Source organism: Faunimonas sp. B44, from assembly GCF_052655945.1.
Genome location: NZ_JBQYEX010000002.1, coordinates 551,259 through 607,146, shown reverse-complemented (window position 1 = coordinate 607,146; position 55,888 = coordinate 551,259). Strand labels below are relative to the sequence as shown.

The window sequence follows — 55,888 nt, the reverse complement described above, 5'->3', positions numbered from 1 at the left end:
GTGATCGATCGCGTGCGGTGAGGTGCCGCTTGTGAGGCGGCGCCCGATCCTGCATATAGGGCCCGGGCGGCTGGACCGCCCGGGATCCTCGTAGGGGTGTAGCTCAGCTGGTAGAGCACCGGTCTCCAAAACCGGTGGTCGGGGGTTCGAGTCCCTCCGCCCCTGCCAATTCGCGCGCCGCGCGGCCTATGGCCTTGCGCTTGGCGATGAAGTTGCATAGATAGGAGGTTCGAAGGCGCGCGATTGCATCAGTCGCGCGCCTTTGAGTTCGGCGGCATGGCAAAGACAAATCCGTTCCAATTCGTTCAGCAGGTCCGCTCGGAGGCGGCCAAGGTCACGTGGCCGACGCGCCGCGAGACGATGATCACGACCGCGATGGTGTTCGTGATGGTGCTGCTGGCGGCCTTGTTCTTCTTCGTCGCCGATCAGGTATTGGGCTGGGGCGTGGGATTGCTCCTCGGCGCCGTAGGCTGACGGGAGCGGATCGGAAGCGATGGCGAAGCGCTGGTATATCGTCCACGCATACTCGAATTTTGAGCGGAAGGTCGCAGACTCCATCCGCGAGAAGGCGGCGACCGCCGGGCTCGAGCACCTCATCGAGCAGATCATGGTGCCGACCGAGAAGGTCGTCGAGGTGCGCCGCGGCCGCAAGGTCGATTCGGAGCGAAAGTTCTTCCCGGGCTACGTGCTCGTGAAGATGGACATGACCGATCAGGCCTACCACCTGATCAAGAACATCCCGAAGGTGACCGGGTTCCTCGGCGCGGACAACAAGCCGATGCCGATCCCGGATGCCGAGGCGGAGCGCATCATCGCGCAGATCCAGGAGGGCGTGGAGCGGCCGAAGCCGTCCATCAGCTTCGAGATCGGCGAGCGCATCCGGGTCGCCGACGGGCCGTTCGCCTCCTTCGAGGGCAATGTCGAGGAAGTGGACGACGAACGGGCGCGGCTCAAGGTGGCCGTGTCGATCTTCGGCCGACCGACCCCGGTCGAGCTGGAATACGGTCAGGTCGAGAAGCTCTGACCGTCGCGTGGCAGGCCTGCGAACCCGAGCCATCGGATCGCGACAAGGGCCGCACCACGATACTCGAGAGCCGGCCCGCGGGCCGGGAAACGGAGTTCTGAATGGCAAAGAAGATTACCGGGTACCTGAAGCTTCAGGTTTCCGCGGGTTCCGCGAACCCGTCGCCGCCGATCGGGCCCGCGCTCGGTCAGCGCGGCCTCAACATCATGCAGTTCTGCAAGGAGTTCAACGCCGCTTCCGCCGACATGGAGAAGGGCTCGCCGGTTCCGGTCGTCATCACCATCTTTGCGGACCGCTCCTTCAGCTTCGAGATGAAGACGGCGCCGGTCAGCCACTTCCTGAAGAAGGCGGCCGGCATCCAGAAGGGCGGGCAGGCGCCGGGCCGCACCACGAGCGGCCGCGTGACGCGCGACCAGGTGCGGCAGATCGCCGAGCAGAAGATGAAGGATCTGAACGCGCAGAACGTCGAGGCGGCGATGCGCATGGTCGAGGGTTCCGCCCGTTCCATGGGCCTGGAAGTGGTGGAGTAGGGCCATGGCGAAGGTTGGCAAGCGCATCCGGACGCTCCGCGGGGGGATCGACCGGGACAAGCTCTACACGCTCGAGGATGCGGTGAAGCTCGTGAAGGAGCGCGCCGTGGCGAAGTTCGACGAGACGGTCGAGGTCGCCCTCAACCTCGGCGTCGACCCGCGTCACGCGGACCAGATGGTGCGCGGCGTGGTGAACCTGCCGAACGGCTCGGGCCGGACGGTGCGGGTCGCCGTCTTCGCGCGCGGCGAGAAGGCGGACCAGGCGAGTGCGGCGGGCGCCGACGTGGTCGGCGCGGAGGACCTGGTCGAGCAGGTGCAGAAGGGCGAGATCAACTTCGACCGCTGCATCGCGACGCCGGACATGATGCCGCTCGTCGGCCGGCTCGGGAAGATTCTCGGCCCCCGCGGCATGATGCCGAACCCGAAGGTCGGCACGGTGACGGCGGACGTCGCGCAGGCCGTCAAGGACGCCAAGGGCGGCGCCGTGGAGTTCCGCGTCGAGAAGGCCGGCATCATCCATGCCGGCGTCGGCAAGGCGTCGTTCTCCAACGAGGCGCTCCTGGAGAACATCCGCGCGCTCGCCGACGCGGTGAGCCGGGCCAAGCCGTCGGGCGCCAAGGGCACCTATCTGAAGCGCATCGCCGTGGCCTCGACGCAAGGCCCCGGCGTGAAGGTCGATCCGGCTTCGCTGGCGGCGGGCTGAGATTGAAGAGTTTTCGTCCGGTCCTTCGGGCCGGGCGGCTTTTCGCCCGGGGCAACCCGGGCGGAAATGGCCGGCGGGGCAACCCGTCCGGCCATGTCCTGTCCGAGACTGCAGGTGAGCATTCGCTCCTAAGCCCTTATCGGGCCTGCATGAGACGGGGGTGAAGGAATCGCGGAGGCGCGCTTCGGCGCACCTCGACCGGTTCGAACCTCTCTCGTCCTCCGTTCCCGCAAGGAATGGAGGCCCGTGCTCCTTGGGGCCGGGGACAGGCGCACACCGTCGCCCGATCCCCTCGGCAACGAGACCGGGCGACAATGGCGAAACGGTCCGGCGACCGAGGTCGACGGGCCAGATGAGGACAGAGGCAGTGGATAGAGCGCAGAAGAGCGAGATGGTGACGCATCTCCACGACGTGTTTTCGAACACGGGCGTGGTGGTGGTCGCCCACTATTCCGGCCTGACCGTCGCCCAGATGACGACCCTCCGGTCGCGCATGCGGGATGCGGGGGCCAGCCTCAAGGTCGCCAAGAACCGCCTCGCCAAGCTCGCCCTGAAAGGCACGGACGCAGAACACATCAGCGACCTGTTCCAGGGACCGACGGTCATCGCCTATTCGGCCGATCCCGTCGCGGCGCCGAAGGTGGCCACCGATTTCGCGAAGGCGAACGAGAAGTTCGTCGTTCTCGGCGGTGCCATGGGTCGGACCAACCTGGACGCAACCGGTGTCGAGGCGCTCGCCAAGATGCCGTCGCTCGATGAACTGCGCGCCCGCATCGTCGGCATGATCAACACGCCGGCCACGCGGATCGCGGGTGTTCTGCAGGCTCCGGGCGGACAGCTTGCGCGCGTCCTTTCGGCCTACGCCACGAAGGATGAGGCGGCCTGAGGCCGATCTTGAACCAAGACCCGAACGGGTTCGAACCGATAGGAAGTACGAAAATGGCTGATCTTGCGAAGATTGTTGACGACCTCTCCAGCCTGACCGTCCTCGAGGCGGCCGAGCTCTCCAAGATGCTCGAGGAGAAGTGGGGCGTGTCGGCCGCGGCTCCGGTCGCGGTGGCTGCGGCTCCTGGCGCGGGCGCCGCCCCGGCCGAGGCGGTCGAGGAGAAGACGGAGTTCGACGTCGTCCTGACGGCCGCCGGCGACAAGAAGATCAACGTCATCAAGGAGGTCCGCGCGATCACCGGTCTCGGCCTGAAGGAGGCCAAGGATCTGGTCGAGGGCGCTCCGAAGACGGTGAAGGAAGCTGTCGCGAAGGCCGAGGCCGAGGACCTCAAGAAGAAGCTCGAGGAAGCCGGCGCGAAGGTCGAGCTGAAGTAAGGGCTTTCACAAGACCGGACGCGGGCTTCTGCCCGCGTCCCAGCCACGCGGCGAACGCCGCGCGGCTGTCCCGACGGATGCACGAGCGCGTGCGGCCCTCCGGACAGCCGTCCGCACAAAGACTTGCGAGGATTTCTCATGGCGAACTCGATCACAGGCGTCAAGCAGGTGAGCTTCTCGGGCCGGCGGCGTATCCGCAAGTTCTTCGGCCACATCACGGAAGCGGCCGAGATGCCCAACCTCATCGAGGTTCAGAAGTCGTCCTACGACCAGTTCCTGATGGTCGAGGAGCCGAAGGGCGGCCGCGGCGACGAGGGCCTGCAGGCCGTGTTCAAGTCGGTCTTCCCGATCAGCGACTTCGCCGGCACGGCCATGCTCGAGTTCGTGCGCTACGAATTCGACGCGCCGAAGTACGACGTCGACGAGTGCCGGCAGCGCGACATCACCTACGCCGCGCCGCTCAAGGTCACGCTGCGCCTCATCGTGTTCGACGTCGACGCCGACACCGGCGCGAAGTCGGTCAAGGACATCAAGGAGCAGGACGTCTACATGGGCGACATTCCGCTCATGACCGAGAACGGCACGTTCATCGTGAACGGCACCGAGCGCGTCATCGTCTCGCAGATGCACCGTTCGCCGGGCGTATTCTTCGACCACGACAAGGGCAAGACGCACTCCTCCGGCAAGCTGCTCTTCGCCGCCCGCATCATCCCGTATCGCGGCTCCTGGCTCGACATCGAGTTCGACGCCAAGGACATCGTGCATGCCCGCATCGACCGGCGCCGGAAGATCCCGGTGACGTCGCTGCTGATGGCGCTCGGCATGGACGGCGAGGAGATCCTCGCGACCTTCTACGACCACGTCACGGCGACCCGTGACGGCGACGGCTGGCGCGTGCCGTTCGATCCGGACAAGCTGCGCGGCGCCAAGCCGACCGAGGACCTCATCGACGCCGCGACCGGAGAGGTCGTGGTGGAGGCCGGCAAGAAGGTGACGGCGCGCACCGCGCGCCAGATCAAGGAGAAGGGCGTCATTGCGCTGCGCGTGAGCGCGGAGGCGCTGATCGGGCGCTATCTCGCCGAGGACATCGTCAACTACCAGACCGGCGAGATCTATGCCGAGGCGGGCGACGAGATCTCCGACAAGACGCTTGCGCGCTTCGAGGAGATCGGGCTGACGGATGTTCCGCTGCTCGAGATCGACCACGTCAACGTGGGCGGCTACATCCGCAATACGCTTGCGGCCGACAAGAACGAGAACCGCGAGGACGCGCTGTTCGACATCTACCGGGTGATGCGCCCGGGCGAGCCGCCGACGGTCGACACGGCCGAGGCGATGTTCCAGTCGCTGTTCTTCGATTCCGAGCGCTACGACCTCTCGGCCGTCGGCCGCGTGAAGATGAACATGCGCCTCGACCTCGACGCGGAGGACACCGTCCGCATCCTGCGCAAGGAGGACATCCTGGCGGTCATCAGGACGCTGGTCGACCTTCGCGACGGCCGCGGCGAGATCGACGACATCGACAATCTCGGCAACCGGCGCGTCCGCTCGGTCGGCGAGCTGATGGAGAACCAGTACCGGGTCGGGCTGCTGCGCATGGAGCGCGCGATCAAGGAGCGCATGTCGTCGGTCGAGATCGACACGGTCATGCCGCAGGACCTCATCAACGCGAAGCCCGCGGCGGCCGCGGTGCGCGAGTTCTTCGGATCCTCGCAGCTCTCGCAGTTCATGGACCAGACCAACCCGCTCTCGGAGATCACCCACAAGCGGCGCCTGTCCGCGCTCGGCCCCGGCGGCCTCACCCGCGAGCGCGCCGGCTTCGAGGTGCGCGACGTCCACCCGACCCATTACGGCCGGATCTGCCCGATCGAAACGCCGGAAGGCCCGAACATCGGCCTGATCAACTCGCTCGCCACGTTCGCGCGCGTCAACAAGTACGGCTTCATCGAAAGCCCGTACCGGCGCATCGTCGACGGGCGGGTCAGCGACGAGGTCGTCTACCTGTCGGCCATGGAGGAGGCGAAGTACACGGTCGCCCAGGCCAATGCGCCGCTCGACGAGGAGGGCCGGTTCATCAACGAGCTGGTGACCTGCCGCCATAGCGGCGACGTCTCGATGGTCGCCCGCGAGAAGGTCGACCTCATGGACGTGTCGCCGAAGCAGCTCGTCTCGGTGGCCGCGGCGCTCATCCCGTTCCTGGAGAACGATGACGCCAACCGGGCGCTCATGGGCTCCAACATGCAACGCCAGGCCGTGCCGCTGGTGCGCGCAGAGGCGCCGTTCGTCGGCACGGGCATGGAGCCGATCGTGGCGCGTGATTCGGGCGCCGCCATCACCGCCCGGCGGACCGGCATCATCGACCAGGTCGACGCCACCCGCATCGTGGTGCGGGCGACCGAGGACCTCGACGTCACCCAGTCCGGCGTCGACATCTACCGGCTGCAGAAGTTCCAGCGCTCCAACCAGTCGACCTGCATCACGCAGCGTCCGCTGGTGCGCGTCGGCGACCGCGTCGCCAAGGGCGAGGTGATCGCGGACGGGCCCTCGACCGACCTCGGCGACCTCGCGCTCGGCCGCAACGTGCTCGTCGCGTTCATGCCGTGGAACGGCTACAACTTCGAGGATTCCATCCTGCTCTCCGAGCGGATCGTCTCCGACGACGTCTTCACCTCGATCCACATCGAGGAATTCGAGGTGATGGCGCGCGACACGAAGCTCGGGCCGGAGGAGATCACCCGCGACATCCCGAACGTCTCGGAGGAGGCCCTGAAGAACCTCGACGAGGCGGGCATCGTCTATGTCGGCGCCGAGGTGAACCCGAGCGACATCCTGGTCGGCAAGATCACGCCGAAGGGCGAGAGCCCGATGACGCCGGAGGAGAAGCTGCTCCGCGCCATCTTCGGTGAGAAGGCGTCCGACGTGCGCGACACGTCGCTGCGGATGCCGCCCGGCGCCTACGGCACGGTGGTCGAGGTCCGCGTCTTCAACCGGCACGGCGTCGAGAAGGACGAGCGCGCCATGGCGATCGAGCGGGAGGAGATCCAGCGGCTCGCCAAGGACCGCGACGACGAGCAGTCGATCCTCGACCGCAACATCTACGGCCGCCTCGCCGACATGCTGAAGGGACAGGTCGCCACTTCGGGGCCGAAGGGCTTCAAGAAGGGCGTCGAGGTCACCGACGAGGTGCTCGCCGAGCATCCGCGGTCGCAATGGTGGCAGTTCGCCGTCGCCGACGACCAGCTGATGACCGCGGTGGAGGCGCTCAAGGCGCAGTACGACGAGAGCCGCAAGCGCCTGGAGAGCCGCTTCATCGACAAGGTCGAGAAGCTGCAGCGCGGCGACGAGCTGCCGCCCGGCGTGATGAAGATGGTCAAGGTTTTCGTCGCGGTGAAGCGCAAGATCCAGCCCGGCGACAAGATGGCCGGCCGCCACGGCAACAAGGGCGTGGTGTCGAAGATCGTGCCGGTCGAGGACATGCCGTTCCTGGAGGACGGCACGCATGTCGATATCGTGCTGAACCCGCTCGGCGTGCCGAGCCGCATGAATGTCGGGCAGATCCTCGAGACGCATCTCGGCTGGGCCTGCGCGGGCCTCGGGCGGAAGATCGGCGAGCTGGTCGAGGAGTACCGTCGGAGCGGCGACGCCGCGAATCTCCGCGGCATGCTGACCGACATCTACGGCGACAACGCCAAGAACGAGCCGGTCCCGCAGTTCGACGAGGAATCCACGGTGCGCCTCGCCGAGCAGCTGACGCACGGCGTCCCGATCGCGACGCCGGTCTTCGACGGCGCCAAGGAGGAGGACATAGTCCGCCTGCTGGAGAAGGCCGGGTTGAGGACGTCGGGGCAGAGCCGTCTCTTCGACGGGCGCACGGGCGAGGAGTTCGACCGCAACGTCACGGTGGGCTACATCTACATGCTGAAGCTGCACCATCTGGTCGACGACAAGATCCACGCCCGCTCGATCGGGCCGTACTCGCTCGTCACCCAGCAGCCGCTGGGCGGCAAGGCGCAGTTCGGCGGGCAGCGCTTCGGCGAGATGGAGGTGTGGGCACTGGAAGCCTACGGCGCGGCATATACCTTGCAGGAGATGCTGACGGTGAAGTCGGACGACGTCGCCGGGCGCACGAAGGTCTACGAGGCGATCGTGCGCGGCGACGACACCTTCGAGGCGGGCATTCCGGAGAGCTTCAACGTGCTCGTGAAGGAGATGCGCTCGCTCGGCCTCAACGTCGACCTGCAGGACACGGCCAACAGGCCGCAGCTGCCGGACGACTACAGCCAGCGCGACGCCGCCGAATGACGGGACCACGCATGCCGGGACGCTTAGGCGTCCCGGCCGGAATTCGTGAAATCAGCGCCGCGACCAGCGCGCGGCCGTCAGCCCTCCCGGCGAGGGCATGCCGAAACGGCGAAGGAGTGACCGCATGAACCAAGAGGTCATGAACATCTTCAACCCGCAGGTCCAGGCTCAGACCTTCGATCAGATCCGCATCTCGATCGCCAGTCCCGAGAAGATCCTGTCCTGGTCCTACGGCGAGATCAAGAAGCCGGAGACGATCAACTACCGGACCTTCAAGCCGGAGCGCGACGGCCTGTTCTGCGCGCGGATCTTCGGGCCGATCAAGGACTACGAGTGCTTGTGCGGCAAGTACAAGCGGATGAAGTACAAGGGCATCATCTGCGAGAAGTGCGGCGTCGAGGTCACGCTCGCGCGCGTGCGCCGCGAGCGCATGGGCCACATCGAGCTCGCCGCCCCGGTCGCGCACATCTGGTTCCTGAAGTCGCTGCCGTCCCGGATCGGCCTCATGCTCGACATGACGCTGAAGGACATCGAGCGCGTGCTCTATTTCGAGCACTACATCGTCGTCGAGCCGGGCATCACGCCGCTCAAGGAGAAGCAGCTCCTGACCGAGGACGAGTTCCTCCAGGCGCAGGACCAGTACGGCGCCGACAGCTTCACCGCCATGATCGGCGCGGAGGCCGTGCGCGAGCTCCTGATGCAGCTCGACCTCGAGAAGGAAACCGCGCGCCTCCGCCAGGAGATCGCGGAATCGAAGTCCGAGCTGAAGCCGAAGAAGCTCGCCAAGCGCCTGAAGCTGATCGAGGCGTTCATCCAGTCGGGCAACCGGCCGGAATGGATGATCATGACGGTCGTGCCGGTGATCCCGCCGGACCTCCGCCCGCTCGTGCCGCTCGACGGCGGCCGCTTCGCGACGTCGGACCTCAACGACCTCTACCGCCGCGTCATCAACCGCAACAACCGCCTGAAGCGGCTGATCGAGCTGCGCGCGCCGGACATCATCATCCGCAACGAGAAGCGGATGCTGCAGGAGGCCGTCGACGCGCTGTTCGACAACGGCCGCCGCGGCCGCGTCATCACGGGCACCAACAAGCGCCCGCTGAAGTCGCTGTCCGACATGCTGAAGGGCAAGCAGGGCCGCTTCCGGCAGAACCTGCTCGGCAAGCGTGTCGATTATTCCGGCCGCTCGGTGATCGTGGTGGGCCCGGAGCTGAAGCTGCACCAGTGCGGGCTGCCGAAGAAGATGGCGCTCGAGCTGTTCAAGCCGTTCATCTACGCGCGCCTCGACGCCAAGGGCTTCTCGTCCACCGTCAAGCAGGCGAAGAAGCTCGTCGAGAAGGAGAAGCCGGAAGTCTGGGACATCCTGGACGAGGTCATCCGCGAGCATCCGGTGCTCCTGAACCGTGCGCCGACGCTGCATCGCCTCGGCATCCAGGCGTTCGAGCCGGTGCTGATCGAAGGCAAGGCGATCCAGCTGCATCCGCTGGTCTGCGCGGCCTTCAACGCCGACTTCGACGGCGACCAGATGGCCGTGCACGTGCCGCTCAGCCTCGAGGCGCAGCTCGAGGCCCGGGTGCTGATGATGTCGACGAACAACATCCTGCACCCGGCCAACGGGCAGCCGATCATCGTGCCGTCGCAGGACATCGTGCTCGGCCTCTACTACCTGTCGCTCATGCAGGAGAACGAGCCGGGCGAGGGCATGGCGTTCGGCTCGATCGGCGAGCTGCACCATGCGCTCGGGGCGGGTGTGGTGACGCTGCACTCCAAGATCCGGGGCCGCTACCGCTCGGTCGATGCCGACGGCAAACAGACCTCGAACATTTACGAGACGACGCCCGGACGCATGCTGATCGGCGAGCTGCTGCCGAAGCATCCGAACGTCCCCTTCGACATCTGCAACAAGCTGATGACGAAGAAGGAGATCAGCCGGATGATCGACACGGTCTACCGGCACACCGGGCAGAAGGAGACGGTCATCTTCTGCGACCGGATCATGCAGCTCGGCTTCACGCAGGCCTGCAAGGCCGGCATCTCGTTCGGCAAGGACGACATGGTCATCCCGGAGACGAAGGCCGGGCTGGTCGAGGAGACGCGCAAGCTCGCGACCGAGTACGAGCAGCAGTACAATGACGGCCTGATCACCCAGGGCGAGAAGTACAACAAGGTCGTCGACGCCTGGGCCAAGTGCACCGACCGCGTCGCCGACGAGATGATGAAGCGGATCCAGGCGGTCGAGTTCGATCCGGAGACCAAGCGGCAGAAGCAGATCAACTCGATCTACATGATGTCGCATTCCGGGGCGCGCGGCTCGCCGGCCCAGATGAAGCAGCTCGCCGGCATGCGCGGCCTGATGGCCAAGCCGTCGGGCGAGATCATCGAGAGCCCGATCATCTCGAACTTCAAGGAAGGCCTGTCGGTGCTGGAGTACTTCAACTCCACGCACGGAGCCCGGAAGGGCCTCGCCGACACCGCGCTGAAGACGGCCAATTCCGGCTACCTGACGCGGCGCCTCGTCGACGTGGCGCAGGACGCCATCATCAGCGTCGACGATTGCGGCACCGAGCGCGGGCTGACGATGCAGGCCATCGTCGATGCCGGCCAGGTGATCGCATCGCTCGGCGCCCGCGTCCTCGGCCGGACGACGGCGGAGGAGGTCACGGATCCGCGCAGCGGGGAGCTGATCATCGGGCGCAACGAGCTGATCGACGAGCGGCACGTAGAGGCGATCGAGACGGCCGGCATCCAGGCGATCAAGATCCGCTCGGTGCTGACCTGCGAGACGAAGTACGGCGTCTGCGGCCGCTGCTACGGCCGCGACCTGGCCCGCGGCACGCCCGTCAACATGGGCGAGGCCGTCGGCGTCATCGCCGCGCAGTCGATCGGCGAGCCGGGCACGCAGCTCACCATGCGCACGTTCCACATCGGCGGGACGGCGCAGGTGGTCGACCAGTCCTTCGTGGAGTCGAGCTTCGAGGGCAAGGTGGTGATCCGGAACCGCGCCGTGGTGCGGGATTCCGAGGGCCGCCTGGTCGTCATGGGCCGCAACATGCAGGTGGTTATCCTGGACGAGGCGGGCGAGGAGCGGGCGAGCCATCGCGTCAGCTACGGCGCGCGCATCTACGTCGACGAGGGCGACACCATCCGGCGCGGCCAGCGCATCGCGGAATGGGATCCGTACACCCGGCCGGTGCTGACGGAAGTCGGCGGCGTCGTCGAGTTCGAGGATCTCGTCGAGGGTGCGTCGGTGATCGAGTCGGCCGACGAATCGACCGGCATCACCAAGCGCCAGGTCGTCGACTGGCGGGCGAACCCGCGCGGGGCGGGGCTCCGCCCGGCGATCGTCATCCGCGCGGCGGACGGCGAGATCATCAAGCTGGAGCGCGGCGGCGACGCCCGGTACCAGCTGTCGGTGGACTCGATCCTCTCCGTCGAGCCGGGCGCGAAGGTCAATCCGGGCGACGTTCTCGCGCGTATCCCGCTCGAGAGCGCCAAGACGCGCGACATCACCGGCGGTCTGCCGCGGGTGGCGGAGCTGTTCGAGGCCCGTCGGCCGAAGGACCACGCGGTCATCGCCGAGATCGGCGGCACGGTGCGGTTCGGGCGCGACTACAAGAACAAGCGCCGGATCATGATCGAGCCGCTCGAGGAAGGGGCGGAGCCGGTCGAGTACCTGATCCCGAAGGGCCGGCCGTTCCATCTCCAGGAAGGCGACACCATCGAGAAGGGCGACTACATCCTGGACGGCCTGCCGGCCCCGCACGACATCCTGGCCATCAAGGGCGTCGAGGAACTGGCGGCCTACCTCGTCAACGAGGTGCAGGAAGTCTACCGGCTGCAGGGCGTGCTCATCAACGACAAGCACATCGAGGTGATCGTCCGGCAGATGCTGCAGAAGGTCGAGATCACGGATGCCGGCGAGAGCGACTTCATCGCCGGCGAGCAGGTCGACCGTATCGAGCTCGACGAGGTGAACGAGAGGCTGGCGGAGGAGGGCAAGAAGCCCGCGTCCGGCAACCCGGTCCTGCTCGGCATCACCAAGGCGAGCCTGCAGACGCGGTCGTTCATCTCCGCCGCCTCCTTCCAGGAGACGACGCGGGTGCTGACCGACGCCGCCGTGAACGGCAAGATCGACTCGCTCGAGGGGCTCAAGGAGAACGTCATCGTCGGCCGCCTCATCCCGGCCGGCACGGGCGGCACGATGAACCGCCTGCGTTCGGTGGCCGGACGCCGCGACGAGCTGATCCTCGAGGAGGAGAAGAAGCGCTCGGCCATGGCCGCGCAGTCCGCGCTCCCGGACCTCTCGACCGCCCCCGCCGAGTAGGGGACGCCGGTGAGGCCGGCCGGACGGCGGCACCTGCCGCCGGCCCATATGTCTGAGAGAGCCCGCCGGACCATCCGGCGGGCTCTTGCATGAGGCGACCGGCGTGCAGACAGCCATCGCGTTCATTCTCGCCGCGCTCGCGGAGATCGCGGGCTGTTTCGCGTTCTGGGCCTGGATCAGGCTCGACCAGTCCGCCCTGTGGCTCGTCCCGGGCGCGGCGTCGCTCTTCATCTTCGCCTATGCGCTGACCTTCGTGGAGGCGGACGCCGCCGGCCGGGCATACGCGGCGTATGGCGGCATCTATATCGGCGCGTCGCTGCTTTGGCTGTGGGTGGTCGAGGGCCTGCGTCCCGACCGCTGGGACCTCACCGGCGCGCTCGTCTGCCTGCTCGGCGCGGCGATCATCCTGCTCGCCCCGCGCCCGGCGTGACGCCCTCCGGCGCCGCCATGATCTCGGCCAAGGAGGGGCAGGAGCCGGGTTCGAGACGGCGAGACGAAAAAAAGGGGCCGGCTCGTAGCCGACCCCTCGTCGCCCCCACGCGCCGCAGGCTGAAGGAGCCTCCGGGCGAGCGCTGCGCGCGCCCTCAGACGCTGTAGTACATGTCGTACTCGACCGGGTGCGGCGTCATCTCGTAGCGCATGTTCTCCGCCATCTTGATCTCGATGTAGGAGTCGATCTGGTCGTCGTCGAAGACGCCGCCGGCCTTCAGGTATTCGCGATCCGCGTCGAGGCTCGCGAGTGCCTCGCGCAGCGATGCGCAGACCGTCGGGATCTCCTTCAGCTCGGCCGGGGGCAGGTCGTAGAGGTCCTTGTCCATCGCGTCGCCGGGATGGATCTTGTTGCGGATGCCGTCGAGCCCGGCCATCAACATCGCCGTGAAGGCGAGGTACGGATTGGCCGAGGGATCCGGGAAGCGGACCTCCACGCGCTTCGCCTTCGGCGAGTTCGTGTAGGGGATGCGGCACGACGCCGAGCGGTTGCGCGCCGAGTAGGCGAGGAGCACCGGCGCCTCGTAGCCCGGCACGAGCCGCTTGTAGGAGTTCGTCGACGGGTTGGTGAAGGCGTTGAGCGACTTCGCGTGCTTCAGGATGCCGCCGATGTAGAACAGGCACTCCTCGGACAGGTCGGCATAGCGGTTGCCGGCGAAGACCGGCTTGCCGCCCTTCCAGATCGACTGGTGGACGTGCATGCCCGTGCCGTTGTCGCCGAACACCGGCTTCGGCATGAAGGTCACGGTCTTGCCGTAGGCCTGCGCGGTCTGGTGGATGCAGTACTTGTAGATCTGCATGTTGTCGGCGGTCTTCACGAGCGTGTCGAACTTCATGCCGAGCTCGTGCTGGGCGGCCGCCACCTCGTGATGGTGCTTCTCCACCGGCACGCCCATCTGCGCCATGTACATGAGCATATCGGAGCGCAGGTCCTGGCAGGAATCGATCGGCGGGACCGGGAAATAGCCGCCCTTCGTGCGCGGCCGGTGGCCGAGGTTGCCGCTCTCGTATTCCGAGGCGGTGTTGGTCGGCAGCTCGCTGGAATCCACCTCGAAGCCGGTCCGGTACGGATCGGTGGAGAAGCGGACGTCGTCGAAGATGAAGAACTCGGCCTCGGGGCCGAAATAGGCGGTGTCGCCGATCCCGGTCGACTGCAGGTAGGCGAGGCCCTTCTTGGCCGTCGTGCGCGGATCGCGGTTGTACGGCTCGCCGGTCGAGGGCTCGAGGATGTCGCAGAAGATCGCGACCGTCGGCTGCGCGAAGAACGGGTCGATCTGCGCGCTCTCCGGATCGAGCATCAGCGTCATGTCGGACTCGTTGATCGCCTTCCAGCCGGCGATCGAGGAGCCGTCGAACATGACGCCCTCGGCGAACATCTCCTCGTCGACGATCGACACGTCCATGGTGACGTGCTGCATCTTGCCCTTCGGATCGGTGAAGCGCAGGTCGACGTACTTCACGTCGTTCTCCCGCATCATCTTCAAAACGTCAGAAGCGTCCGTCATGGTATCCCCTGTCACTTTCTATGCGCTCATCGCCGGCGAGGCCGGCCGGTTGGACTGGTCAGATGGCGTCGAGGCCGCTTTCGCCGGTGCGGATGCGGATTGCCTCCTCGATGCTGGAGATGAAGATCTTGCCGTCGCCGATGCGGCCCGTCTGCGCGGCATTGCGGATCGCCTCGACCGCCCGGTCGACGAGATCGTCGGAGAGCACGACCTCCACCTTCACCTTGGGCAGGAAGTCGACGACGTACTCGGCGCCGCGATAGAGTTCGGTGTGGCCCTTCTGCCGGCCGAAGCCCTTGGCCTCGGTCACGGTGATGCCCTGCAATCCGACCTCCTGAAGCGCCTCCTTCACTTCGTCAAGCTTGAACGGCTTTATGATGGCTTCGATCTTCTTCATCCCACGGGGTGCTCCGGCGCCAAGTTCTGTCTCGCGCTGCAGGTAGCATGAAGCATGCCAAGTCCGGCTGCCGCCGCTTTGGCCGGAAACGACCGCAAAATGGGCGGCTGCGACAGGGGTGTGCAGCGCCTTCCCTTGTACGGCCACAAGCTCCTGACGAGCAATTAGGCAGATGAACAAATCGCAGGCATGTCCCGAATGATCGAGCTGCTCACGCCGGAGGAAATGAATGCGGCCGATCGCCTGGCTGCCGCAGCATTGGGCGGCAGCTATCCGCTGATGCAATCGGCCGGGCGGGCGGTCGCCGAAAGGGCGCTGGAACTCGTCGGCGCCGATGCGGCCGGGATCCTCGTCCTCGCCGGGCCCGGCAACAATGGCGGGGACGGCTTCGTCGCCGCAGAGCTGCTGCGGCGCAGCGGATGCCGTGTCCGGCTCGCGCTCCTCGGGCCGGCGGACAGGCTTTCGGGCGATGCGGCGCGCGCGGCGACGGACTATGGCGGGGCGACGGAGACGCTCACGGCGACGACTGATCTCTCGGGCGACCTGATCGTGGATGCCCTCTTCGGGGCCGGCCTGGCGCGCCCGCTCGACGGGGTCGCGGCGGAGACGGTCGAGCGCGTCAATGCGAGCGGGGCCAAGGTTCTCGCCGTCGACCTCCCCTCCGGCATTCACGGCGCGACCGGGGCAATCTGCGGCACGGCGGTCAGGGCCGACGCGACCGTCACGTTCTTCCGACTGAAGCCGGGCCATCTGCTCCTGCCCGGGCGGCTCCATTGCGGGGCGACCAGCGTCCGCCAGATCGGGATCGACCCGTCGGTGCTCGCCGAGGTGAGGCCCACGCTCTTCCACGACGTGCCGGCGCTGTGGCGGGGGCGATTGCCCGTCCCCCGCGCCGATGCGCACAAGTACCGGCGCGGCCATTGCGTGGTGGTCTCGGGCGGCGCCTCCCATACGGGCGCGGCGCGCCTTGCGGCGCGCGGGGCGCTGCGTGCCGGCGCGGGCCTCGTGACGGTCGCCTCGCCGCCCGATGCGCTGCTCGTCAATGCCGCGCAACTAACGGCGATCATGGTGCGGCCCGTGGCGGACGCGGCGGCGCTGGGCGATCTCCTCGGCGACCGGCGCCTCAACGCGGTGGCGATCGGGCCCGGAGCGGGCGTGAGCGAGGCAACCGCGGAGAGCGTGCTCGCCTGCCTTCGCTCGGAGGCGGCCGTGACGCTCGACGCCGATGCGATCACGGCGTTCGCGGATCGACCCGGCGAGCTCTTCGAAGCGATCGGGCGGCGGCCCGGACCGGTGGTGATGACGCCGCATGACGGCGAGTTCGCCCGCCTCTTCCCCGATCTCACGCAAGCGCCGGGCAAGGCGGAGAAGACCAGGCAGGCGGCCGCGCGGGCCGGCGCGACGATCATCCTCAAGGGCCCGGACACCGTCGTGGCGAGCCCGGATGGGCGCGCCGCCATTACCGACAACGGCCCGCCCTGGCTGGCGACGGCGGGCAGCGGCGACGTCCTGACCGGCATCGCGGCAGGATTGCTGGCGCAGGGCATGGACGCCTTCGAGGCGGCTGCGGCCGCAGTCTGGATGCATGGCGAGGCTGCCCGCCTCTTCGGCCCGGGGCTCATCGCCGAAGACCTGCCGGAACGGCTCCCCGCCGTCCTCGCCGGCCTCTACGGAAGTTAACCAGAACAATACAATTTTATCGAAACGGCGTGCGGCGGCGCTAGCCTGCGGCCTTCTCTTCGGGAGGGGGAGGGCATGATCCGCGCATTCTTTGCCGTTCTGGCGGGGGTCCTCGTGGCGGTGCTGGCCGCGAACGGGGGCCGGATCGGGTGGTTCGACGTCACGGGAATCCCGCTCGCGCTCGTCGCCTTCGTGGTGGCGACCGGCGCAGTGCTCTATTCGCTCCGGCGGATCTGAGGCGCGACCGCCGCGGGGAGGGGCTCGCCGGCCCGCGCGTAGTGACGGATTTGCTTGCCCCTCAGCCCCTTTCACGTTAGGAGCCCGGCCGGACACAGCGCGCTGGCCAGCGGACCGGCGCGGGCGTGGTGGAATTGGTAGACACGCAGGATTTAGGTTCCTGTGGGCTTGCCCGTGGGGGTTCAAGTCCCTCCGCCCGCACCATTCTGCAACGCATGGACGGAGCGACCGGCGGCGAGGCGCACGGGGCGGCACATACAGATCAGGATGAAGTGATGCAGGTCAACGAAACGCTCTCGGACGGGCTGAAGCGCGCGCTCAAGGTCACCATCCCGGCGACCGAGCTTGACAGCCGGCTGTCGCAGCGCCTGGACGAGCTCCGGTCGCGCGTCCGGATCAACGGCTTCCGCCCGGGCAAGGTCCCTGTGGCGCATCTGCGCCGGCTGTACGGCAAGGCGGCGATGGCCGAGATCGTCGAGACCCTCGTCGGCGAGAGCTCCCGCCAGGCGCTGACGGACCGCGGCGAGCGCGCGGCGATGCAGCCCAAGATCGAGATGACCGAGGACGAGGCGGAGGCGAACCGCATCCTCGACGGCGAGGCCGACCTGATCTTCACGCTCGAATACGAGGTCCTGCCGGACTTCGAGCTGCAGGACTACCAGGGGCTGAAGATCGAGCGGCCGGTGGCCGACATCAGCGACGAGGAGGTGCAGGAGCGCCTCAGCCGGATCGCGGAGAGCAACCGCGCCTACGAGGCCGTCGACCGCGCCGCGGAAGAGGGCGACCGCATCACGCTCGGCTATGTCGGCAAGCTCGACGGCGAGCCGTTCGAGGGCGGGAGCGACGAGAACTCCACGATCGTCATCGGCTCCAACCAGTTCGTCCCGGGCTTCGAGGACGGCCTGAAGGGCCTCAAGGCGGGCGAGGAGAAGACCATCGCGGTCACCTTCCCCGAAGGCTATCCGGCGCCGAACCTCGCCGGCAAGGACGTCACCTTCGACGTGACGATCAAGGAAGTCGCCGGTCCGGCGGAGGCGGCGCTCGACGACGAGTTCGCCAAGCGGCTCGGCATCGAGAGCTTCGATCGCCTGCGCGAGCTCATCAAGGGCCAGATCGAGAGCGAGTACGGCGCCGCCACGCGCCAGCGCGTGAAGCGGCAGCTCCTCGACCAGCTCGACGAGCGGCACCAGTTCGGCCTGCCGCAGAACCTCGTCGATCAGGAGTTCGAGAACATCTGGCGGCAGGTGACGCACGACATCGAGCACCACGGCCGGTCCTTCGAGCAGGAGGGCACGACCGAGGAGGCCGCCCGTGCGGACTACCGCAAGATCGCGGAGCGCCGCGTGCGGCTCGGCCTCGTGCTGGCGAAGCTCGGCGAGAAGGCGGAGGTCACCGTCACCGACGAGGAGCTGCAGCGCGCGCTCTACGAGCAGGTCCGCCGCTACCCCGGCCAGGAGCAGCAGGTGCTGCAGTACTTCAAGAGCACGCCGGAGGCGGTCCAGGGGCTGCGCGCGCCGATCTTCGAGGAGAAGGTCATCGACTATCTGCTCGAGCTCGCCGACGTCACCGACAAGACGGTGTCCAAGGAAGAGCTGCTGGCGGAGGACGAGGACGACGGGCTCGGCCACGAGCACCATCACCACCACGATCACGGCCACGCTCATCACGACCACGCGCACGACCACGACCACGATCACGATCACGGCGATCACGATCATGGCGAGGAACACGATCACGGCCGCACGGCCTGACACCGGCCGTCGGCCGGGCACCCACGCGCAAGGGCGGCTTCCGGCGAAGCCGCCCTTTCCGTATCGGGCGCGGCGGATGCGGATCGCGGCATTGCGGCGGGGCGCCGCGTTTGCGCGGCTGCGACCCGCCCCCGCGGCGTCCCTCCGCTCTTGGGTGTGGCCCCAAAGCATCCTATGTAGGGATGAATCGCTGCTGCCGGTTCCGCCTCCGGCGCCCTTCCAGAGTCAGGTGACGATTTGATGAGAGATCCCGTCGACAGCTACATGAACCTGCTCGTGCCGATGGTGGTCGAGCAGACCAATCGCGGGGAACGCGCCTACGACATCTATTCGCGCCTGCTGAAGGAGCGGATCATCTTCGTCACCGGTCCGATCGAGGACCACATGGCGACGCTCATCTGCGCCCAGCTTCTCTTCCTCGAGGCCGAGAACCCGAAGAAGGAGATCGCCATCTACATCAACTCGCCGGGCGGCGTGGTGACGTCCGGCATGGCGGTCTACGACACGATGCAGTTCATCAAGCCGGCCGTGTCCACCCTCTGCATCGGCCAGGCGGCGTCGATGGGCTCGCTGCTCCTGTGCGCGGGCGAGGCCGGCATGCGGTTCGCGCTGCCCAATGCGCGGATCATGGTGCACCAGCCCTCCGGCGGGTTCCAGGGCCAGGCGTCGGACATCGAGCGGCACGCCGAGGACATCATCAAAATGAAGCGACGGCTGAACGAGACCTATGTCAGGCACACCGGCCGCGCCTACGAGGAGATCGAGCGCACGCTCGACCGCGACTATTTCATGACTGCCGAACAGGCACGTGATTTCGGGCTCGTCGATCAGGTCATCACGACCCGCGGCGCGCTCGAACAGGCGGTCCCCGACCGGGAGAAATGATGCCTGCAAGCGTGGCATGCGACGTTAAGTTAATCTTGAAATCTCGCGCCGAAGGATGGTTCGATGCAGCCACGGCGGCCGCGAGCCGGCCGGCGTCGCGGCGCCGGCGCAGTGAACGAGGTCTGACATGAGCAAGATCAGCGGGAGCGGCGGCGGCGAGAGCAAGAACACGCTCTATTGCTCCTTCTGCGGGAAGAGCCAGCACGAGGTCCGCAAGCTGATTGCCGGGCCGACGGTCTTCATCTGCGACGAGTGCGTCGAGCTGTGCATGGACATCATCCGCGAGGAGAACAAGTCCTCGCTGGTGAAGTCGGGCGACGGCGTGCCGACGCCGCTGGAGATCTACGAGGTCCTGAACGACTACGTGATCGGGCAGGAGCACGCCAAGAAGGTGCTCTCGGTCGCGGTGCACAACCATTACAAGCGGCTGAACCATGCCGCGCGCAACAACGACGTCGAGCTGGCGAAGTCGAACATCCTGCTGATCGGCCCGACCGGCTGCGGCAAGACGCTCCTCGCGCAGACGCTCGCCCGCATCCTCGACGTGCCGTTCACGATGGCCGACGCCACCACGCTCACCGAAGCCGGCTATGTCGGCGAGGACGTCGAGAACATCATCCTGAAGCTCCTGCAGTCGGCCGACTACAATGTCGAGCGGGCGCAACGCGGCATCGTCTACATCGATGAGGTCGACAAGATCAGCCGCAAGTCGGACAACCCGTCCATCACGCGCGACGTGTCGGGCGAGGGCGTGCAGCAGGCGCTCCTGAAGATCATGGAGGGCACCGTCGCGAGCGTGCCGCCGCAGGGCGGCCGCAAGCACCCGCAGCAGGAGTTCCTGCAGGTCGACACGACCAACATCCTGTTCATCTGCGGCGGGGCGTTCTCCGGTCTCGACAAGATCATCTCCGACCGCGGCCGCAAGACCTCGATCGGCTTCAGCGCCCGCGTGGCCTCGCCCGAGGACCGCAAGACGGGCGAGCTCTTCCGCCAGGTCGAGCCGGAGGATCTGCTGAAGTTCGGCCTCATCCCCGAATTCGTCGGGCGCCTGCCGGTGGTCGCCACGCTCGAGGATCTCGACGAGACGGCGCTGGTCCAGATCCTGACGGAGCCGAAGAACGCGCTGGTCAAGCAGTACCAGCGTCTGTTCGAGATGGAGACCGTGCAGCTCAACTTCCACGAGGACGCCCTGACGGCGATCGCCAAGAAGGCGATCGAGCGCAAGACGGGCGCGCGCGGGCTGCGCTCCATCATGGAGGCGATCCTGCTCGACACGATGTTCGACCTGCCGGGCCTCGGCGGGGTCGAAGAGGTCGTGATCTCGGCCGACGTCGTGAACGGCAATTCCCGGCCGCTCTACATCTACAGCGAGCGGGCGGACGAGCATCATCAGAATGCAGGCCGCTCCGCCTGAGGGCGGCACCCAAGTGCGGCCCGCGCCCGCCCTCCGGGCGGGCGCCCTTGACTTGGTTCCTTGCGGTTTCCACCTAAGCCGCAACGCAAGGCTCGCGTCAGCACCGACCGCTCGGCCAGACCGCGCTCTCGACCCGGGAGCCGGTGTTCTCGGGAGCGAGCCCTCTCTACACTCCGAATCGCAGGGGCCGATTCATCGGCCTTCCGCGAGATTCAAAGGAAAACCCATGACCGAGAAAACGCGCCTGATCGGTGTCCCGTCCGGGGAGGAGGTCCATCCCGTCCTCCCGCTCCGCGACATCGTGGTTTTTCCCCACATGATCGTGCCGCTCTTCGTGGGCCGCGAAAAGTCGATCAACGCGCTCGAAGAGGTGATGCGCGTCGACAAGCAGATCCTGCTCGCCACCCAGAAGAACGCGGGCGACGACGACCCCGCGCCTGAGGGCATCTACGAGATCGGGACGCTCGCCTCCGTGCTGCAGCTCCTCAAGCTGCCGGACGGCACGGTGAAGGTGCTGGTGGAAGGCCGCGACCGCGCGCAGATCGTGCGCTATCGCGACCGCCAGGACTATTACGAGGCCGAGGCTCGCGTGCTGCCGGAGACGCTCGGCGAGGAGGTCGAGGTCGAGGCGCTCGCGCGCTCGGTGGTGAGCGAGTTCGAGAACTACGTGAAGCTCAACAAGAAGGTGAGCCCGGAAGTCCTCTCCGCGGTCGCCAACATCGAGGACTATTCCAAGCTCGCCGACACGATCGCCTCGCACCTCGCGGTCCGGATCCCTGAGAAGCAGGACATCCTGGCGCTGACCTCCGTCTCCGACCGGCTGGAGAAGGTGCTCGGCATGATGGAGAGCGAGATCTCCGTCCTGCAGGTCGAGAAGCGCATCCGCTCGCGCGTCAAGCGCCAGATGGAGAAGACGCAGCGCGAGTACTACCTGAACGAGCAGATGAAGGCGATCCAGAAGGAGCTCGGCGACGGCGAGGAGGGCCGCGACGAGCTGCGCGAACTGGAGGACCGGATCGGCAAGACGAAGCTCTCCAAGGAAGCCAAGGAGAAGGCCGAGGCGGAGCTGAAGAAGCTCCGGCAGATGAGCCCGATGTCGGCCGAGGCGACGGTGGTGCGGAACTACCTCGACTGGCTGCTCGGCATCCCCTGGAAGAAGCGCTCCAAGGTGCGCAACGACCTCCGCTTCGCCGAGGAGGTGCTGAACGCCGACCATTACGGCCTCGAGAAGGTCAAGGAGCGGATCGTCGAGTACCTCGCCGTCCAGAGCCGCGCGAACAAGCTGAAGGGGCCGATCCTGTGCCTCGTCGGCCCGCCGGGCGTCGGCAAGACCTCGCTCGGGAAGTCGATCGCCAAGGCGACCGGGCGCGAATTCGTGCGCATGTCGCTCGGCGGCGTCCGCGACGAGGCCGAGATCCGCGGCCACCGGCGCACCTATATCGGCTCGATGCCCGGCAAGGTCATCCAGTCGATGCGCAAGGCCAAGAAGTCCAACCCGCTCTTCCTGCTCGACGAGATCGACAAGATGGGCATGGACTTCCGCGGCGACCCGTCGTCGGCGCTCCTCGAGGTGCTCGATCCGGAGCAGAACTCGTCCTTCATGGACCACTATCTGGAGGTCGAGTACGACCTCTCGGACGTGATGTTCGTGACGACGGCGAACACCCTCAACATCCCGGCGCCGCTGATGGACCGGATGGAGCTCATCCGCATCGCCGGCTACACCGAGGACGAGAAGGTGGAGATCGCGCATCGCCACCTGCTTCCGAAGTCGGAGCGGGACCACGGCCTGCGCCCCGGCGAGTTCGAGCTCGAGGAAGGCGCGCTGCGTCAGGTCATCCGGCGCTATACTCGCGAGGCCGGCGTGCGCAACCTGGAGCGCGAGCTCGCGACGCTCGCCCGCAAGGCGGTGAAGGAGCTGCTGACCTCGGACAAGAAGGCGATCAAGGTGACCGAGGAGACGCTCGGCGACTATCTCGGCGTGCCGCGTTACCGCTACGGCGAGGCGGAGCTCGAGGATCGGGTCGGCGTCGTCACCGGCCTCGCCTGGACCGAGTTCGGCGGCGAGATCCTGACGGTCGAGGGCGCCATGATGCCCGGCAAGGGCAAGATGACCGTCACCGGCAACTTGCGCGACGTCATGAAGGAGTCGATCTCGGCGGCGGCGTCCTACGTGCGCTCGCGGGCGGTCGATTTCGGCATCCGTCCGCCGCTCTTCGACAAGCGGGACATCCACGTCCACGTGCCGGAGGGGGCGACGCCGAAGGACGGCCCGTCTGCGGGCATCGCCATGGTGACGGCGATCGTCTCGGTGATGACGGGCATCCCGGTCCGCAAGGACGTGGCGATGACGGGCGAGATCACGCTGCGCGGCCGGGTCCTGCCGATCGGCGGCCTGAAGGAGAAGCTGCTCGCGGCGCTCCGGGCCGGGATCAAGACCGTCCTCATCCCCGAGGACAACGCCAAGGATCTCGCCGAGATCCCCGACAACGTGAAGAGCGGGCTCGACATCATCCCGGTCGCCCGGATGGACGAGGTGATCAAGCACGCGCTCGTCGCCGCGCCCGAGCCGATCGAGTGGACCGAGCCCGAGGAGGGGCCGGCCAAGCCGCTCGTCGCGGAGGAGGATGCGGCCGCCGGCATGGTCGCGCACTGACCGGCAACACATGTGAAAAAAGGGGCCGCCCGGAACTCCGGGCGGCTTTTTTTGTTGCACTTGCCGGATTTCCGGGGTTTTCAGGCTTGCTGAGGCTGAATGAGGGCCGCTGTTGCGCCTCGCCGCGCGGCGCGGCTAGGGGGGAACGCAAACGGTCTCGCAGCAAAAAAGGAGAACGAGGATGAACAAGGGCGACCTTGCCACCGCCGTGGCGGACAAGACCGGAATGTCGAAGTCGGCTGCCAATCAGGCCGTCGAGACGGTTTTCGAGTGCATCACCGACACGCTGAAGAAGGGCGAGGAAGTTCGCATCCTCGGCTTCGGCAACTTCGTCGTTGCCGAGCGGGCTGCCAGCACCGGGCGCAATCCGCAGACCGGCGAGCCGATGGAGATCAAGGCCTCCAAGCAGGCGAAGTTCAAGCCCGGCAAGGGCCTGAAGGACGCCGTGAACGGCTGACCGACCGCATTGGTCGAAGGTCCCGGCCTCGCTCGCGGAGCGGGGCCGTTTTCGTTATGCTTGTCTTGGCCGTGCGCCCCGCCTAGAGCGGGAGGCGCGAAGGGCGGTTAGCTCAGCTGGAAGAGCACCTGGTTTACACCCAGGGGGTCGGCGGTTCGAACCCGTCACCGCCCACCACGCGTCACGGCTCCGGCGGGCGCGGCGGATCCTCGGGCGCCGGGCCGGCGCCCCCCTTGCGCGGGCGGACGGCGCTCCGGATGCGCTCGAGCCGCTGCCGCGCCATCTGCGCGATCTCCACGATGTTGCGCAGGAGAGGCGACTGCGCCATGCCGGCAGGCTCCGGCTCGAGCGCGAGGCCGACGCTTGTCGGCTGGCCGTCCTGGTTGATCTCGCGCACGATCAGGTCGATCGGCCCACAGGCCACGCGGTCGCCGACTTCGGCGCGGCCGCTCAGCCGGCCCCTGATGAAGTCGGCGATGGTCGTCTCCGGCGCCGCCGAGCCGATCCGGGCGCCGTAGGCCGATTGCAGCTCGCCGAGCGTGTGCGTCGGATCGACGGCGAAGGCCCCGAAGAACTCCTCGTCGGCCGGCTGCAGCGTGGCCGGGCTGGCGAACAGCCGGTCGAGCAGCGGCTCGTAGCGCGGCGAGGTGAAGATGTAGAGGTAGTCGCCCGGCTCGATCCGCCCGGCATAGGCGAAGCGGTAGGACTGGCCGTTCCTTACGACGAGCGACGGCCGCGCCCAGCGCGGGATGCGCTCGCCCTTCACCACGGGGCTTTCAGGCGTGACGCGATAGACGATCAACTCGTGGGTGCTGCGGCCGGGGAGGTCGAGCTCGACCTTCTCCACCGGCCCGATCGCCGGCGGCACGACCAGGCCGAGGCGGGTCGCCATCGGCCGGATGGTCCAGCCCTGGACGACGAGCGACGCGATCACGATCAGGAAGGCGGTGTTGAAGAAGACCTGCCCGTTCGGGAGCGCCGCGGCGAGCGGCAGGATCGCGAGCAGGATCGAGACCGCGCCGCGCAGGCCGACCCACGATATGAAGGCGGTCTCGCTCTTGGAGAAGTCGAAGGGCAGGAGGCAGAACCACACGCCGACGGGGCGCGCGACGAAGATCAGGAAGAGGGCGAGAATCGCGGCCGGGAGCGCGATGGCGGGGAACTCGGAGGGCGTCGCGAGCAGGCCGAGCGCCAGGAACATGACGATCTGGGCGAGCCAGGTCAGCCCCTCCTGGAAGCGCTGCAGCGAGGCGAGCTTTTGCAGGCGCCGGTTGCCCGCATAGAGGCCGGCGACGTAGACCGCGAGGAAGCCGCTGCCCTGCAGGAGGCCGGTCAGCGCGAACAGGCTGAGCGAGGCGGCGAGCACGATGATCGGGTAGAGCCCGGCATCCATGTCGAGCCGGTTGATCAGGCGAACGAGCAGGACCCCGCCGACGAGGCCCATCGCGAGCCCCAGGCCCATCTGCGTGAAGAAGGCGACGACGAGCTCGCCGCCGGCATCGCCGATGCCGGAATGCGCCGTGATCAGTTCCACCAGGGTGATGGTGAGGAAGACGGCCATCGGATCGTTGGAGCCGGATTCGATCTCGAGCGTCGAGCGGACCCTGTCGCGCAGCCGGATGCCGCCGACCCTGAGCAGGAAGAACACCGCGGCCGCGTCCGTGGAGCTCACGATCGCGCCGAGGAGAAGCGCCTCCAGCCACCCGAAGCCGTACAGCGCCACCGCGGCGACGGCGAGGAGGCCCGCCGTCAGCAGTACGCCGAGTGTCGCCAGCACAAAGGCCGGCAGCGCGGCCGCGCGGATGGTCGACAGCCGCGTCCCGAACCCGCTGTCGAAGAGGATGATGGCGAGCGCCACCGTGCCGATGGCATAGGCGAGCTCGGCATTGTCGAAGTCGAGGCCGAGCCCGTCCTCGCCGGCGATCAGGCCGACGACCAGGAAGACGAGCAGAAGGGGCGCGCCGAACCGGCGGGCGGCAAGGCTGCTCAGGATCGCAACGGCAATGAGCACCCCGCCGATCAGGATCGAAAGATAGAGGAGATCCAGCAAGGGCGGTGGTCACCGGCGCGAGGGAGGGCAGGGCCCGTGATAACGGCTCGGGACGGCCACCGAAAGAGTGTTCCGGCAAAGGACTTGCCCGTCGGCGCATCGTGCTTGACAGGGGGGCGGCACCATCCTATCTCCGCCGCACCGCTGCCGGGGAGCCAAGCCTTTCCGGAGCACCCGCGGGGGGTGTAGCTCAGTTGGTTAGAGTGCCGGCCTGTCACGCCGGAGGTCGCGGGTTCGAGCCCCGTCACTCCCGCCATTTCTCCTCAAAGACCTCTTCGACGGCGCGGTACTGAAAGTCTGAAGCCGGACCGGGCGGAGCCTGCCGACGGCCCACTAACTTTCGTTGCGAGGCCACGACCTCACCCCCTGGCGGGGAAAAGCCCGGGACGGCCCGGCCTTTCCGGGAGGTCGCGTTGGCCTGGGTCTCGTTGTTGCTTGCCGGCCTGTTCGAAGTCGTGTGGGCGTTCGCGATGAAGCAGTCGCACGGCTTCACGCGCCTGGTCCCGTCGGCTGTCACGCTCGCCGCCATGCTGGCGAGCTTCGCCCTGCTGGCCTATTCCATGCGCACCTTGCCGCTCGGAACCGCCTATACGATCTGGACCGGGATCGGAGCCGTGGGCGCGTTCGGCGTCGGGATCGCCTTCCTGGGCGAGCCTGCCAGCGCCATGCGTCTCGTCGCGGTCGGGCTCATCCTGGCCGGCATCGTCCTTCTGAAGCTCTCCAGCCCGAACTGACATCGACGAGGCCAGACGGCGCGCTTTCGCGGCGGGCGGGCCGCGCAAGGGGACCTGGGAGAAATTCCGAAAGGAATGTCCGATTATGCTCCAGGCCGGAAAGGGCGGAAGGGGCGGACGTCATGGTGGAAAAGACGAGGAAACCCGGTGGCCGCATGCCGGCCGTGTGGCTCGCCGTCGCTGCGGCGGTCCTTGCGGCGCCGGCCGCCGCCGATGCGGCGGGTCCCGCGGGCGATGCGCCGCCAGCTACGGCCGCGGCCTCGCATGCGGTGGACCTCGACGGCCTTGCCGACGACGAGGCCGGGCGCCGGATCCGCTACGGGCGGCTCCTCCTCACCGACACCTCCGCCCATCTCGGGCCGCTCGTCGCCGACCCGGCCAAGCGCTACGCCGGCAGCAACATGGCCTGCGCCAACTGCCACCTCGACGCCGGGACGAAGCATTTCGGGCTCTCGCTCACCGCGGCCTATGGGAGCTATCCGGCATTCAGCACGCAGTCGGGGACCACGCTCACCATCGAGGATCGCGTGAACTCGTGCTGGGAGCGCAGCATGAACGGACGCGCCATGGCCGCCGACGCGCCGGAGATGCAGGCAATCGTCGCCTATCTCCGCTTCCTTTCGGAACGGGCCGACGCGGCGGGACCCGCCGGCGCGGGGTCGATCGCCTATCTCGACCGCGCCGCCGACCCGGCGAAGGGGAGGGCGGTCTTCAAGCGGATGTGCGTCTCGTGCCACAATGTCGACGGCTCGGGGCTGCTCCGCGACCGCGGCGCACCCGAGCTCGGCTACGTCGTGCCGCCGCTCTGGGGAGCGGACAGCTTCAACGACGGCGCCGGCATGTACCATTTGTCGACGCTCGCGAACTTCGCCCATTCCAACATGCCGAACGGGACGAGCTGGCAGGCGCCCCGGCTCTCGCCCGAGGAGGCGTGGGACGTCGCCGCCTTCGTGGTCTCGCAGCCGAGGCCGGCGAAGGCGGGCCTCGCGAACGACTATCCGAATCGCCTCGACAAGCCCGCCGACACACCCTACGGGCCCTATGCCGACGGTTTCGACGAGACGCAGCACAAATACGGGCCGTTCCCGCCGATCGAGGCGGCGCTGAAGCGGCTGCGGGCGGCGGCGGCGCACCCTCCCGAGGGGCCCGGGAAGTAGCCTCCGCCGGCTCCGGCGCCAAGCGGCGAGGCGCGGCGGTTCGCGCTCTTGCGAGGGCCGCGGTGCTGGTCTAAGGCATGCCAGCCCTCGGCTTTCGGGTCCTCTTTGCGCGCGACGTCCGATTGCGCCGGCAGCCAGAAAGCCTAGATATCGCTCGACGCTGCACCGCACAGGAAGTCCATGGACGCCCTTCTGCTCAGCTACCTGCCCATCATCGTGTTCATCGGTATCGCGCTGGTGATCGGGCTGGCGCTGCTCGTCTCGCCGTTCATCGTCGCCTACAAGGATCCGGACCCCGAGAAGGTGTCCGCCTACGAGTGCGGCTTCGCGGCCTTCGACGACGCGCGCATGAAGTTCGACGTGCGGTTCTACCTGGTCGCGATCCTGTTCATCATCTTCGACCTCGAGGTGGCTTTCCTGTTTCCCTGGGCGGTCGCCTTCAAGTCGCTGGGGTGGTTCGGCTTCTGGTCGATGATGGTGTTCCTGGCAGTGCTCACCGTCGGGTTCGTCTACGAATGGAAGAAGGGCGCGCTGGAATGGGATTGATCGATCCTCGCCCGAAGCTGGATGATCCGCATCCGCTCGGGCAGTACGCACCGCAGGCGCGCCGGCCGGCCGACGATCCGTTCTTCACCGAGGTGAACAACGAGCTCGCCGACAAGGGCTGGCTCGTGACCTCGACGGACGAACTGATCACCTGGGCGCGCACCGGCTCGCTCATGTGGATGACGTTCGGCCTCGCCTGCTGCGCCGTCGAGATGATGCAGATGTCCATGCCGCGCTACGACGCCGAGCGGTTCGGCTTCGCGCCGCGCGCCTCGCCGCGCCAGTCCGACGTCATGATCGTCGCCGGCACGCTCACCAACAAGATGGCCCCGGCGCTCCGCAAGGTCTACGACCAGATGCCGTCGCCGCGCTACGTCATCTCCATGGGCTCGTGCGCGAACGGCGGCGGCTACTATCACTATTCCTATTCGGTGGTGCGCGGCTGCGACCGGATCGTCCCGGTCGACATCTACGTGCCCGGATGCCCGCCGACGGCCGAGGCGCTGCTTTACGGCGTGCTCCTGCTCCAGAAGAAGATCCGCCGCACCGGGACGATCGAGCGCTGATCATGGCTGATATCGCCGACGCCAACGAGGCCCTCGCGGAGATGGCCGCGCATATCGCGGACGTCCTCGGCGACCGGCTGGAGACGCGTGTCATCGCGCAGGGCGAACTCACGATCACCGTCGGCGCGTCCGACATCATCAGCGTCCTGCGCTTCCTGCGCGACGATCCGGGCCTGGCCTTCGTGTGCCTCATCGACATTTGCGGCGTGGACTGGCCGGCGCGGGCGCAGCGCTTCGACGTCGTCTACCATCTGCTCAGCCCGCGCCAGAACGCGCGCATCCGCGTGAAGGTGGCGGTCGACGACGTGACGCCGGTGCCGTCCGCCACGGAGGTCTACCCGGCCGCGGACTGGTTCGAGCGCGAGGCGTACGATTTCTACGGGATCCTGTTCTCCGACCACCCCGATCTGAGGCGGATCCTGACCGACTACGGCTTCCAGGGCCATCCGCTGCGCAAGGACTTCCCGCTGACGGGCTTCGTCGAGGTCCGCTACGACGACGAGCGCAGGCGCGTCGTCTACGAGCCGGTGAAGCTCCTGCAGGAATTCCGCAACTTCGATTTCCTCTCGCCGTGGGAGGGCCCGGAATACGCGCTCCCGGGCGACGAGAAGGCTCATTGAGGCTCCGATGGCCGAAGCGGACGTCCGCAACTTCAACATCAATTTCGGGCCGCAGCATCCTGCGGCGCACGGCGTCCTGCGCCTCGTGCTCGAGCTCGACGGCGAGATCGTCGAGCGCGTCGATCCGCATATCGGGCTGCTGCATCGCGGCACCGAGAAGCTGATCGAGTACAAGACCTACCTCCAGGCGCTGCCTTATTTCGACCGGCTCGACTATGTCGCGCCGATGAACCAGGAGCATGCCTGGTGCCTGGCCGTGGAGCGCCTGCTCGAGCTGGAGGTACCGAAGCGCGGCCAGCTGATCCGCGTCCTCTATGCCGAGATCGGGCGTCTGCTCTCGCATCTCCTCAACGTCACCACGCAGGCGATGGACGTCGGCGCCCTGACGCCGCCGCTCTGGGGCTTCGAGGAGCGCGAGAAGCTGATGGTCTTCTACGAGCGGGCCTCCGGCTCGCGCATGCACGCCGCCTACTTCCGGCCGGGCGGCGTCCACCAGGACCTGACGCCGGCGCTGATCGACGACATCTACGGCTTCTGCGATCCCTTCCTGCAGGTATGCGACGACCTCGAGGGCCTGCTCACCGAGAACCGCATCTTCAAGCAGCGCAACGTCGACATCGGCGTGGTGTCGCTCGACGAGTGCTGGAAGTGGGGCTTTTCCGGCGTGATGGTGCGCGGCTCGGGCGCGCCCTGGGACTTGCGCAAGTCGCAGCCCTACGAGTGCTATTCCGAACTCGAGTTCGACATCCCGATCGGGCGGAACGGCGACTGCTACGACCGCTATTTGATCCGCATGCACGAGATGCGGCAGTCGGTCCGGATCATGAAGCAATGCGTGGAGAAGCTGCGCTCCGCGGAGGGCGCCGGCGCGGTCTCATCGACCGACGGCAAGATCGTGCCGCCGAAGCGCGCGGCGATGAAGACGTCGATGGAAGCCCTCATCCATCACTTCAAGCTCTATACGGAAGGGTTTCACGTGCCTGCGGGCGAGGTCTATGCCGCCGTTGAGGCGCCGAAGGGCGAGTTCGGCGTCTATCTCGTCTCCGACGGCACCAACAAGCCCTACCGCTGCAAGCTGAGGGCGCCAGGCTTCGCCCATCTCCAGGCCATGGACTTCATGTGCCGCGGCCACATGCTGGCCGACGTCTCCGCCATCCTCGGCTCGCTCGACATCGTGTTCGGGGAGGTCGACCGGTGACCCGCCCGTCCGCGTCCCGCAACCCGAAACGCCCGGCAGGTATCTGATGGCCGTCCGCCGCCTCGCTGAAGAGCAGCCGGAGAGCTTCGCCTTCACGCCCGAGAACAGGGCCTGGGCTGAGCAGACGATCCGCAAGTTTCCCGAAGGGCGGCAGGCCTCGGCCGTCATTCCGCTCCTGTGGCGGGTGCAGGAGCAGGAGGGCTGGGTCACCAAGCCGGCGCTCGAGAACGTCGCCGACATGCTCGGCATGCCGTACATCCGCGTGCTCGAGGTCGCGACCTTCTACACGATGTTCCACCTCGCGCCGGTGGGCAGGAAGGCGCACATCCAGGTCTGCGGAACGACGCCCTGCATGCTGTGCGGCGCCGGCGAGCTGATCGAGCTCTGCAAGAGCCGGATCGCGCCGCACCCGCACGAGGTCAGCGCCGACGGCGGGCTTTCCTGGGAGGAGGTCGAGTGCCTCGGCGCCTGCGTGAACGCGCCGATGGTCCAGGTCTTCAAGGACACCTACGAGGATCTCACGCCGGAGACGCTCGCCGCCCTCATCGACGCCTTCGAACGCGGCGAGACGCCGAGGCCGGGGCCGCAGGTCGAGCGGCACCATTCGGCGCCCGCGGGCGGGCTCACCTCGCTGACCGAGCTCGCCTGGGAGGAGGAGCCGCCCGCGCCGGAGCCGAAGCAGCCGGCGCGCACCAGGCGGAAGAAGGACGACATGGAGCCCGCCGAGGCGGCGGCCGCACCCGCCGGGACGCCGCGCACGGCGGTGGACGAAACCGCCGGCGGCGAGGAGTTCGCGGCCGAGCAGGCGCGGCGGAAGGGACGCCCGGCGCGGCGCACCGGGACGGATCCGGCGGCGGCCGAGACCGTCGCGCAGAAGAAGGGCCGGCCCGACGCGACCGGCCGCTCCGACGAGGCCGCCTCGCGCGCCATGGGGGCGCGCGCGGAGGGCAAGCCGACGGGCGAGGACGAGGGGCGGGAGGACGGCGGCTTTCCGCCGCGCGAGCGCCGCGGCCGGGGCAAGAAGGAATGATGCCGGCCGGGAGCACGTCCCGGCGCATGGCGACGCTCAGCGCCGCCTTTCCGAGGCCGCCTTGCGCGGCCGATCGCACGCGCGCCTGACGCGCAACTGGGACGGGTCGAGAGCATGCTTGCCGACAGGGATCGGATCTTCACCAACATCTACGGTCTCCACGACCGCGGGCTGAAGGGCGCGCGCCGGCGCGGCGCGTGGGACGGCACCAAGGACTTCATCGATCGCGGCCGCGACTGGATCATCAACGAGATGAAGGCGTCCGGCCTGCGCGGCCGCGGCGGCGCCGGCTTCCCGACCGGCCTGAAATGGTCGTTCATGCCGAAGGAATCCGACGGCCGCCCGCACTATTTGGTCGTGAATGCCGACGAGTCCGAGCCCGGCACCTGCAAGGACCGGGACATCATGCGGCACGACCCGCATCTCCTCATCGAGGGCTGCCTGATCGCCTCCTTCGCGATGGGCGCGCATGCCTGCTACATCTACATCCGCGGCGAATACATCCGCGAGCGCGAGGCGCTGCAGGCGGCCATCGACGAGTGCTACGAGGCCGGCCTGATCGGGCCGAACAACGTCCACGGCTGGGACTTCGACTGCTACGTCTCGCACGGGGCGGGCGCCTATATCTGCGGCGAGGAGACGGCGCTGCTCGAAAGCCTCGAGGGCAAGAAGGGCATGCCGCGGCTGAAGCCGCCTTTCCCGGCGAACATGGGCCTCTACGGCTGCCCGACCACCGTCAACAACGTGGAATCGATCGCGGTCGCCCCGACCATCCTGCGCCGCGGCGCCGGCTGGTTCGCCGGCATCGGGCGCGAGAACAACACCGGCACGAAGCTCTTCTGCATCTCCGGCCACGTCAACCGGCCGTGCACGGTCGAGGAGGCGATGAGCATCCCGTTCCGCGAACTCGTCGAGAAGCATTGCGGCGGCGTGCGCGGCGGCTGGGACAACCTGCTCGCGATCATTCCGGGCGGCTCCTCCGTGCCGCTCGTGCCGGCGCACCAGTGCGACGACCTGCTGATGGATTTCGACGCGCTGCGGGCGGTGAAGTCGGGCCTCGGCACGGCCGCCGTGATCGTGATGGACAAGTCGACCGACATCGTGCGCGCCATCGCCCGCATCTCGTACTTCTACAAGCACGAGAGCTGCGGCCAGTGCACGCCGTGCCGCGAGGGCACCGGCTGGATGTGGCGGGTGCTGGAGCGCATGGCGCGCGGCGAGGCGGAGAAGCGCGAGATCGACATGCTGCTCGAGGTGACCTACCAGGTCGAGGGCCACACGATCTGCGCGCTCGGCGATGCGGCGGCGTGGCCGGTTCAGGGCCTGATCCGGCACTTCCGGCACGTCATCGAGGAGCGCATCGACGCATATGCGGCGCGGCCGCGGCCGGACATCCGTCCGGTCATGCAGGCGGCGGAGTAGCGGGGATCCGGCCGGCGGCGCGGGCGACACCCGGCCGGCGGGCAGAAAGCGAAGCAAATGGCTGACACGCGCAAGATCAAGGTCGACGGCACGGAGATCGAGGTCCCGGCCCATTACACGCTGCTCCAGGCGTGCGAGGACGCGGGCGCCGAGATCCCGCGCTTCTGCTTCCACGAGCGCCTGTCGATCGCCGGCAATTGCCGCATGTGCCTCGTCGAGCTGAAGGGCGCGCCGAAGCCGATCGCCTCCTGCGCCTGGGGGGTGCGCGACTGCCGCCCGGGCCCGAACGGCGAGCCGCCGGAAGTGATCACCCGCTCGCCGACCGTGAAGAAGGCGCGCGAGGGCGTGCTGGAGTTCCTGCTGATCAACCACCCGCTCGACTGCCCGATCTGCGACCAGGGCGGCGAGTGCGACCTGCAGGACCAGACCATGGCCTACGGCGTCGACGCCTCCCGCTTCGCCGAGAACAAGCGCGCGGTGGAGGACAAGTACATCGGGCCGCTGGTGAAGACCTGGATGAACCGCTGCATCCACTGCACGCGCTGCATCCGCTTCACCACCGAGGTCGCCGGCGTCGCCGAGCTCGGCGCCACCGGCCGCGGCGAGGACATGGAGATCACGACCTATCTCGAGCGCTCGATGACGTCCGAGCTGCAGTCGAACGTGGTCGACCTCTGCCCCGTGGGCGCGCTCACCTCGCGCCCCTACGCCTTCAAGGCGCGGCCCTGGGAGCTCTCCAAGACGGAATCGATCGACGTCATGGATGCGCTCGGCTCCAACATCCGCGTCGACGCGCGCGGCAAGGAGGTGATGCGAATCCTGCCGCGCCTCAACGAGTCCGTGAACGAGGAGTGGATCTCAGACAAGGCGCGCCACATCGTCGACGGGCTCCGCACCCAGCGGCTCGACCGGCCCTATGTCCGCGTCGACGGCAAGCTCCGCGCCGCCACCTGGCCGGAAGCCTTCGCGGCGATCGCGGCCCGCGTGAAAGGCGCGGACGGCAGGCGCATCGGCGCGATCGCAGGCGACCTCGCCGCGGTCGAGGAGATGTACGCCCTGAAGCTGCTGATGGAGACGCTCGGCTCGCCGAACCTCGACTGCCGCCAGGACGGCGCGGCGCTCGATCCGAAGCTCGGCCGCGGCTCCTACCTCTTCAACGCGACGGTGGAGGGGATCGAGCTCGCCGACGCGCTCCTCGTCATCGGCTCCAATCCGCGCAAGGAAGCGCCGGTACTCAATGCGCGCATCCGCAAGCGCTGGCGGCTCGGCGGCTTCCCGATCGGCGTCATCGGCGAGGCCGCGGACCTCACCTATCCCTATGCCCATCTCGGCGCCGGGCCGGACTCGCTCGCCCGGCTCGCCGCCGGCGACGACGACTTCCTGCAGAAGCTGAAGAGCGCCCGCCGGCCGCTCATCATCGTCGGGCAGGGGGCGCTGGCGCGGCCCGACGGCGCCGCGGTGCTCGCCGCCGCCGCACGGCTCGCGCACAGCCTCGACGTCACGGAGCCGGACTGGATCGGGCTCAGCGTCCTGCACACGGCGGCTTCGCGCGTCGGCGGCCTCGACATCGGCTTCGTGCCGGGGGAGGGCGGGCTCTCCACCGGCGAAATGATCGCGGCAGCCGGGCGCGGCGCGCTCGACACGCTGTTCCTGCTCGGCGCGGACGAGATCGCGATGCCGGCCCTCGGCGGCGCCTTCGTCGTCTATATCGGGACGCATGGCGATGCCGGCGCCCACCGCGCCGACGTGATCCTGCCGGGCGCCGCCTTCAGCGAGAAGTCCGGGCTCTACGTGAACACCGAGGGACGGGTGCAGATCGCGCTCCGCGCCACCTTCCCGCCGGGCGACGCGCGCGAGGACTGGTCGATCCTGCGCGCCCTCTCCGGCGTGCTCGGCAATCCGCTGCCGTTCGATTCGCTCGCAGAACTCCGCGCCCGCCTCGGGGCTGCCCATCCGCACATGCGCGACATCGACCTGATCGAGCCCGGCGAGCCGGCGCACCTGCGCAACGTCGCCGAACGCGGCGGCGATCTCGGCCAGGCGCCGTTCGGCAGCCCGATCCGCGACTATTACCTCACCAACCCGATCGCCCGGGCCTCCGCCGTGATGGCGGAATGCTCGGCGCTCCATCTCGGCCCGGCGGCGGCCGAGGCGGCCGAGTAAGGGCAGAGAACCGCAATGGACGGCTTCGTCGACACCTATCTCATCCCCGGCGCGATCATGGCCGGGCAGAGCCTGATCATCATCGTCGGCCTGCTCCTGCTCGTCGCCTACCTGCTCTACGCCGACCGCAAGATCTGGGCGGCCGTCCAGCTTCGCCGCGGCCCGAACGTGGTCGGCCCGTGGGGGCTGTTCCAGTCCTTCGCCGACCTCCTGAAGTTCGTGCTGAAGGAGCCGGTCATCCCGGCGCCGGCCAACAAGGCGATCTTCCTGCTCGCCCCGCTCGTCTCGACCATCCTGGCGCTGTCCGTCTGGGCGGTGATCCCGTTCGCCGAGGGCTGGGTGCTGGCCGACATCAATGTCGGCATCCTCTACGTCTTCGCGATCGCCTCGCTCGAGGTCTACGGCGTCATCATGGGCGGCTGGGCGTCGAATTCGAAATACGCCTTCCTCGGCGCGCTGCGCTCGGCCGCGCAGATGGTTTCCTACGAGGTCTCGATCGGCTTCGTCATCATCACGGTCCTGCTCGCCGTCGGCTCGCTGAACCTCTCCGACATCGTGCTCGCGCAGACGACCGGCCTCGGCACCATGGTCGGCCTGCCGAACACCTTCCTCGACTGGCACTGGCTGCCGCTCTTCCCGATGTTCGTGATCTTCTTCATCTCGGGACTGGCGGAGACGAACCGGCCGCCCTTCGACCTGCCGGAGGCGGAATCGGAGCTCGTGGCCGGCTACATGGTGGAGTACTCGTCGACTCCCTACATGATGTTCATGCTCGGCGAGTATGTCGCCGTGGTCCTGGTCTGCGCGCTCGGCACGATCCTGTTCCTCGGCGGCTGGCTGCCGCCCTTCAACTTCGCGCCGTTCACCTGGATCCCCGGCGTGATCTGGTTCGTGCTGAAGGTCTGCTTCTTCTTCTTCCTGTACGCGATGGTGAAGGCGATGGTGCCGCGCTACCGCTACGACCAGCTGATGCGCCTCGGCTGGAAGGTCTTCCTGCCGATCTCGCTCGCCGCCGTCGTGGTCGTCGCCTTCGTGCTGCAGCTCACGGGCTGGGGCGGCGTGCCCGTCGCGGCCCCCGGCTGAGGCGCGAGCGATGTCCCCCGCCCTGGCAGGCGCGTTCGTCGGCCTCGCCTTCGCGGCGGTGGAGTACGTGATGTTCGGCGTGCTGATCGCACGTGCGCGGGAGCGGGGCGAAGAGGGCCGCGGCCCGCGCATGCTCGACCTGGTCCGCAAGGTGCAGCTCGTGCTGTTCCCGCTGATCGGCTTTTTCGCCGGCCCCTACGTGGCCGGCAGTTTGGGAGTTTCGTGATGGCAACCCTGTCCCAGGCCGCAGGCTCGGTCCTCCTGAAGGAGTTCGTGTCGGCGTTCGTGCTGGCGATGCGCTACTTCTTCAAGCCGAAGCCGACCGTGAACTACCCCTTCGAGAAGAACCCGGTCAGCCCGCGCTTCCGCGGCGAGCACGCGCTCCGGCGCTACCCGAACGGCGAGGAGCGCTGCATCGCCTGCAAGCTGTGCGAGGCGGTGTGCCCGGCGCAGGCGATCACCATCGAGGCCGGCCCGCGCCGCAACGACGGCACGCGCCGCACGGTCCGCTACGACATCGACATGGTGAAGTGCATCTATTGCGGCTTCTGCCAGGAGGCCTGCCCGGTCGACGCGATCGTCGAGGGCCCCAACTTCGAGTTCTCCACGGAGACGCGCGAGGAGCTCTACTACGACAAGGAGAAGCTGCTCGCGAACGGCGATCGCTGGGAGCGCGAGATCGCCCGCAACATCGCCATCGACGCGGCCTACCGCTGAGCGTCCCCACGCCGCGTCCCGGCCGGTGGACGCGGCGGATCGCCTTCGTTAAGAGACCGGCGGCGCCAAGCCCGCGGAACGCCCAAGCATGATCCTTCAGCCGCTCTTCTTCTACCTGTTCTCGATCATCACGATCGCCTCGGCGCTGATGGTGATCGCGGCGCGCAACCCGGTCCATTCCGTGCTGTTCCTGATCCTCGCCTTCGTGAACGCGGCCGGGCTCTTCGTGCTGCTCGGGGCCGAGTTCCTCGCGATGATCCTGATCGTGGTCTATGTCGGCGCGGTCGCGGTGCTCTTCCTGTTCGTGGTGATGATGCTCGACGTCGACTTCGCCGAGCTGCGGCAGGGCTTCCTGCAATACCTGCCGGTCGGCGGCCTCGTCGGGGTCATCCTGATGGTGGAACTGATCGCCGTGCTCGGCGGGCTCGTGGTTGCCCCGTCCGTCCCATCCGTCGCGATGCCGGTCGCGCCGGACGTGTCGAACACCGCCGCCCTCGGGTTGGTGCTCTACACCCGCTACCTCTACTTCTTCCAGGCCGCCGGCATGATCCTGCTGGTGGCGATGATCGGCGCGATCGTGCTGACGCTGCGCCACAAGGAAGGCGTCCGGCGCCAGGACATCTCCGTCCAGGTGGCGCGCAATCCGCGCGAGGCGGTCCAGGTCGTCCAGGTCGAGACGGGCAGGGGGATCTGATGGAGATCGGGCTCGGCCACTACCTGACCGTCGCCGCGGTGCTCTTCACGCTCGGCGTGTTCGGCATCTTCCTGAACCGGAAGAACGTGATCGTCATCCTCATGTCGATCGAGCTGATCCTGCTCGCGGTCAACATCAACCTCGTGGCGTTCTCCGCCTTTCTCGGCGACCTCACCGGCCAGGTCTTCGCGCTGCTCGTGCTCACCGTCGCGGCGGCGGAGGCCGCGATCGGCCTCGCCATTCTCGTCGTCTTCTACCGCAACCGCGGCTCGATCGCGGTCGAAGACATCAACATGATGAGGGGCTGAGGCGTGTATTCGGCGATCGTCTTTCTCCCGCTCTTCGGAGCGATCATTGCCGGCCTGATCTCGCTCTTCGGCGCCGCCAGCCGCCATCCGGGCGGCAGCCCGGCGCACGGCGCGGAGGACCATGCGACGGACAGCTTCGCGTCGCGCCACCGCGGCGCGGCGCCGGTGCCGCATCACGCCGCGTCGATCGCCCATCCGAGCCACGAGCCGCACGGCCACGCCGACCATGCGCATGGCGGCCACGGGCCCGGCCCGGCGGAGATCGTCACCACCGCCTTCCTGATCATCTCGGCGATCCTGTCCTGGATCGCGTTCTTCACGCTCGCGCCGAACACCGGCGAGGCGGTGACCGTGCCGGTCATGCGCTGGATCGAGTCCGGCTCGTTCGTCGGCGGTTGGGCGCTCCGCGTCGACATGCTGACGGGCGTGATGCTGGTCGTCGTCACCACCGTCTCCGCACTCGTGCACGTCTATTCGATCGGCTACATGAGCCACGACCCGCACCGGCCGCGGTTCTTCGCCTACCTCTCGATCTTCACCTTCGCCATGCTGATGCTGGTGACGGCGGACAACCTCATCCAGATGTTCTTCGGCTGGGAGGGCGTGGGCCTCGCCTCCTATCTGCTGATCGGCTTCTGGTACCACCGGCCCTCAGCGAACGCGGCGGCGATGAAGGCCTTCATCGTCAACCGCGTCGGCGATTTCGGCTTCCTGCTCGGCATCTTCGGGGTTTTCGTCCTGTTCGGGTCGGTGGAGTTCGCCTCGATCTTCGCCAATGCGCCGGCGGTCGCCGAGGGGAGCGAGATCGGCCTCAGCATCTTCGGTTCGGTCTTCACCGGCGAGGGCGCACTCACGGTCGTCTGCCTGCTCCTCTTCCTCGGCGCGATGGGCAAGTCGGCCCAGGTGCCGCTCCACACCTGGCTGCCGGACGCGATGGAGGGGCCGACGCCGGTCTCCGCGCTGATCCATGCCGCCACCATGGTCACCGCCGGCGTCTTCATGGTCGCCAGGCTGTCGCCGATCTTCGAGTGGGCGCCGGATGCGCTCATCGTGGTGACGGTGGTCGGCGCGATCACCGCCTTCTTCGCCGCAACCGTCGGCCTCGTGCAGAACGACATCAAGCGGGTGATCGCCTATTCGACGTGCTCGCAGCTCGGCTACATGTTCGTCGCGCTCGGCGTCGGGGCCTATTCGGTCGCGATCTTCCACCTCTTCACGCACGCCTTCTTCAAGGCGCTGCTGTTCCTCGGCGCGGGCTCCGTGATCCATGCCGTCTCCGACGAGCAGGACATGCGCCGCATGGGCGGGCTGTGGCGGAAGATCCCGAAGACCTACGCGATGATGGTGATCGGCACGATCGCGCTGACCGGGTTCCCGCTCACCGCCGGCTACTACTCGAAGGACGCGATCATCGAGGCGGCCTATGCCGGCCACACCACGGCCGCCGGAATGGCCTTCGTGCTGACGGTCGTGGCGGCCGCCTTCACCTCCTTCTATTCCTGGCGCCTGATCTTCATGACCTTCCACGGCCGGCCGCGGGCCTCGGCGGAAGTGATGGAGCACGTCCACGAGAGCCCGCCTGTCATGCTGGTGCCGCTCTACGTGCTGGCGGCCGGGGCGCTTCTCGCCGGCATCGTCTTTTCAAGCCTCTTCATCGGCGAGAATTCCGACGGCTTCTGGAAGGGCGCCGTGTTCTTCGGGCCGGAGAACGAGATCATGGAGGAGATGCACCACGTCCCGTTCTGGGTGGTGATCTCGCCCTTCCTCGCGATGGTGCTCGGGTTCCTGGTGGCGCTCTGGTTCTACATCCTGAGGCCGGACACGCCGAAGCGGGTCGGCGAGCAGCACGAGGGCCTTTACCGGTTCCTGCTCAACAAATGGTACTTCGACGAGCTGTTCGACCGCGTCCTGGTCCGGCCCTCGATGGCGCTCGGCCGCTTCTTGTGGAAGCGCGGCGACGGCTGGCTGATCGACGGCTTCGGCCCCGACGGCGTCTCCGCGCGCGTCCTCGACGTCACGCGCAACGTCATGAAGCTGCAGACGGGCTACGTCTATCACTACGCCTTCGCCATGCTCATCGGGGTGGCGCTTCTCGTCACCTGGATGATGTTCGCGGGCTGAGGATTACCTGATCATGTACTGGCCGATCCTCTCGACCGTCACCTTCCTGCCGCTGGTCGGCGCCGCGATCATCCTGCTCTTCATCCATGGCGACGAGGAGGTCCACCGGCGCAACATCCGCCACGTCGCGCTCGGCGTGACGACGGTGACGTTCCTCGTCTCGCTGATGGTCTGGATGGGGTTCGATGCCGAGAACCCGGGCTTCCAGTTCGTCGAGGAGGCGAACTGGTTCGGCGGCTTCATGAGCTACCGGATGGGCGTCGACGGCATCTCCATGCTGTTCGTCATCCTGACGACCTTCCTGATGCCGTTCTGCATCCTCGCCAGCTGGGAGAGCATCGAGAACCGGGTCAAGGAATACATGATCGCGTTCCTGGTGCTGGAGACGCTGATGATCGGCGTCTTCTGCGCGCTCGACATCGTGCTCTTCTACGTCTTCTTCGAGGGCGGCCTGATCCCGATGTTCCTGATCATCGGTGTCTGGGGCGGTCCGCGGCGCGTCTATTCCGCCTTCAAGTTCTTCCTCTACACGCTGCTCGGCTCGGTGCTGATGCTGCTCGCCATCATGGCGATGTACTGGGAGGCCGGCACCACATCCATTCCGGAGCTGCTGCAGTACCCGTTCCCGGCCTCCATGCAGAACTGGCTGTGGCTCGCCTTCTTCGCGTCATTCGCGGTGAAGATGCCGATGTGGCCGGTCCACACCTGGCTGCCGGACGCCCATGTCGAGGCGCCGACGGCGGGTTCCGTGGTGCTTGCCGCGATCCTCCTGAAGATGGGCGGCTACGGCTTCCTGCGCTTCTCGATCCCTATGTTCCCGCTGGCGAGCGCCGATCTCGCGCCGCTCGTCTTCGCGCTGTCGGTGATCGCGATCATCTACACCTCGCTCGTGGCGCTGATGCAGGAGGACATGAAGAAGCTGATCGCCTATTCCTCCGTCGCCCACATGGGCTTCGTCACGATGGGCATCTTCACCGGGACCATGCAGGGCGTGCAGGGCGGCATCTTCCAGATGCTCTCGCACGGGCTCGTGTCCGGTGCGCTCTTCCTGTGCGTGGGCGTGATCTACGACCGCCTCCACACGCGCCAGATCGACGCTTATGGCGGGCTCGTGAACCGGATGCCGTGGTTCGCGGTCGCCTTCATGGTCTTCACGATGGCGAATGTCGGGCTGCCGGGGACGTCCGGCTTCGTCGGCGAGTTCCTGACGCTCGTCGGCGCCTTCCAGGCCAACACCTGGGTCGCGGTGTTCGCGGCGACGGGCGTGATCCTGTCCGCCGGCTACGCGCTCTGGCTCTACCGGCGCGTCGTCTTCGGCCAGATCGAGAAGGAGAGCCTGCGCTCCATCCTCGACATGGGCGCGCGCGAGAAGGCGATCCTGGTGCCGCTCATCCTGCTCACGATCTTTTTCGGGGTCTATCCGGCCGCGCTCCTCGACGTCACGACCGCCTCGGTCGCCAACCTCGTCAACGACTACCACGCCGCGATCAATGCGGCGGGCGCCACAGCCGCCGTGCTGGCGCACTGACCGGAGCCCGCGCGCATGATGGAACTTGCATCGATGCCCGATCTCACGCCGGTCCTGGCCGAGATCATGCTCGCCGTCGGCGCGATGGCGCTCCTGATGTTCGGGGTGTTCGCCGGCGAGCGGTCGACGCAGACGGTGAACGGCGTCGCCGTGGCGCTGCTCGCGGGCGCCGTGCTCGTCGTCGCGCTCGGGGCCGGCACGACCACCACCTTCGAGGGCGCGTTCGTGAACGACGCGTTCGCGCGCTTCATGAAGATCGCGACGCTGATCGCCTCGGCGATCGCCATCGCCATGGCCGTCGGCTACGCCCGCAACGAGCGCTTCGAGCGTTTCGAATATCCCGTGCTCATCATCCTCGCCACGATCGGCATGCTGATGATGATCTCGGCCAACGACCTGATCAGCCTCTATCTCGGGCTCGAGCTGCAGTCGCTCGCCGCCTATGTCGTGGCTGCGATCCATCGCGATTCCGTGCGCTCCACGGAAGCCGGCCTCAAGTATTTCGTGCTCGGCGCGCTCGCCTCCGGCATGCTCCTCTACGGGGCTTCGCTGGTCTACGGCTTCACCGGGCAGACGAATTTCGAGGGGATCGCCGCGGCGCTCGTCGACGGCCGCTCGGTCGGGCTCGTCATCGGCCTCGTCTTCGTGCTCGCGGGCATCGCCTTCAAGATTTCCGCCGTGCCGTTCCACATGTGGACGCCGGACGTCTACGAGGGCGCGCCGACGCCGGTCACGGCCTTCTTCGCCGCGGCGCCGAAGCTCGCCGCCGTCGCGCTCATGGTGCGCGTCACGATCGAGGCGTTCGGGCCGGTGACGCAGGACTGGCAGCAGGTCGTGTCGTTCATCGCGATCGCCTCCATGCTGCTCGGCTCGTTCGCCGCGATCGGGCAGACCAACATCAAGCGGCTGATGGCCTATTCCTCCATCGGCAATGTCGGCTACATCCTGGTCGGCCTCGCGGCCGGCACGGAGGCCGGCGTCCAGGGCGTCGTGCTCTATCTCGTCATCTACGTCGTGATGACGCTCGGCGCCTTCGCCTGCATCCTCGCCATGCGGCGGCGGGACCAGATGGTGGAAGACATCGATTCGCTCGCGGGGCTCGCCCGGACGCAGCCCTTCACGGCCTTCATGTTCGCCGCGATCCTGTTCTCGCTTGCCGGAATCCCGCCGCTCGCCGGCTTCTTCGCCAAATACTGGGTGTTCCTCGCCGCGATCGAGGCGGAGCTCTACGGGCTCGCGGTGATCGGCGTGCTGAGCAGCGTGGTCGGCGCGTACTATTACCTGCGGATCGTGAAGCTCATGTATTTCGACGAGCCGCTGATGAGCTTCGAGCGCATGCCGGTCGAGCTGAAGACGGTGTCCGCGCTCTCCGGGGCGTTCCTGCTCGTGTTCGTGCTGTTCGCCGCGCCGCTCGTCGAGGCGGCCGCGATCGCCGCCCGCAGCCTGTTCTGAGCGGATGGCCCGTCCGGATCAGGAAGCGGGAGAGGTTCGTCGCGTTGCGCTGAAGAGCGTCGGCTCGACGAACGACGAGGCGATGGCGCTCGCGCTCTCCGGCGCCGCGATGCCGGTCTGGGTCACCGCCGAACGCCAGGAGCGGGGCAGGGGGCGCCTCGGGGCGACCTGGGTCTCGGAAGACGGCAATCTCTACGCCTCCCATGCCTTCGTCGGGCAGTACCCGCCTTCGGCCTTCATGCAGCTTCCGATCGTGGCCGCGCTCGCCGCCCGTGACGCGATCGTGGCCGTCCTGCCGGAGAGGCTCCAGCCGCAAGTGCGGATCAAGTGGCCGAACGACGTGCTCATCGACGGGCGCAAAGTGGCCGGGATTCTCGCGGAATCGCGCGGCACGAGGGACGGGCGGTCCGCCATCGTCATCGGCTTCGGCTTTAACGTCGCCCATCATCCGGCCGAGACCCGGCATCCGGCTTCGGACCTCAGCGCCTTCGGGGTGACGGTTTCCGCGGAGGACCTCTTCGGGGCGCTCGCGCGGAGCCTTGCCGATGCGCTCGCGGCATGGAACGAGGGCTCCGGGTTCGCCAGCCTGTGCGCGCGCTGGAACGCGCACGCGGAGCGGGTGAACGACACGATCACGGTCCGGCTCCCGCGCGAGACCCTCGTCGGGCGCTTTCTCGGGCTCGATTCCTCGGGGCAGCTCCGCCTCCTGAGGCACGGGCGCGAGGAGCTGATCTCGGCAGGCGACGTCTTCTTCTCATCCGAAACAGGAATGGCGCCTCATGGCTGACGGCGACGATCTGGTCTTCCTCCCGCTCGGCGGCGTGGGCGAGATCGGCATGAACCTCGCGCTCTACGGCTACGGCCCGCGGCGCACGCGGCGCTGGCTCGTCGTCGATATGGGCGTGTCCTTCTCGACGGAGAACCTGCCCGGCATCGACGGCGTCGTCCCGGACATCCAGTTCCTGGCCGAGCGCCGGGACCGGGTCGACGGCATCGTCATCACCCACGCCCACGAGGACCATTTCGGCGCGCTCTTCGACCTGTGGCCGCGCGTGAAGGCGCCCGTCTACATGACGCCGTTTGCCGCGGGCCTGCTCAAGGCGAAGCAGGCCGAGGAGCCGGGCGCACCGAAGATCCCGGTCGAGGTCATCGACCAGGGCAAGCGGTTCACCGTCGGCTCGTTCGACCTCGAGTTCGTCCCCGTCGCCCATTCGCTGCCCGAGCCGAACATGGTGGCGATCCGGACGCCCTATGGGATCGTGATCCATACCGGCGACTGGAAACTCGACCCGGCGCCGGGCGTGGGCAGGCCGACCGACGAGAACCGGCTCGCCGAACTCGGCCGCGAAGGGGTGCGCGCCCTCATCTGCGATTCCACCAACGCCGTCCGCGACGGCGTCAGCCCGAGCGAGGGGGAGGTCGCCCACTCGCTCGAGCGGCTCATCCTCGAAGCGCCGCACCGCGTGGTCGTCACCTCGTTCTCCAGCAACATCGCGCGTATGCGCGCGGTGGCCGAAGCCGCCAAGCGGGCGGGCCGGGACGTGGTCGTGGTCGGCCGCGCCATCCGCCGCGCGGCCGACGTCGCGCGCGAGCTCGGCTATCTCGACGGCCTGCCGGACTTCCTCGACCAGGAGGCCTACGGCTATCTGCCCCGGAACAAGGTGCTCGCGCTGATGACCGGCAGCCAGGGCGAGCCGCGCGCCGCGCTCGCCCGCATCGCGAACAAGGACCACCGCGCGGTCTCGATCGCCCAGGGCGACCGCGTCATCTTCTCGTCGCGCACCATCCCGGGCAACGAACGCGCCGTGAACGCGATAGTCAATGCGCTGATCGATCTCGGCGCCGAGGTGATCACGGACCGGCTGGCGCTCGTCCACACCTCCGGCCACCCGCGACGCGACGAGCTGCGCCAGCTTTACGACTGGACGAAGCCCGCGATCGTCATCCCCGTCCACGGCGAGTCGCTGCACCTGCACGAACAGGCGAAGCTCGCGCGCTCGCTCGGCATCCCCAAGGTGGTCGAGGTCCGCAACGGCGACATGACCAGGCTCGGCCCCGGCGATCCCGAGCTCGTCGAGAAGGTGCCGTCCGGCCAGCTCTACCGCGACGGCCGGCTGATCGTCCGCTCCGATTCCGGCGGCGTGGGCGATCGCCGCCGGCTCGCCTTCTCGGGGGCGGTTTCGGTCGCGATCGTGCTGTCGGAGGCCGGCGTTGTGCTTGAGGATCCGACGGCGGTCCTGCTCGGCCTGCCGGACAAGGATGCCGAGGGTGCGCCGATGCTCGAGACGGTTCTCGACGCCGTCGACGAGGCGCTCGATTCCCTGCCGCAGCCGCGCCGCCGCGACCCCGGCCTCGTGCGCGAGGCGGTCCAGCGGGCCGTCCGCGGCACGGTGAACGCGACCTGGGGCAAGAAGCCGGCGATGATCGTTCACGTCACGCACGTTGCGGACTGACGGGGAGGAGGATCTCATGCTCGGGCGCATCAATCACGTCGCGCTGGCGGTTCCCGACCTTCAGGCCGCCAGCCGGCTCTACCGGGACGTCCTCGGCGCGGAGGTTTCGGCAGCCCAGGCGCTGCCCGAGCATGGCGTCACGGTGGTGTTCGTCACGCTGCCCAACGCCAAGGTGGAGCTTCTGGAGCCGCTCGGCCCGGACTCGCCGATCGCCGCTTTCCTGGCTAAGACGCCGTCGGGCGGCATGCATCACATCTGCTACGAGGTGGCCGACATCAAGGCGGCGCGCGACCGGCTGAGGGCCGGCGGGGCGCGCGTGCTCGGCGATGGCGAGCCGCGGATCGGGGCGCACGGGAAGCCGGTGCTCTTCCTTCATCCGAAGGATTTCGCCGGGACCCTGATCGAGCTGGAGGAGGCCTGAGCGATGAGCCTGATCAGTTCGATGGCCATCTACTTCATCATCTGGTGGCTGGTGCTCTTCGTCGTTCTGCCGTTCGGAGGGAACACCCAGGCGGATGCCGGCGACGTCACCCTCGGCACCGAACACGGCGCGCCGCTGAAGCCGTTCATGGCGCGTCGAATCGCGGCCACGACGCTCATTGCCGCAATCATCTTCACCGCGGTCTATGTAGCGATTGCCGTTTACGGAATAACGGTCGAAGACCTGATCCTCTAGGTCCCATCCGCAGAGCTTCAGAAATTTCCGCAAAAAGAAAAGAGCAAGGCCGGGCCTTGCTCAAAGACTTCGCGACTTCCTTGCCATCTCTTCGGCGTTACTACCCGCCGGACGATGACGTCCTCCCAAGACTTGGACCGCGAGGTGCTTGGATGCTTCTGGCACCCTTTATAGTGGCCGGACCATAGCCGATCGAATCAGGCCTGTCACTATCCTTGTGGCTGAAATGGCGCGTTTTTTTGCACCTGCCGCCGCGAGTTCGGGCAGTCGCACGGTTGCGGACCCGGCGGGCTCTTGCCATTGCCGTTTCGATCGGGCTTGTGTCCCGTGCCGCCAAGATCGAGTGACCATGCTGCTCTCCCGTTACTTCCTTCCGATCCTCAAAGAGAACCCGAAAGAGGCCGAGATCGTCTCGCACCGGTTGATGCTGCGTGCGGGCATGCTGCGCCAGCAATCGGCCGGCATCTATTCCTGGCTGCCGCTTGGCGCCCGGGTCCTGAAGAAGATCGAGGCGATCGTGCGCGAGGAGCAGAACCGCTCCGGCGCGATCGAGTGCCTGATGCCGACCATCCAGTCGGCCGACCTGTGGCGCGAAAGCGGGCGTTACGACGATTACGGCAAGGAGATGCTGCGCATCCGCGACCGGCACGAGCGCGACATGCTCTACGGCCCGACCAACGAGGAGATGATCACCGACATCTTCCGGTCCTATGTGCGTTCGTATCGCGACCTGCCGCTCAACCTCTACCACATCCAGTGGAAGTTCCGGGACGAGGTCCGGCCGCGCTTCGGCGTCATGCGCGGGCGCGAGTTCCTGATGAAGGACGCCTATTCCTTCGATCTCGACGCCGACGGCGCGCGGCAGGCCTACAACCGCATGTTCGTCGCCTATCTGAGGACCTTCAAGAGGCTCGGGCTGAAGGCGATCCCGATGCGCGCCGATACCGGGCCGATCGGCGGCGACCTCAGCCACGAATTCATCATCCTCGCCGAGACCGGGGAGAGCGAGGTCTTCTGCGACCGGCGGTTGCTCGAGCTGACCGTGCCCGGCGCGGACACCGATTTCCGCTCGGACCTCTCGCCGATCGTCGCCGCCTGGACGGAGCCCTACGCCGCCACCGACGAGAAGCACGACGAGGCGGCCTTCGCGGCGCTGCCCGAGGCGCGGCGGATCTCCGCCCGCGGCATCGAGGTGGGGCACATCTTCTATTTCGGCACCAAGTATTCCGAGCCTATGAAGGCCAAAGTGAGCGGCCCGGACGGCCAGGAGCGGCCCGTCCACATGGGCTCCTACGGCGTCGGCGTCTCGCGCCTGGTGGCGGCGATCATCGAAGCAAGCCATGATGAGGCCGGAATCATCTGGCCGGACAGCGTCGCGCCGTTCGACGTCGGTCTCGTGAACCTGAAGCCCGGCGACGCCGCGACCGACGCGGTGGCCGACGGGCTTTCGACCCGGCTGGAGGCGGCCGGTCTCGATGTCCTTCACGACGATCTCGACCAGCGGGCCGGGGCGAAGTTCGCGACGATGGACCTGATCGGCCTGCCCTGGCAGGTGATCGTCGGACCGAAAGGGGCTGCGAAGGGTGAAGTCGAAATCAAGCGGCGTGCGACCGGCGAACGCCAGACCCTCGGCCTGGATGCCGCGATTGCATGCCTGGTTCAGGGAAAGTCGGCGTAGCGCCGAGACGGGTGCTGCGGCAGGCGGGGCCGGCGTCTTCGCCCCGTTCGAGTGGATCCTCGCGCTCCGCTACCTGAGGCCCCGCCGCAAGCAGGCCTTCATCTCGGTCATCGCCGGCTTCTCCTTCGCCGGAATCATGCTCGGCGTGGCCACCCTCGTCATCGTGATGGCGGTGATGAACGGCTTCCGCAACGAACTTCTCGACAAGATCCTCGGCATCAACGGCCATCTCGTGCTGCAGGCGGTGGAGACCCCGTTCACCGATTACGAGGACGTCGCCCGCCGGGTGGCGGCGGTCTCCGGCGTCACGCTCGTCGTCCCGCTCGTGGAGGGGCAGGCGCTCGCTTCCGGCCAGGCGGGTGGCGGCTCCGGCGTGCTGGTGCGCGGCGTGCGCGCGGACGATCTCCGGCGCCTGCCGAAGATCGCAGGCACGGTGCGGGAGGGCGGCACGCTCGATGATTTCGACACGGGAGGCGGCGTAGCGATCGGGTCGCGCCTCGCGGAGAACCTCGGCCTCCTCGCCGGCGACAGCATCACCCTCATCAGCCCGCGCGGCGCGGTGACGCCGATGGGGGTGGCGCCGCGGGTCAAGGCCTATCCGGTCACCGCCATCTTCGAGATCGGCATGTCGGAATACGACGCGACCTTCGTCTTCATGCCGATCTCCGAAGCCCAGGCCTATTTCAACCAGGTCGACCAGGCCGGCGCGATCGAGGTCTACATCCAGGACCCGGACCGGGTCGGGCAGATCCGGCCGGTGGTGGAGGCGGCCGCGGGACGGCCGGTCTTCACCACCGACTGGCGGCAGCGCAACGTCACCTTCTTCTCGGCACTGGAGGTGGAGCGCAACGTGATGTTCCTGATCCTGATGCTGATCGTGCTGGTGGCCGCGCTCAACATCATCTCGGGGCTCACCATGCTCGTGAAGGACAAGGGGCGCGACATCGCCATCCTGCGCACGATGGGGGCGACGCGCGGCGCCATCATGCGGGTGTTCTTCATCACCGGGGCGAGCATCGGGGTGGTCGGGACGCTCGCCGGCCTCGTACTCGGCATCGTGGTCTGCCTCAACGTGGAATCGATCCGCCAGGCGATCTCCTGGATGACGCGCACCGAGATCTTCTCTCCCGAACTCTACTTCCTGACCCGCCTTCCCGCCGACATGGATGCCGGAGAGACGACGGCGATCGTGCTGATGGCGCTCGTGATCTCATTCCTCGCCACGGCCTATCCGTCGTGGCGCGCCGCGCGCCTCGATCCAGTCGAGGCGTTGCGATACGAATGAACGAGCGACCCGCACAGGAAGAGGCCGCTGCGGCGAAGCCGCTCCGGGAGGGCGAGCCCCGCCCGACGCTGGTGCTCGACCGCGTCGAGCGGGTCTATCCCACGGCCGACGGGCCGCTCCAGGTGCTCCGCAATGCGAGCCTCGCCGTCCGCCCCGGTGAGATCGTCGCGCTCGTCGCACCGTCCGGCGCCGGCAAGTCCACGCTTCTCCACCTGGCCGGGCTCCTCGAACATCCCGACGGAGGGGAGGTGCTGATCGGCGGTCGGCCGACCGCCAGGCTCGACGACCACGGCCGTACCGCCATGCGGCGGAGCGAGATCGGCTTCGTCTACCAGTTCCATCATCTGTTGCCGGAGTTCTCCGCGCTGGAGAACATCGTCATGCCGCAGCTCATCGCCGGGCTCGGCCGGCGCGAGGCCGAGGAGCGCGCGCGCGAGCTCCTCGCCTATCTCCGCGTCGACCATCGCGCCGACCACCGGCCGGCCGAACTCTCCGGCGGCGAGCAGCAGCGCGTCGCCATCGCCCGCGCCGTCGCCAATGCCCCGCGGCTCCTGCTGGCCGACGAGCCGACCGGCAATCTCGATCCGCGCACCTCCGCGCACGTCTTCAACGCGCTCCTCGCGCTCGTCCGCCAGTCCGGGCTGGCCGCATTGATCGCCACGCACAATCTCACCCTGGCCGCCCGGATGGACCGCGCCATCACGCTTTCGGAGGGCGAGATCGTTCCTGCCGAGCTTTCGTGAGGACATGCTTGACTCTTATCCCCGATGAGAACAAAATGAAAACATATAGGGGAGAAAGAGAGATGATCGTGTTCCGTGAAAGCATCAATCTCATGCTCGTGACGGTGCTCATGACGAGCCTTGCGGGATGGTTCTTGAGCCTCTCGCCGAGCATGTGAGTGGATAAGGCGGGCGGCGGCCTTTACGGGCCCGTGCGCCTGCGTCCAAACCTCGGGTCGAAGCGGGGGAGGAATCGGATGAGCGGCGGACCGGACTTCGTTCACCTCAACTGCCATTCCGCCTATTCGCTGCTCGAGGGCGCGCTCCCGATCGGCAAGCTCGTGGATCTCGCCGTCGCCGACGGCATGCCGGCCGTCGGCGTGACCGACAGCGCCAACCTCTTCGGCGCGCTGGAATTCTCGCAGAAGGCGGCGAAGGCGGGCGTCCAGCCGCTGATCGGGTGCAAGCTCCCGGTCCGCTTCGAGGCGGAGGAGGCGCGCTCGGGCGGGCGCGCCGGCGGGTCCGCACGGCTTCGGCATGCCGCCCCGATCTTCCTCCTGGCGGCGACCGACGAAGGCTACCGCTCCCTCGTGAAGCTCGTGAGCGCGTATTTCATGAACGAGGCGGGGCGGGCGGAGCCCATCGAGCTGCCGCTTCTCGCCGCCGCCGCCAACGGCATGATCGCGCTCACCGGCGGCCATGACGGCCCGCTCTATCCCGTGCTCGCCGACGGCGACACCGGCCTCGCCGAGGCCCGTCTCGCGCGGCTCCGGCAGATCTTCGCCGATCGGCTCTATGTCAGCATCGAGCGCCACGGCATGGCGGTCGAGCGCCAGGCCGAGGCCGGGCTCGTCTCGCTCGCCTATGCCTTCGACTGCCCGCTGGTTGCGACCAACGAGCCTTTCTTCCCGAAGGCGGAAGACCACGAGGCGCACGACGCGTTGCTCGCGATCGCGGAAGGGCGGCTCCTCTCGCAGGACGACCGGCGCCGGGTCACGGCCGACCACCATTTCGCCACCCGCGCGGCGATGGCGGAGCGTTTCGCCGATGTGCCGGAGGCGCTCGAGAGCACGATCGAGATCGCCATAAGGTGCCGCACGCGGCCCCAGGTCGTGGATCCGATCCTGCCCCGCTTCGCGGCGACCGCCGAGGATCCGGACGAGGCGGCGCGCGAGGAGGCGGCGGAGCTTCGACGGGCGGCCGTCGCCGGCCTGGAAGCGCGTCTCGCCTTCCACGGTCTTGCGCTGGGGCGGAGCCGACGCGACTACGAGGAGCGCCTGGAGTTCGAGCTCGGCATCATCGAGCGGATGCGCTATCCCGGCTACTTCCTGATCGTCTCCGACTTCATCAAATGGGCCAAGGAGCAGGGCATCCCCGTCGGCCCGGGGCGCGGCTCGGGCGCCGGCTCCGTCGTCGCATGGGCGCTCACGATCACCGACCTCGACCCGCTCCGCTTCGCGCTCCTCTTCGAGCGGTTCCTCAACCCGGAACGCGTGTCGATGCCGGATTTCGACATCGACTTCTGCCAGGACCGCCGGGACGAGGTGATCGCCTATGTCCAGGAGCGCTACGGCAAGGACCGGGTCGCGCAGATCATCACCTTCGGGACGCTGCAGGCGCGCGCGGCGCTGCGGGACGTCGGCCGCGTGCTGGAAATGTCCTACGGGCAGGTCGACCGGCTTTGCAAGATGGTGCCGGCCGACCCGGCGAACCCGGTCACCCTCGCGCAGGCGGTGGCGGGCGAGCCGCGCTTTGCCGAGGCGCGGGAGGCTGAGCCGGTCGTCGGGCGCCTGCTCGACACGGCGATGAAGCTCGAGGGGCTCTACCGTCACGCCTCCACCCATGCCGCCGGCCTGGTGATCGGCGAGCGGGCGCTCGACGAGCTGGTGCCGCTCTACCGCGATCCCCGCTCTGCGCTGCCTGTGACCCAGTTCAACATGAAATGGGTGGAGCAGGCCGGCCTGGTGAAGTTCGACTTCCTCGGCCTGAAGACGCTCACCGTGCTGCAGCGCGCCGTCGAGCTCGTCAGGCGGTCGGGAACCGCGATCGACCTCGCCGCAATCCCGCTCGACGATCCGAAGACGTTCGCCATGCTCGCGCGCGGCGAGACGGTCGGCGTGTTCCAGGTGGAAAGCCAGGGCATGCGGCGCGCGCTCGCCGGCATGAAGGCGGACCGTTTCGAGGACATCATCGCGCTCGTCGCCCTCTACCGGCCGGGCCCGATGGACAACATCCCGACCTACAACCGCCGCAAGCACGGCGAGGAGGAGCCGGACTACCTGCACCCTTTGCTGAAGCCGATCCTGGAGGAGACCTACGGGGTCATCATCTACCAGGAGCAGGTCATGCAGATCGCGCAGACGCTCTCCGGATATTCTCTCGGTGAGGCCGACCTGCTGCGGCGCGCCATGGGCAAGAAGATCAAGGAGGAGATGGACGCGCAGCGCGCCCGCTTCGTCGACGGCGCCGTCGAACGCGGCGTCGCGAAGGCGGACGCGGTGGCGATCTTCGACCTCGTTGCCAAGTTCGCGAGCTACGGTTTCAACAAGTCCCACGCCGCGGCCTACGCCTTGGTGGCCTACCAGACGGCCTATCTCAAGGCCAATCACCCGGTCGAGTTCCTCGCCGCGTCCATGACGCTCGACATGGGCAACACGGACAAGCTGAACGAGTTCCGGCTCGAGGCACGCCGCCTCGGGATCGAGGTGGCGGCGCCCGACATCAACGCGTCCGGCTCTTCGTTCGATGCCCGGGACGGCCGGATCGTCTATGCACTGTCCGCCCTGAAAGGCGTCGGCACGCAGGTCGTCGACCATATCGTGGCGGCGCGCGGGGAACGGCCGTTCCGCGACCTCGCCGATTTCGCCGCACGGATCGATCCGCGCCAGGTGAGCCGGCGCGCACTGGAATGCCTGACGCAGGCCGGCGCCTTCGACGGCATCGAGCCGAACCGTGCCAGGATGTTCGCCAATATCGGACGGGTGCTTTCGGCCGCGCAGGAGCGGGCGGCACGCGAGGCGAGCGGCGTCGGCGACCTGTTCGGAGGCAGCGGCCGGCCCGAGCCGCTGCATCTCGCCGACGAGTCCGGCTGGACGCCGGCCGAACGCCTGCAGCGCGAGTTCGCCGCCATCGGCGCCTATCTGTCCGCTCACCCGCTCGACGATTACGCGGAGCTGCTGTCCGCCCGCGGCGGCACCACGTGGCTGGCCTTCGCCGAGCAGGTCCGGCATCTCCGCTCGCTCACCGGCCTGATCGCCGCGACCGTGGTCCAGCGCCAGGAGCGGCGCACCAAGTCCGGCAGCCGCGTCGGCATCGTCACGCTGTCAGACCCGAGCGGCCAGTTCGAGGCGGTCGTCTACCAGGAGCGCCTTTTCGAATGGCGCGAGCGGCTCGAGCCGGGGCAATCGCTGCTGCTCCAGATCGGCGCGGATTTCGACCCGGAAACGGAGGAGATCCGCGCCCGAATCCAGGGCATCGAGGCGCTGGAGGACGTCGCGGCGCGGCGGAGCAGGGCGGTCCGCGTCTTCCTCGACGCGCCGGAGCCGATCGACCGGGTCGCCAACCGGCTCGACGCGCCCGGCGAGGCGACCGTGTCCTTCGTGCTGCTCCTCGGCGGGGCGGGCCGCGAGGTCGAGATCCGGCTGCCGGGCCAGTACCGCGTGACCCCGCAGGTCGCCGGCGCGGTGAAGGCGGTGCCGGGCGTGGTCCACGTCGAATACGCCTGAGCCCGGCCAAGCCGCTCAACCAAGCCGCTTCGGCATTGCGGTTCCCGCCGATCTCGCCTATATCGCGCGCATCTCGCACGCGGGTCTGAAAGCTCGACCGGCTTTTCCGGTGGCGTAAGCCATTTGCCCGCGGAGGTCTAACCGGAGAATTTCAATGGCGCTTCCCGATTATTCGATGCGCCAGCTGCTCGAAGCTGGCGTGCATTTCGGTCACCAGACCCACCGTTGGAACCCGAAGATGGCGCAGTACATCTTCGGCGAACGGAACAACATCCACATTCTCGACCTCGCGCAGACGGTGCCGATGCTGCACCGGATGCTGCAGGCGGTGAGCGACACGGTCGCCCAGGGCGGGCGCGTGCTCTTCGTCGGTACGAAGCGGCAGGCGGCCGACGCCGTCGCCGAGGCGGCGCGGCGTTCGGCCCAGTACTATGTCAATGCGCGCTGGCTCGGCGGCATGCTGACCAACTGGAAGACCATGTCGCATTCGATCGAGCGGCTGCGCACCCTCGACCAGATGCTCGCCGAAGGCGCGCAGGGCCTGACGAAGAAGGAGCGCCTGTCGCTCACCCGCGAGCGCGACAAGCTCGAGCGTGCGCTCGGCGGCATTAAGGACATGGGCGGCATTCCCGATCTCATTTTCGTGATCGACACCAACAAGGAGGCGATCGCGATCAGCGAGGCGCGGCGGCTCGGCATTCCGGTCGCAGCCATCCTCGACACCAATTGCGATCCCGCCGGCGTCAGCCTGCCCGTGCCGGGCAATGACGACGCGGGCCGCGCCATCGCGCTTTATTGCGACCTCGTCGCGCGTGCGGCGCTCGACGGCATTTCCCGCGGCCAGGGCGACGTCGGCGTCGACGTCGGGGCTTCGGAAGACGTGCCGTACGAGCCCGGCCTCGAAGAGGGCGAAGCGGGCGAACCCGCGGCGGCACCGGAGGGCGAGGCCGCCTCCACCGGGGCTGCCGCCTGACCGTCGCCCCGCCCAACCGAACAGAAGGATAGACCAGACATGGCCATCACCGCACAGATGGTGAAGGAGCTGCGCGAGAAGACCGGCGCCGGCATGATGGACTGCAAGGTCGCGCTGCAGGAGACCGGCGGCGACATGGAGGCCGCCGTCGACTGGCTGCGCACGAAGGGCCTCGCCAAGGCCGCGAAGAAGGCCGGCCGCGTCGCGGCCGAGGGCCTGATCGGGATTGCCGAGGAAGGTCGCAAGGCGGCCATCGTGGAGCTCAATTCCGAGACCGACTTCGTCGCCCGCAACGAGCAGTTCCAGGCGCTCGTCTCGGCGGTCGCGCAGGCGGCGCTCGGGACCGGCGGCTCGCTCGACGCGGTGCTCGCGGCTGATCTCCCGGGCGCCGGCAAGACGGTGGAGGGCGCCATCACCGATGCCGTCGCCACCATCGGCGAGAACATGACGCTGCGGCGCACGGCCGCGATCGAGGTGAGCGAAGGCGTGGTCGCCGGCTACGTCCATTCCGCGGTCGCGCCGGGCCTCGGCAAGATCGGTGTGCTGGTCGGCATGCAGTCTTCAGGCGACACGGCGAAGCTCGCCGCGCTCGGCCGGCAGATCGCGATGCATGTCGCGGCCGCCAACCCGCTCTCGCTTGACGTCTCGGGCCTCGATCCCGAGGTGGTCGCGCGCGAGCGCGCCGTCTTCGCCGAGCAGGCGCGCGGGTCCGGCAAGCCGGAAGCGATCATCGAGAAGATGGTCGAGGGCCGGCTGCGCAAGTTCTACGAGGAGGCCGTGCTCCTGAAGCAGGTGTTCGTGGTCGACGGGGAGCGGTCGATCGAGACCGTGCTCGCCGATGCCGCGAAGGAGGTCGGTTCGCCGGTGAGCCTGACCGGCTTCGTTTCCTTCCGTCTCGGCGAGGGCGTCGAGAAGGAGGAATCGGACTTCGCCGCCGAGGTGGCCGCCGCCGTCGGGCAGCGCTGAGCCGCCGATTTCGTTTGCGATAAAGGGGCGCCGACGTGACTTGTCGGCGCCCTTCGCGTATGCGGGCGCGGGGCCGCGGGATCGGCCGGCGGTTTGATCGGGACGGGACCATGAGAACGCGGCCGAAGCCGAAGCGCGTGCTTCTGAAACTCTCCGGCGAGGCGCTCATCGGGGAGCAGTCCTTCGGCATCGACGACAATGCCGTGCGCGCCTTCGCCGCCGAGATCGCCGCCGTCGCCCGCACCGGCACCGAGATCGCGATCGTGATCGGCGGCGGCAACATCTTCCGCGGCATGGCGATCGCCGCGCAGGGCGGCGACCGCGTGACGGGCGACCACATGGGCATG

General features: G+C 67.9%; 47 protein-coding genes and 4 tRNA genes (1 of these 51 running past the window's edge). 48 read left to right on the top strand and 3 right to left on the bottom strand.

The genetic code is table 11. The features are described from left to right. Positions 1–92 precede the first annotated feature (92 nt). The 10 genes from ACUN0C_RS06120 to ACUN0C_RS06075 all read left to right on the top strand — a co-directional run bounded on the left by ACUN0C_RS06120 (position 93) and on the right by ACUN0C_RS06075 (position 12,633). Positions 93–168: transfer RNA gene (locus ACUN0C_RS06120), tRNA-Trp, on the top strand. A 108-nt stretch (positions 169–276) separates the two neighbouring features. After that, complete coding sequence (gene secE, locus ACUN0C_RS06115) at positions 277–474, top strand: preprotein translocase subunit SecE (protein ID WP_445465450.1); 198 nt, start codon at positions 277–279, stop codon at positions 472–474. 19 nt (positions 475–493) lie between these two features. After that, positions 494–1,024 (top strand): transcription termination/antitermination protein NusG, encoded by a 531-nt coding sequence (gene nusG, locus ACUN0C_RS06110; RefSeq protein ID WP_445465423.1) that lies wholly within the window; start codon positions 494–496, stop codon positions 1,022–1,024. A 101-nt stretch (positions 1,025–1,125) separates the two neighbouring features. Next, positions 1,126–1,554: a 50S ribosomal protein L11 gene (rplK, locus tag ACUN0C_RS06105; RefSeq protein ID WP_445465422.1), complete on the top strand. Its 429-nt coding sequence runs from the start codon at positions 1,126–1,128 to the stop codon at positions 1,552–1,554. 4 nt (positions 1,555–1,558) lie between these two features. Continuing rightward, the gene (gene rplA, locus ACUN0C_RS06100) at positions 1,559–2,257 is read left to right on the top strand and encodes a 50S ribosomal protein L1 (RefSeq protein WP_445465421.1); all 699 of its coding nucleotides are present in this window, start codon (positions 1,559–1,561) and stop codon (positions 2,255–2,257) included. A gap of 367 nt (positions 2,258–2,624) precedes the next feature. Continuing rightward, complete coding sequence (gene rplJ / locus ACUN0C_RS06095; RefSeq protein WP_445465420.1) at positions 2,625–3,143, top strand: 50S ribosomal protein L10; 519 nt, start codon at positions 2,625–2,627, stop codon at positions 3,141–3,143. A gap of 53 nt (positions 3,144–3,196) precedes the next feature. Then, the gene (rplL, locus tag ACUN0C_RS06090; protein WP_445465419.1) at positions 3,197–3,577 is read left to right on the top strand and encodes a 50S ribosomal protein L7/L12; all 381 of its coding nucleotides are present in this window, start codon (positions 3,197–3,199) and stop codon (positions 3,575–3,577) included. 138 nt (positions 3,578–3,715) lie between these two features. Then, a complete protein-coding gene (rpoB, locus tag ACUN0C_RS06085; protein WP_445465418.1) occupies positions 3,716–7,879 on the top strand; it encodes a DNA-directed RNA polymerase subunit beta in 4,164 nt (1,387 codons plus the stop codon). 124 nt (positions 7,880–8,003) lie between these two features. Continuing rightward, positions 8,004–12,203, top strand: coding sequence for a DNA-directed RNA polymerase subunit beta' (gene rpoC / locus ACUN0C_RS06080; RefSeq protein ID WP_445465417.1), 4,200 nt, complete (start codon positions 8,004–8,006; stop codon positions 12,201–12,203). 103 nt (positions 12,204–12,306) lie between these two features. Beyond that, the gene (locus tag ACUN0C_RS06075) at positions 12,307–12,633 is read left to right on the top strand and encodes a YnfA family protein (RefSeq protein WP_445465416.1); all 327 of its coding nucleotides are present in this window, start codon (positions 12,307–12,309) and stop codon (positions 12,631–12,633) included. A 154-nt stretch (positions 12,634–12,787) separates the two neighbouring features. Here ACUN0C_RS06075 and glnA read toward each other — a convergent pair whose 3' ends face one another. Both glnA and ACUN0C_RS06065 read right to left on the bottom strand, forming a co-directional pair. Then, the gene (gene glnA, locus ACUN0C_RS06070; RefSeq protein WP_445465415.1) at positions 12,788–14,197 is read right to left on the bottom strand and encodes a type I glutamate--ammonia ligase; all 1,410 of its coding nucleotides are present in this window, start codon (positions 14,195–14,197) and stop codon (positions 12,788–12,790) included. A 58-nt stretch (positions 14,198–14,255) separates the two neighbouring features. Next, a complete protein-coding gene (locus tag ACUN0C_RS06065) occupies positions 14,256–14,594 on the bottom strand; it encodes a P-II family nitrogen regulator (RefSeq protein ID WP_445465414.1) in 339 nt (112 codons plus the stop codon). A gap of 198 nt (positions 14,595–14,792) precedes the next feature. Here ACUN0C_RS06065 and ACUN0C_RS06060 point away from each other — a divergent pair, with 198 nt between their 5' ends. From ACUN0C_RS06060 to ACUN0C_RS06020, 9 genes are all read left to right on the top strand, one after another. Continuing rightward, positions 14,793–16,274 (top strand): NAD(P)H-hydrate dehydratase, encoded by a 1,482-nt coding sequence (locus ACUN0C_RS06060; protein WP_445465413.1) that lies wholly within the window; start codon positions 14,793–14,795, stop codon positions 16,272–16,274. A gap of 75 nt (positions 16,275–16,349) precedes the next feature. Next, entirely contained in the window at positions 16,350–16,511 is a 162-nt protein-coding gene (locus ACUN0C_RS06055; protein ID WP_445465412.1) for a hypothetical protein, read from the top strand. A gap of 119 nt (positions 16,512–16,630) precedes the next feature. Next, positions 16,631–16,715, top strand: a tRNA-Leu gene (locus tag ACUN0C_RS06050). A gap of 71 nt (positions 16,716–16,786) precedes the next feature. Further along, the gene (gene tig / locus ACUN0C_RS06045) at positions 16,787–18,262 is read left to right on the top strand and encodes a trigger factor (protein ID WP_445465411.1); all 1,476 of its coding nucleotides are present in this window, start codon (positions 16,787–16,789) and stop codon (positions 18,260–18,262) included. Positions 18,263–18,502: 240 nt separating this feature from the next. Beyond that, positions 18,503–19,147, top strand: a complete 645-nt coding sequence (clpP, locus tag ACUN0C_RS06040) for an ATP-dependent Clp endopeptidase proteolytic subunit ClpP (RefSeq protein ID WP_445465410.1) — start codon at positions 18,503–18,505, stop codon at positions 19,145–19,147. A gap of 127 nt (positions 19,148–19,274) precedes the next feature. Further along, the gene (gene clpX / locus ACUN0C_RS06035; RefSeq protein WP_445465409.1) at positions 19,275–20,561 is read left to right on the top strand and encodes an ATP-dependent Clp protease ATP-binding subunit ClpX; all 1,287 of its coding nucleotides are present in this window, start codon (positions 19,275–19,277) and stop codon (positions 20,559–20,561) included. Positions 20,562–20,787: 226 nt separating this feature from the next. Beyond that, positions 20,788–23,217 carry an endopeptidase La gene (gene lon / locus ACUN0C_RS06030; RefSeq protein ID WP_445465408.1) on the top strand — a complete coding sequence of 810 codons (2,430 nt, stop codon included), beginning with the start codon at positions 20,788–20,790 and terminating at the stop codon, positions 23,215–23,217. 181 nt (positions 23,218–23,398) lie between these two features. Continuing rightward, on the top strand, positions 23,399–23,674 hold the full coding sequence (locus tag ACUN0C_RS06025) for an HU family DNA-binding protein (RefSeq protein WP_445465407.1): 276 nt from the start codon (positions 23,399–23,401) through the stop codon (positions 23,672–23,674). 101 nt (positions 23,675–23,775) lie between these two features. Beyond that, positions 23,776–23,851, top strand: a tRNA-Val gene (locus tag ACUN0C_RS06020). A gap of 4 nt (positions 23,852–23,855) precedes the next feature. On the opposite strand, the gene ACUN0C_RS06015 is transcribed toward ACUN0C_RS06020, so the two are convergent. Next, on the bottom strand, positions 23,856–25,721 hold the full coding sequence (locus ACUN0C_RS06015; protein WP_445465449.1) for a potassium/proton antiporter: 1,866 nt from the start codon (positions 25,719–25,721) through the stop codon (positions 23,856–23,858). Positions 25,722–25,903: 182 nt separating this feature from the next. On the opposite strand from ACUN0C_RS06015, the gene ACUN0C_RS06010 reads away from it, so the two are divergent. The 29 genes from ACUN0C_RS06010 to pyrH form a co-directional block, all read left to right on the top strand. Further along, positions 25,904–25,980, top strand: a tRNA-Asp gene (locus ACUN0C_RS06010). A 157-nt stretch (positions 25,981–26,137) separates the two neighbouring features. After that, positions 26,138–26,458, top strand: a complete 321-nt coding sequence (sugE, locus tag ACUN0C_RS06005; RefSeq protein WP_445465406.1) for a quaternary ammonium compound efflux SMR transporter SugE — start codon at positions 26,138–26,140, stop codon at positions 26,456–26,458. Between the two features lie 155 nt (positions 26,459–26,613). Beyond that, the gene (locus ACUN0C_RS06000) at positions 26,614–27,615 is read left to right on the top strand and encodes a c-type cytochrome (RefSeq protein ID WP_445465405.1); all 1,002 of its coding nucleotides are present in this window, start codon (positions 26,614–26,616) and stop codon (positions 27,613–27,615) included. Positions 27,616–27,795: 180 nt separating this feature from the next. Next, complete coding sequence (locus ACUN0C_RS05995; protein ID WP_445465404.1) at positions 27,796–28,161, top strand: NADH-quinone oxidoreductase subunit A; 366 nt, start codon at positions 27,796–27,798, stop codon at positions 28,159–28,161. Further along, entirely contained in the window at positions 28,152–28,727 is a 576-nt protein-coding gene (locus ACUN0C_RS05990) for a NuoB/complex I 20 kDa subunit family protein (protein ID WP_445465403.1), read from the top strand. Before ACUN0C_RS05995 ends, ACUN0C_RS05990 begins: the two co-directional genes overlap by 10 nt. A 2-nt stretch (positions 28,728–28,729) precedes the next feature. After that, positions 28,730–29,347, top strand: a complete 618-nt coding sequence (locus ACUN0C_RS05985) for an NADH-quinone oxidoreductase subunit C (RefSeq protein ID WP_445465402.1) — start codon at positions 28,730–28,732, stop codon at positions 29,345–29,347. A 7-nt stretch (positions 29,348–29,354) separates the two neighbouring features. Beyond that, a complete protein-coding gene (locus ACUN0C_RS05980) occupies positions 29,355–30,545 on the top strand; it encodes an NADH-quinone oxidoreductase subunit D (RefSeq protein ID WP_445465401.1) in 1,191 nt (396 codons plus the stop codon). 46 nt (positions 30,546–30,591) lie between these two features. After that, positions 30,592–31,575 carry an NADH-quinone oxidoreductase subunit NuoE gene (gene nuoE / locus ACUN0C_RS05975; protein ID WP_445465400.1) on the top strand — a complete coding sequence of 328 codons (984 nt, stop codon included), beginning with the start codon at positions 30,592–30,594 and terminating at the stop codon, positions 31,573–31,575. Between the two features lie 114 nt (positions 31,576–31,689). Next, a complete protein-coding gene (gene nuoF, locus ACUN0C_RS05970; RefSeq protein WP_445465399.1) occupies positions 31,690–32,997 on the top strand; it encodes an NADH-quinone oxidoreductase subunit NuoF in 1,308 nt (435 codons plus the stop codon). Positions 32,998–33,054: 57 nt separating this feature from the next. Further along, positions 33,055–35,160: an NADH-quinone oxidoreductase subunit NuoG gene (nuoG, locus tag ACUN0C_RS05965; protein ID WP_445465398.1), complete on the top strand. Its 2,106-nt coding sequence runs from the start codon at positions 33,055–33,057 to the stop codon at positions 35,158–35,160. 15 nt (positions 35,161–35,175) lie between these two features. Beyond that, positions 35,176–36,243 carry an NADH-quinone oxidoreductase subunit NuoH gene (gene nuoH / locus ACUN0C_RS05960; protein WP_445465397.1) on the top strand — a complete coding sequence of 356 codons (1,068 nt, stop codon included), beginning with the start codon at positions 35,176–35,178 and terminating at the stop codon, positions 36,241–36,243. Between the two features lie 10 nt (positions 36,244–36,253). Continuing rightward, the gene (locus tag ACUN0C_RS05955; RefSeq protein ID WP_445465396.1) at positions 36,254–36,469 is read left to right on the top strand and encodes a hypothetical protein; all 216 of its coding nucleotides are present in this window, start codon (positions 36,254–36,256) and stop codon (positions 36,467–36,469) included. Further along, the gene (gene nuoI / locus ACUN0C_RS05950; RefSeq protein ID WP_445465395.1) at positions 36,469–36,960 is read left to right on the top strand and encodes an NADH-quinone oxidoreductase subunit NuoI; all 492 of its coding nucleotides are present in this window, start codon (positions 36,469–36,471) and stop codon (positions 36,958–36,960) included. The genes ACUN0C_RS05955 and nuoI overlap by 1 nt, the downstream gene beginning before the upstream one ends. A gap of 88 nt (positions 36,961–37,048) precedes the next feature. Beyond that, a complete protein-coding gene (locus ACUN0C_RS05945) occupies positions 37,049–37,654 on the top strand; it encodes an NADH-quinone oxidoreductase subunit J (protein ID WP_445465394.1) in 606 nt (201 codons plus the stop codon). Beyond that, positions 37,654–37,962, top strand: coding sequence for an NADH-quinone oxidoreductase subunit NuoK (nuoK, locus tag ACUN0C_RS05940; RefSeq protein ID WP_445465393.1), 309 nt, complete (start codon positions 37,654–37,656; stop codon positions 37,960–37,962). Before ACUN0C_RS05945 ends, nuoK begins: the two co-directional genes overlap by 1 nt. Positions 37,963–37,965: 3 nt before the next feature. Further along, positions 37,966–40,083 carry an NADH-quinone oxidoreductase subunit L gene (gene nuoL, locus ACUN0C_RS05935; protein ID WP_445465392.1) on the top strand — a complete coding sequence of 706 codons (2,118 nt, stop codon included), beginning with the start codon at positions 37,966–37,968 and terminating at the stop codon, positions 40,081–40,083. A 13-nt stretch (positions 40,084–40,096) separates the two neighbouring features. Next, positions 40,097–41,611 (top strand): NADH-quinone oxidoreductase subunit M, encoded by a 1,515-nt coding sequence (locus tag ACUN0C_RS05930; RefSeq protein WP_445465391.1) that lies wholly within the window; start codon positions 40,097–40,099, stop codon positions 41,609–41,611. 15 nt (positions 41,612–41,626) lie between these two features. After that, on the top strand, positions 41,627–43,063 hold the full coding sequence (gene nuoN / locus ACUN0C_RS05925) for an NADH-quinone oxidoreductase subunit NuoN (protein WP_445465390.1): 1,437 nt from the start codon (positions 41,627–41,629) through the stop codon (positions 43,061–43,063). Positions 43,064–43,067: 4 nt separating this feature from the next. Continuing rightward, the gene (locus ACUN0C_RS05920; protein WP_445465389.1) at positions 43,068–43,850 is read left to right on the top strand and encodes a biotin--[acetyl-CoA-carboxylase] ligase; all 783 of its coding nucleotides are present in this window, start codon (positions 43,068–43,070) and stop codon (positions 43,848–43,850) included. Continuing rightward, a complete protein-coding gene (locus tag ACUN0C_RS05915) occupies positions 43,843–45,516 on the top strand; it encodes a ribonuclease J (protein WP_445465388.1) in 1,674 nt (557 codons plus the stop codon). Before ACUN0C_RS05920 ends, ACUN0C_RS05915 begins: the two co-directional genes overlap by 8 nt. 16 nt (positions 45,517–45,532) lie before the next feature. Beyond that, the gene (gene mce, locus ACUN0C_RS05910; RefSeq protein WP_445465387.1) at positions 45,533–45,937 is read left to right on the top strand and encodes a methylmalonyl-CoA epimerase; all 405 of its coding nucleotides are present in this window, start codon (positions 45,533–45,535) and stop codon (positions 45,935–45,937) included. Between the two features lie 3 nt (positions 45,938–45,940). Then, positions 45,941–46,192 carry a DUF1467 family protein gene (locus ACUN0C_RS05905; protein ID WP_445465386.1) on the top strand — a complete coding sequence of 84 codons (252 nt, stop codon included), beginning with the start codon at positions 45,941–45,943 and terminating at the stop codon, positions 46,190–46,192. Positions 46,193–46,541: 349 nt separating this feature from the next. Then, positions 46,542–47,870, top strand: a complete 1,329-nt coding sequence (gene proS / locus ACUN0C_RS05900) for a proline--tRNA ligase (RefSeq protein WP_445465385.1) — start codon at positions 46,542–46,544, stop codon at positions 47,868–47,870. Then, positions 47,830–49,155 carry a lipoprotein-releasing ABC transporter permease subunit gene (locus ACUN0C_RS05895; protein ID WP_445465384.1) on the top strand — a complete coding sequence of 442 codons (1,326 nt, stop codon included), beginning with the start codon at positions 47,830–47,832 and terminating at the stop codon, positions 49,153–49,155. The genes proS and ACUN0C_RS05895 overlap by 41 nt, the downstream gene beginning before the upstream one ends. Continuing rightward, on the top strand, positions 49,152–49,898 hold the full coding sequence (locus tag ACUN0C_RS05890) for an ABC transporter ATP-binding protein (RefSeq protein ID WP_445465383.1): 747 nt from the start codon (positions 49,152–49,154) through the stop codon (positions 49,896–49,898). The genes ACUN0C_RS05895 and ACUN0C_RS05890 overlap by 4 nt, the downstream gene beginning before the upstream one ends. Positions 49,899–50,134: 236 nt before the next feature. Beyond that, entirely contained in the window at positions 50,135–53,602 is a 3,468-nt protein-coding gene (gene dnaE / locus ACUN0C_RS05885; protein ID WP_445465382.1) for a DNA polymerase III subunit alpha, read from the top strand. Positions 53,603–53,756: 154 nt separating this feature from the next. Beyond that, positions 53,757–54,575, top strand: coding sequence for a 30S ribosomal protein S2 (gene rpsB / locus ACUN0C_RS05880; RefSeq protein ID WP_445465381.1), 819 nt, complete (start codon positions 53,757–53,759; stop codon positions 54,573–54,575). A gap of 39 nt (positions 54,576–54,614) precedes the next feature. After that, a complete protein-coding gene (gene tsf, locus ACUN0C_RS05875; RefSeq protein WP_445465380.1) occupies positions 54,615–55,541 on the top strand; it encodes a translation elongation factor Ts in 927 nt (308 codons plus the stop codon). A gap of 110 nt (positions 55,542–55,651) precedes the next feature. Beyond that, on the top strand, positions 55,652–55,888 hold the 5' portion of the coding sequence (gene pyrH / locus ACUN0C_RS05870; RefSeq protein ID WP_445465379.1) for a UMP kinase. 486 nt of this gene lie beyond the right edge of the window; the window shows 237 of its 723 coding nt (coding positions 1–237); it begins with the start codon at positions 55,652–55,654; the stop codon falls past the right edge of the window.

What these genes read in the sequence shown, in the direction of transcription:
- secE (WP_445465450.1), top strand. Translation starts at nt 277, where the DNA reads ATGGCAAAGACAAATCCGTTCCAATTCGTTCAGCAGGTCCGCTCGGAG.
- nusG (WP_445465423.1), top strand. Translation starts at nt 494, where the DNA reads ATGGCGAAGCGCTGGTATATCGTCCACGCATACTCGAATTTTGAGCGG.
- rplK (WP_445465422.1), top strand. Translation starts at nt 1,126, where the DNA reads ATGGCAAAGAAGATTACCGGGTACCTGAAGCTTCAGGTTTCCGCGGGT.
- rplA (WP_445465421.1), top strand. Translation starts at nt 1,559, where the DNA reads ATGGCGAAGGTTGGCAAGCGCATCCGGACGCTCCGCGGGGGGATCGAC.
- rplL (WP_445465419.1), top strand. Translation starts at nt 3,197, where the DNA reads ATGGCTGATCTTGCGAAGATTGTTGACGACCTCTCCAGCCTGACCGTC.
- rpoB (WP_445465418.1), top strand. Translation starts at nt 3,716, where the DNA reads ATGGCGAACTCGATCACAGGCGTCAAGCAGGTGAGCTTCTCGGGCCGG.
- rpoC (WP_445465417.1), top strand. Translation starts at nt 8,004, where the DNA reads ATGAACCAAGAGGTCATGAACATCTTCAACCCGCAGGTCCAGGCTCAG.
- glnA (WP_445465415.1), bottom strand. Translation starts at nt 14,197, where the DNA reads ATGACGGACGCTTCTGACGTTTTGAAGATGATGCGGGAGAACGACGTG.
- ACUN0C_RS06065 (WP_445465414.1), bottom strand. Translation starts at nt 14,594, where the DNA reads ATGAAGAAGATCGAAGCCATCATAAAGCCGTTCAAGCTTGACGAAGTG.
- ACUN0C_RS06060 (WP_445465413.1), top strand. Translation starts at nt 14,793, where the DNA reads ATGATCGAGCTGCTCACGCCGGAGGAAATGAATGCGGCCGATCGCCTG.
- ACUN0C_RS06055 (WP_445465412.1), top strand. Translation starts at nt 16,350, where the DNA reads ATGATCCGCGCATTCTTTGCCGTTCTGGCGGGGGTCCTCGTGGCGGTG.
- tig (WP_445465411.1), top strand. Translation starts at nt 16,787, where the DNA reads ATGCAGGTCAACGAAACGCTCTCGGACGGGCTGAAGCGCGCGCTCAAG.
- clpP (WP_445465410.1), top strand. Translation starts at nt 18,503, where the DNA reads ATGAGAGATCCCGTCGACAGCTACATGAACCTGCTCGTGCCGATGGTG.
- clpX (WP_445465409.1), top strand. Translation starts at nt 19,275, where the DNA reads ATGAGCAAGATCAGCGGGAGCGGCGGCGGCGAGAGCAAGAACACGCTC.
- lon (WP_445465408.1), top strand. Translation starts at nt 20,788, where the DNA reads ATGACCGAGAAAACGCGCCTGATCGGTGTCCCGTCCGGGGAGGAGGTC.
- ACUN0C_RS06025 (WP_445465407.1), top strand. Translation starts at nt 23,399, where the DNA reads ATGAACAAGGGCGACCTTGCCACCGCCGTGGCGGACAAGACCGGAATG.
- ACUN0C_RS06000 (WP_445465405.1), top strand. Translation starts at nt 26,614, where the DNA reads ATGCCGGCCGTGTGGCTCGCCGTCGCTGCGGCGGTCCTTGCGGCGCCG.
- ACUN0C_RS05995 (WP_445465404.1), top strand. Translation starts at nt 27,796, where the DNA reads ATGGACGCCCTTCTGCTCAGCTACCTGCCCATCATCGTGTTCATCGGT.
- ACUN0C_RS05990 (WP_445465403.1), top strand. Translation starts at nt 28,152, where the DNA reads ATGGGATTGATCGATCCTCGCCCGAAGCTGGATGATCCGCATCCGCTC.
- ACUN0C_RS05985 (WP_445465402.1), top strand. Translation starts at nt 28,730, where the DNA reads ATGGCTGATATCGCCGACGCCAACGAGGCCCTCGCGGAGATGGCCGCG.
- ACUN0C_RS05980 (WP_445465401.1), top strand. Translation starts at nt 29,355, where the DNA reads ATGGCCGAAGCGGACGTCCGCAACTTCAACATCAATTTCGGGCCGCAG.
- nuoE (WP_445465400.1), top strand. Translation starts at nt 30,592, where the DNA reads ATGGCCGTCCGCCGCCTCGCTGAAGAGCAGCCGGAGAGCTTCGCCTTC.
- nuoF (WP_445465399.1), top strand. Translation starts at nt 31,690, where the DNA reads ATGCTTGCCGACAGGGATCGGATCTTCACCAACATCTACGGTCTCCAC.
- nuoG (WP_445465398.1), top strand. Translation starts at nt 33,055, where the DNA reads ATGGCTGACACGCGCAAGATCAAGGTCGACGGCACGGAGATCGAGGTC.
- nuoH (WP_445465397.1), top strand. Translation starts at nt 35,176, where the DNA reads ATGGACGGCTTCGTCGACACCTATCTCATCCCCGGCGCGATCATGGCC.
- ACUN0C_RS05955 (WP_445465396.1), top strand. Translation starts at nt 36,254, where the DNA reads ATGTCCCCCGCCCTGGCAGGCGCGTTCGTCGGCCTCGCCTTCGCGGCG.
- nuoI (WP_445465395.1), top strand. Translation starts at nt 36,469, where the DNA reads ATGGCAACCCTGTCCCAGGCCGCAGGCTCGGTCCTCCTGAAGGAGTTC.
- ACUN0C_RS05945 (WP_445465394.1), top strand. Translation starts at nt 37,049, where the DNA reads ATGATCCTTCAGCCGCTCTTCTTCTACCTGTTCTCGATCATCACGATC.
- nuoK (WP_445465393.1), top strand. Translation starts at nt 37,654, where the DNA reads ATGGAGATCGGGCTCGGCCACTACCTGACCGTCGCCGCGGTGCTCTTC.
- ACUN0C_RS05930 (WP_445465391.1), top strand. Translation starts at nt 40,097, where the DNA reads ATGTACTGGCCGATCCTCTCGACCGTCACCTTCCTGCCGCTGGTCGGC.
- nuoN (WP_445465390.1), top strand. Translation starts at nt 41,627, where the DNA reads ATGATGGAACTTGCATCGATGCCCGATCTCACGCCGGTCCTGGCCGAG.
- ACUN0C_RS05920 (WP_445465389.1), top strand. Translation starts at nt 43,068, where the DNA reads ATGGCCCGTCCGGATCAGGAAGCGGGAGAGGTTCGTCGCGTTGCGCTG.
- ACUN0C_RS05915 (WP_445465388.1), top strand. Translation starts at nt 43,843, where the DNA reads ATGGCTGACGGCGACGATCTGGTCTTCCTCCCGCTCGGCGGCGTGGGC.
- mce (WP_445465387.1), top strand. Translation starts at nt 45,533, where the DNA reads ATGCTCGGGCGCATCAATCACGTCGCGCTGGCGGTTCCCGACCTTCAG.
- ACUN0C_RS05905 (WP_445465386.1), top strand. Translation starts at nt 45,941, where the DNA reads ATGAGCCTGATCAGTTCGATGGCCATCTACTTCATCATCTGGTGGCTG.
- proS (WP_445465385.1), top strand. Translation starts at nt 46,542, where the DNA reads ATGCTGCTCTCCCGTTACTTCCTTCCGATCCTCAAAGAGAACCCGAAA.
- ACUN0C_RS05895 (WP_445465384.1), top strand. Translation starts at nt 47,830, where the DNA reads ATGCCGCGATTGCATGCCTGGTTCAGGGAAAGTCGGCGTAGCGCCGAG.
- ACUN0C_RS05890 (WP_445465383.1), top strand. Translation starts at nt 49,152, where the DNA reads ATGAACGAGCGACCCGCACAGGAAGAGGCCGCTGCGGCGAAGCCGCTC.
- dnaE (WP_445465382.1), top strand. Translation starts at nt 50,135, where the DNA reads ATGAGCGGCGGACCGGACTTCGTTCACCTCAACTGCCATTCCGCCTAT.
- rpsB (WP_445465381.1), top strand. Translation starts at nt 53,757, where the DNA reads ATGGCGCTTCCCGATTATTCGATGCGCCAGCTGCTCGAAGCTGGCGTG.
- tsf (WP_445465380.1), top strand. Translation starts at nt 54,615, where the DNA reads ATGGCCATCACCGCACAGATGGTGAAGGAGCTGCGCGAGAAGACCGGC.